Origin of the sequence: Macrococcus sp. DPC7161, assembly GCF_004117835.1 — a bacterium.
GTDB lineage: Bacteria > Bacillota > Bacilli > Staphylococcales > Staphylococcaceae > SDSC01.
This window is the reverse complement of sequence record NZ_SDSC01000001.1, coordinates 576,714-634,384: the sequence shown is the minus strand read 5'-3', so window position 1 is coordinate 634,384 and position 57,671 is coordinate 576,714. Positions and strand designations below refer to the sequence as shown.

Genomic DNA, 57,671 nt, shown 5'->3' with positions numbered 1-57,671 from the left:
AGCACCTTCACCAATCTTAGATGAACAAACACGTGCTGAAATGGGAGAAGCAGCTGTACGTGCTGCTAAAGCAGTCAATTATGAAGGTGCTGGTACTATTGAATTTATTTATGATTTAAAAGATAAAAAGTTTTATTTTATGGAAATGAATACACGTATCCAAGTAGAACACCCAGTTACAGAAATGGTAACAGGTATTGATTTAGTGAAATGGCAAGTAAAAATTGCTTCAGGTACACCACTTGATATTCAGCAAGATGACGTTTATTTAAAAGGGCATGCAATTGAATTGAGAATTAATGCCGAGAATCCTTACAAAAACTTTATGCCTTCACCTGGAGAAATTAAGCAGTATATCACACCAGGAGGGTTTGGCGTTAGAATTGAATCAGCGTGTTATCCAGGCTATAAGATACCGCCATATTATGACTCAATGATTGCAAAACTTATCGTATATCAACCAACAAGAGCAGAAGCCATTCAAACTGCAATACGTGCATTGGATGAATTCATTGTATCTGGTGTTGATACAACGATTCCTTTCCATCATGCGTTAATGAATAATGAAATATTTAATAATAATGACTATGATACTACCTTCTTAGAATATAATGACATATTAAAATAAAATAAATCGCTTTAAATCTCTATTAAAAACATGTTATGATAGTGTTATATGAATTAGGGAGGCAAACACATGATTGAAACAAAAAAAGAACCATTAGGTACTGTTGAAATAGCACCAATTGTCATTGAAGTAATTGCAAGTATCGCAGTTTCTGAAGTAAAAGGTGTTCAACTTGTCCATAAAAATAAGTCTCTTGAAAAATTAGGTGTTAAAAACCAAAAAGGTATTAAAGTAGATGTTCAAGAAAATGCAATTAAAATTGATGCATATTGTATTTTTGAATATGGTACTCAAATTTCAACGACTGCAAAACAAACACAACAATCTATAAAGAATGCATTAATTAATATGACTGCATTAGAGCCAACTGAAATTAATATTCACATTATCAATGTAAAATTTAAAGAGAACTAATATAGAGGATGCTTGCATCCTCTATATTTTTGAAGGAGTTTATTATGTCAAGAAGTAAATCAAGAGAAAACGCACTTAAAATTTTATTTCAAATGGAAACAAAAACAGAAATGATTTCAAAAGAAACTGCAACAAGCTTTATCATTGAAGAAGGTAAGTCTGATGCATTTGCAAATGAGATTGTTGAAGGTGTTTGTGAACATATTACTGAGTTAGATTTGAAAATTAAACCTCATTTAAAACAATGGACGATTGACCGTCTTAACAAAATGGATCGCATTGTATTAAGAATGGCGACGTATGAAATATTATTTATGGAAACACCTGACAAAGTTGCTGTTAATGAAGCAATCAACATAGCGAAAACATATAGTGATGATGATGCATATAAATTTATCAATGGTGTCTTAAGTGAAATTATTAAAGTAAAAGAGTGATGTTATGGAGCAATATCTTTCTGTAAGTGCTTTAACTAAATATATAAAAACGAAATTTGAAGTTGATCCTTATTTACAACAGATGTATGTTTCAGGAGAAATATCAAACTTTAAACATCATTCAAGTGGCCATATGTACTTTGCGATGAAAGAAGCTAATGCTGTGATTAATTGTATGATGTACAAAGCAGCTGCTCAAAAACTTACTTTTAAACCTAAAGATGGTGATCAAATTCTTGTAAAAGGCCGTGTTACAGTATATGAATCTAGAGGATCATATCAACTGTATGTACAAGAAATGTCACTTGATGGTGTTGGATTATTATATGAGAAATTTGAACAATTAAAAAAGTCATTTGAAGAAAAAGGCTATTTTGATAAACAACATAAAAAACCAATTCCTAAATACCCTAAGCATATCATTGTATTAACTGCGAGTACAGGAGCTGCTGTTAAGGATATACAATCTACATTACAAAGAAGATATCCGATTGCAGAGGTTACTTATATTTCGACATTAGTACAAGGTGAAGGTGCAAAGGAAAATATTGTTGAAAACTTAAAAAAAGCAGATACATTAAATGCTGATGTTATTATATTAGGTCGTGGTGGAGGATCAATTGAAGATTTATGGGCATTTAATGAAAGTGTCGTAGTTGAAGCAATTTTTCAAACCAATACACCGATAATATCTGCAGTTGGACATGAAACGGATACGACTTTAAGTGATTTTGTGGCTGATTTAAGAGCGCCTACTCCAACAGGGGCTGCTGAATTAGCGACACCAAATATCAATGATCTCTATCATTTAATTCAACAATCAAAACAATATTTAAATCAACAAATGAAACGTAAAATTGATTTTGAAAAAGCAAAGTTAAAAAGATATACATCTCATTATTTATTACAAAATCCAGAAATGTTGATTATTCAAAGAGCGCAAAGAAGAGATGAATTAAGTTATCAATTAACTAAAAATATCGATGCAAAAATGAATGCGGAACGTCATCGTATTGCCATCATTCTACAACATTTAAAGCCACAATTACTCGAACATACGATTGTGAATAAAAATAATGAATTACAGAAGCATCAGCAATTATTATCACGTATTATTAATAATACAATAGAAAATCACCATTTAAGGCTTAAACATCAATTATTATTATTAAATACACTAAGTCCAACTCAAACGATGCTAAGAGGTTATGGGATAGTCAAAAAAGAAAATGACGTGATTCAATCAGTACATGATGTTTCTGAAAATGAAGAAATTCAAATTCATTTACGTGATGGTCAAGTAGATGCAAAAGTTATTAATATTAATGAGGTGAAATAATGACACAAGATTTTGAAACAATGATGAAATCATTAGAATCTATTGTTAATCAATTGGATAGTGAACAAGTTTCACTAGAGCAATCCATTGAACTATATGAAAAGGGTGTTAAGCTTTCTGCTGAATGTGAACAAGTATTGAAAGCTGCAGAAGAAAAAATTAACAAATTAAAAAAGAACGAGGATTCTAACAATGAATGATATGAATATTTCGTTGTTTAATGATTATTTAATTAAACAACAAAAACAATTCATTGACCCTAAGTTAAATGAATCAATGTTGTATTCATTAAAGGCGGGAGGAAAAAGAATTCGTCCACTTTTAATTTTTTATACACTTGATCTTTTTGGCATTGATAGAACAAAAGGCTATGATTATGCAGCGGCTATTGAAATGATTCACACGTATTCATTAATTCATGATGATTTGCCAAGTATGGATGATGATGATTATAGAAGAGGTAAGTTGACAAATCATAAAGTATACGGTGAAGCAACAGCAATTTTAGCTGGAGATGCATTATTAACTGATAGTTTTGGTGTGATTGCCAATAGTAAGGAATACTCAGATGGTATTAAAATTAATTTGATTTCATTGTTATCTAAAAGAGCTGGATCCAATGGTATGGTTGGTGGCCAAATGTTGGATATGAACAGTGAAGATAAATGTCTTACAGAATATGAAATGAAAAATGTTCATGCACACAAAACTGGTGATTTAATTACCGCATGTATTATTGGTGCAGGCTATATAGCGAATGCAGACGTAAAAACAATTGAAAAATTAAATAACATAGGTGACAATATCGGGCTAATGTTCCAAATTAAAGATGATTTATTGGACGTTGAAGGGGACTTTGAAAGTTTAGGTAAACCCGTTGGTAGTGACATTTCGAATCATAAAAGCACTTATGTTAGTATTCATGGTATTAATAAGGCGAAAGAGATTTTAGACCAAATATATCAACATACAATTGAATTAATTGATGATATTCAAAAAAATGCGGGTCTTAAAGAACTCGTTACTTATATTGTGAATCGCAATAATTAATATATTTATGTTAAAAGCCAATGTTTTGGCTTTTTTTGTTTTTATGAATATACAATTAAATGTTATAATAAACCATAACTAAGTATTAGACTGTGGGTGTAAATAAAATGGATATTACAAAAATTAAAGATCCATCATTTTTGAAAGCATTAGATGATGAAGCATTAATGCAATTAAGTGATGATATTAGAAAATTTCTAATTGAAAAATGTGCAATCACTGGTGGACATATTGGTGCCAATTTAGGTGTTGTAGAGTTGACAATTGCATTACATAAATATTTTGACAGCCCACAAGATAAAATTATTTTTGATGTGGGTCATCAAGCATATATACATAAAATCTTAACAGGTAGAAGTGAACAATTTGATACATTAAGACAATATAAAGGGTTAAGTGGATTTCCTAAATTAAGTGAGAGCGAACATGATGTATGGGAAGCAGGACATAGCTCTACGAGTCTGTCTGCAGCGATGGGTATGGCTAAAGCGAGAGATATTAAAGGTGAGAAATACCATGTTATTCCTGTCATTGGTGATGGAGCATTAACAGGTGGTATGGCACTTGAAGCTTTAAATCATATTGGACACGATAAAACGAATATGACCATTATTTTAAATGATAACGAGATGAGTATAGCGCCAAATGTTGGTGCCATGCATAATATGTTCGGTCGTTTAAGAACAAATCAAAATTATAATCGTGCAAAAGTAGATATTGATGGTTTCTTATCTAAATTACCTGGTGGATATAAGTTAAGAGAATCTGCAGACCGTATAAAAGACAGTTTGAAATATCTTGTTGTGTCTGGTGTTTTCTTTGAAGAATTAGGTATTAAATATATTGGACCAGTAGATGGACACAATTTCAATGATTTAAAAGAAGCCATTGAAACAAGTAAACGCATCGATGGGCCAGTGATGATACATGTGATTACTAAGAAGGGTAAAGGCTATCATCCTGCTGAAAGTGATAAAATTGGTACTTGGCATGGTTTAGGGCCATACAAACTTGAAACAGGTGAGGTCATTAAAGGTAACTCTAATGCACCGGCTTGGAGTAAAGTATTTAGTGACACAGTATTATCTTTTGCGAAGGAAGATAAAGAAGTTGTTGCCATTACACCTGCTATGCCTGTGGGTAGTAAATTAACGCGTTTCCAATCAGAATTACCAAAACAATTTTTTGATGTAGGCATTGCTGAACAACATGCAGTGACAATGGCAGCAGGTCTTGCAATGAATGGGATGAAACCTTATGTTGCCATTTATTCTACATTTTTACAACGTGCATATGATCAAGTATTACATGATGTAGACCGTCAAAATTTACATGTCGTTTTTGGTGTTGACCGCTCTGGACTTGTTGGTGCTGATGGTGAAACACACCAAGGTGTATTTGATATTCCATTTTTAAGTCATTTACCAAATATGACTATCATGATGCCAAAAGATGAACAGGAAGCCTATCAAATGCTTTACAATGCATTTTATCAATATGATGGCCCAATCGCGATTCGATATCCGAGAGGAAATGGACTAGGTGTTGAAGTTAAACCAACGAACGAACGACTCGTTAAAGGAAAATGGGATATTATAAAGCAAGGAGAAAAGGTTGCACTGATTTCATTTGGACCAACGCTTTCAATTTTAGAAGATGCCGCAGTAGAACTTGTTAAAGAAGGTATTAATGTAGAAGTTGTCAATGCAAGATTCATAAAACCAATGGATTTTGAATACTTAAAGCAAATAGCAAATAGAAATATGAAAGTTATATGTATTGAAGAATCTATGTTAATTGGTGGATTAGGTCAAATGATTCAATCCTATTATAGTGATGAAAAATTGGATGTAGAAGTGAAACGTATTGGCATTAATGATGAATATATAGAACATGGTGATGTCGATTTATTATTAAACGACATTGGTATTACAGTAGCGAATATTGTGAATCAAGTGAAACAAATGGAAAATGACCAAGATGAAAAAAATTAGAATTGATCAATTACTTGTTGATTTAGAATATTACCAAACAGCAGATGAAGCGAAACGAGCAATCATGGCAGGATTAATTTTTGATGACAACATCCGTATAGATACAGCTGGAGAAAAAGTAGATCCGCTTAAAGTGAAACTGCGAATTAAAGATAAAAGAAAAAAATACGTTTCTCGTGGTGGTTATAAACTTGAAAAAGCCATCAATTATTTTGGAATTCAATTAAATGATAAAATTTTATTAGATATAGGATCATCTACAGGTGGTTTTACAGATTGTGCATTAAAGTATGGTGCACAAAAAAGTTACGCCTTGGATGTAGGAACAAACCAACTTGCTTATCAGTTACGTGTTGATCCAAGGGTTACTGTCATGGAGCAAACAAATTTTCGATTTGTTGAAAAGTCACAATTCAATCCACTACCAAATTTCGTTTCAATTGATGTCAGTTTTATTTCTTTAAAACTAATATTTAACCAGCTTGTAAATATAATACAATCAGGTTGTGAAGTTGTTGCATTGATTAAGCCACAATTTGAAGTCGAAAAATCGATTGAACTTGAAAAAGGGATTGTAACGCAACCAGAAGATCATATTTATGTCATTGACCATCTACTTGAATATGTTAGAAATAAAGATTTTGTCATTAACGATTTAACCCATTCACCGATTAAAGGTGGTAAAGGTAATATTGAATATTTATTATACTTAACATACAACAAAAATAAAAATGACCATAAAAATAATACAACTTTTTCTGCTGAAAACATTGTGAAAATTGCGTTCCAAGAATTAAACCACTGTTAACATAAAGTGGTTTTTTTCATATACATTTCAACCAATTTATGCTAAAATCTATGTATAAATATACATTCGGGGGAAATCATTATGGCGAATAAAACGATGCGTCAAATTAAAATCAGAGAAATTATTTCAAATCAACAAATTGAAACGCAAGAAGAATTAGTAGAGAAGTTAAATGAATATAATTTAAATGTAACTCAAGCTACGATTTCTCGAGATATTAAAGAATTACAGCTAATTAAAGTACCAACTCCAAGTGGTCAATACATTTATAGTCTGCCTAGAGATCGAAAGTTTCATCCATTAGACAAGCTTGGAAGATATTTAATGGATTCTTTTGTAAAATTAGAAGGTGCTGATAATCTCCTTGTACTTAAAACATTACCAGGTAATGCGCAATCTATTGGTGCAATTTTAGATCAATTGGAATGGGAAGAAATCATTGGAACAATTTGTGGAGATGATACTTGTTTAATTATTTGTAAGGATAAAACGGCTGGGGAAGCTGTTACTGAACGATTATTTAACATGCTTTAATGGAGGAATTGAATGTTACAAACATTATCAATAAAGCAATTTGCGATTATCGAATCGCTTGAAATTGATTTAAAGCAAGGTTTAACGGTATTAAGTGGGGAAACCGGTGCTGGTAAATCAATTATTATCGATGCGATTGGCCAACTTGTAGGTGTAAGAGCAAGTCAAAATTTAGTAAGGCATGGCCAAGATAAAGCGATTGTTGAAGGTATCTTTGATATCGATCACAATGAAAATGTAAAGGCGATGCTTATTGCTAAAGATATATTATTAGATGACTTTATGATTGTAAAAAGAGAAATATTAAAATCTGGCAAAAGTTTATGCAAAATTAATAATCAAACTGTCACGCTAACAGAATTAAAAGAAGTGATGCAAGAGTTATTAGATATTCATGGCCAACATGAAACGCAAAGTTTATTAAAAGCCAAATATCACTTAACGCTTCTAGACGAATTTGCAAAAGGTCAATATGATGATATTAAAACTGAATATGAGCAATTGTATCAACAATACATGGACAAAATGGAGCGTTTGAAAAAGTTAGAGCAAAAAGACGAAGCATTATTACAACGTTTAGACATGATTCGATTTCAACATCAAGAATTAGTTTCTAAAGCACTTATTAAAGATGAAAATATTGAAAAAGAGCAAGAAATCAATCGATTAAGAAATTTTGAAAAATTGAATGCTGCATTAACACAGTCGATTCAATTGCTCAATAAAGATGAAAATTTAATTGATATGTTGTTTTCATTTAATGAACATTTAAAAGATGTAAATGATATTTTAAATGATGATTACAAAGAGACATTAGAACAATCTGAAAATTTTTATTACATATTAGAAGATGTTAAACATCGTTTACATAATGAAATTCAATCTAATGAATTTGATGAGGAAATATTAAATGCATTAGAAACAAGAATGAATGAAATTAGACATTTAGAACGAAAATATGGAAAATCATTAAATGAGTTAATTGTCTTTACTGATCAATTACAAGATGAAATTCATCTAATAGAAAATATTGATGAATCAACTGGTCAACTTAAATTAGAAATTGAAACAATCAAATCTAAATTAATGGATAAGGGTAAACAATTAGCAAAAGAAAGACGTATTGTCGCTCAAAAATTGCGTGAAGCGATTTTATCAGAGATTCATTACTTAGAAATGAAAAGTGCAAATTTTGAAATGTATTTTACTAAAACTGAACCTACGGCAACAGGGATAGAATCATTAGAGTTTATGATTAGTCCTAATAAAGGAGAACCGATGAAGCCATTAAATAAAATTGCTTCTGGTGGTGAACTATCAAGAATGATGTTGGCATTAAAAACAATTTTTGCTTCATCAAAAGGTAAAACAGCGATTTTGTTTGATGAAGTAGATACAGGAGTATCAGGAAAAGTAGCACAAAAAATGGCTGAAAAAATGCATGATATCTCGAAACATTTGCAAGTCATTTGTATTTCTCATTTGCCTCAAGTCGCAGCAATTAGTGATCAACATCTATTTATTGAAAAGCAAGAAATTGAAGATCGAACAATTACTAAAGTAACCGAACTAAATGAAGAAAAACGTATTGAAGAAGTGGCACGTATGATTTCTGGTGTGGAAGTAACGCCTTTAACATTAGAACATGCAAAAGAGCTCATCATGCAAAATAAAAATAAAGGGTGATCGTGGTGTTAAAGGTAGCAATTATTGAAGATTCAAAAGATGTGGCAAATGCATTAAAAACTTATTTAGAAAAGTTTGATATTGAAGTTGTTGCAATGTGTCACAATGGAAGAGACGCAGTTGAACTGATTCAAAATTATACCTTTGATTTATTAATGTTAGATTTAATATTGCCACATATAGACGGATTGACTTTATTAAAACACCACATTTCACCTAACAGAAATTATAAAATCATTTGTTTTAGTGCGTTCGGGAATGATGAAGTCTTACAAGAAAGTCTACAACTTGGTGCTAATTACTTTATCTTAAAACCCATCAATTATGAAAATATTATAGAAACTATTGAATTAATTTGTAAAACCAAAATTATCGATAAACAACATATTAATTTAAATGAATATTACTTTTCAGAAAAGTTAAAAGGGACAAAATACTTAATGACTGCATTAGAAATCATTGAAAAAAATCCAGAAAAAATTCATGAATTGACTACATTTCTATATCCCGAAGTTGCTAAAAAATATAGTGTTAGTAATGCAAGTGTAGAACGTTCTATTCGCACTGCGATTGAAAAAGCTTGGACTAACGGATTAGAGATAAAAATGAATAAAGTAGGAACTTACTTTAAACCAAAAATTGGTGAAATGATTGAATATATAAGGAGTAATCATGACTAAAATTTTTGCACATCGAGGTTATTCTAAATTATATCCTGAAAATACGATGATTGCTTTTAAGAAAGCGCTTGTTTTCGGTGCAGAAGGTATTGAATTAGATGTTCATATGACAAAAGATCATCATATTATTATCATACACGATGATGATTTAAAAAGAACGACAAATATTTCTGGTAAAGTAAATGGAATGACATTAAAAGAAGTTCAAAAAGCAAAAATTAAGCGTGCAGATCAATTATTTGAACAAGTACCTACAATCAATGAATTTTTTAAATGGGTAAAACCAACGTCTTTATTTATCAATGTTGAAATTAAAGGTATTACAGAAGGCGTATTAGAAAAGAAATTGATTCAATTGATTCATCAATACAGCTTATCAGATCGTATAGTCATCTCATCGTTTAATGAAAATGCATTAGAAATCATACATCAAATAGATCCTGAAATTGAAACGGCTTATTTATTTGATTCTTTTAAAAAGATGCATCATCATAAAATAAAATTAAATCATGTACACGGATTGCATCCTAATCACAGAAAATTGTTTACGGCAGATTTAAGAAAATTGATGGGTGATAAAACGAAATTAAGATTATATACAGTGAATCAGAAATCAAAAATGATTAAGTATTTAAAACAAGGTGTAGATGCCATTATTACAGACGATGTTGAATTGGCTGTAAAGTTAAAAGCAATGTTAAAAGGTTGATGTCAAAGCAGACATCAACCTTTTTTTTGATAATGGTTTGTAGTTTTTAAAAATTTCTCTTGAGCACGTTTAGATTTTTTTTCTATATGGAGTATGTAGCCACCCACAAAACTAACACCCAAACACATTAATAAAAAACCAATTAAAAATTGTAACCAAATATAGTGTAGCTCAGGTGTCAATACACCAAAAACTGCATCTCTCATCCACTTTATTCCTAGACCTGCTAAATATATTGGAATTACTAAAATTAATAATGCTATTATTTTTTTCATTTAATCACCAATTACATTATATAGAATCAAATTAGAAATAACAATACACTCAATTTGATTTTACACATGACTGTATAGTTTTATATATTATATTAGAATATCAATAGAGATAATATTTTATAATTGTATTAAAATATGTTTTTTACATCGATTTATCTTGTAAGCGTTTTAGTTGTTTAAAGTACTCATGTATTATTGTGAAAAAAGGAGTTTAATTTTCAGAATTTTTAAATGTAATATTTTTGTTTTACATATTTTAGTTTTTAGGTAAAATAAAATAAGGAATCAAAATTAATTTTATAAAAGGGGATAAAATTATGATTTTCAAAACATTAGAGCAATATGATTATGAACAAGTCGTTTTCTGTCAAGACAAAGCAAGTGGATTAAAAGCAATTATTGCCATTCATGATTCAACATTAGGTCCAGCATTAGGTGGATGCCGTATGTGGCCATATGCTACTGAAGAAGAAGCTGTTGAAGATGCATTACGTCTTGCTAGAGGAATGACTTATAAAAATGCAGCTGCAGGGCTTAATCTTGGGGGAGCGAAAACAGTTGTAATTGGAGATCCTAAAAAAGATAAATCAGAGGCTTTATTTAGAGCGCTAGGTAGATATATTCAAAGTTTAAATGGACGATATATTACAGCTGAAGATGTTGGAACCACAGTTAATGACATGGATATTATGCATGAAGAAACAGATTTTGTAGTTGGTTTATCAGAAAGTTATGGGTCTTCAGGAAATCCAAGTCCAATGACAGCTTTAGGTGTATATAAAGCAATGAAACGTACAGCGAAAGAGGCTTTTGGTACTGACGATTTAAAAGATAAAGTTGTTGCTGTTCAAGGTGTGGGTAATGTATCTTATACTTTATGTAAATACCTTCATGACGAGGGTGCAAAATTAATTGTAACTGATATATTCCAAGAATCTATTGATCGAGCAGTTAATGACTTTGGGGCAACGGCAGTAAAGCCAGAAGAAATTTATAGTGTTGATGCAGATATTTTTGCACCATGTGCTTTAGGTGCAATCTTAAATGATGAAACAATTCCGCAATTAAAAGTTAAAGCAGTATGTGGTTCTGCGAATAACCAATTAAAAGAAATGAAACATGCAGATATGTTGGCAAGTCGTGGTATTATTTATGCGCCGGACTTTGTCGTGAATTCTGGCGGCGTGATTAATGTTGCTGATGAATTAAATGGATATAATGAGGACCGTGCAACAAAGAAAATAAATGAAATTTATGATCAAATGGACAAAGTATTTACGATTGCTAAACGTGATAATATTTCTACTGCTGTAGCTGCAGAACGAATGGCAGAAGAAAGAATCGACCAAATGATGCGTGTTCGTAGTACATTTAGTATGAATGAGCATTCATTAATTTCAAGAAGAAATAAATAAATTTAATGAATAATAACGGAATTATTTCCGTTATTATTTTTTTTGCGTTATAATTAGTACCAGGTAATAATACCTAGTGAAAGGTGAGAGTTATGGAAAAAGAATTTGATTTGGTGATTATAGGTGGAGGTATTGCTGGATACACTGCTGCAATACGTGCTAGCCAATTGGGCATGCACGTTGCACTAATTGAAAAAAATAAATTAGGTGGCACTTGTTTACATCAAGGTTGTATTCCAACAAAAACATATTTAAAAACATCAAAAATGATTGATGATATGAAACATGCAAATGTTTTTGGCATAGATGAAGTTCAACCAAAATTTTCTTTTGAAAAAATTCAAGAAAGAAAAAATAACATTGTTGAACAACTTTATCGTGGTATTGAGTATTTAGTACAAAAAAATAAGATTAAAGTAATTAATGGTACTGCGAGACTACTTGGACCATCTATTTTTTCACCAAGAGCAGGCACTGTTTCTGTTTCGTTTGAAGATGGTTCAAGTGAATTGATTCAAAATAAATTCGTGTTAATTTGCACAGGCTCAAGACCAAAACCATTATCATTTTTACCTTTTAATAACAAAAATATTATTTCTAGTGATGATTTTATGAAGTTAGAACAATTACCTAAATCTATTGGTATTGTTGGTGGAGGCGTTATCGGCATTGAATTTGCATCATTTTTAGCAGATTTAAACGTCAAAGTAACCGTTCTTGAAGCAGGAGATACTATATTACCGAATGAAGATAAAGCTTATACAAAGCTTTTACAAAAAGCACTGGAAGCTAGAGGTGTGCGTTTCATATTTAATTGTCAGTTGAATGAACATGATTTTGATATCGATGAAAATGTGACTTTAAAGCTTAAAAATATTAATGAAACATTAACATTTGAAAAAATGTTAATAGCCATTGGTAGACAACCAAACAGTGATGATATTGGGTTAGAAAACACAAAAATTGAGACAGCAAAGCAAATGATTGTCGTTAATGATCGATATCAGACTAGTGAAACCCATATTTATGCAGTAGGTGATGTTATCGGTGGGTTACAACTTGCTCATGTTGCAGCAAAAGAAGCAATCACAGCGGTTGAATGGATGAACGATTTAGTGCCAATACCAATTTTAGAAAACCAAATACCTAGGTGTATTTATTCGAATCCAGAAATGGCTTCAGTAGGATTATCAAAAGAAAGCGCAAAAAAATTAGGATATGAAATTATAGAAGTGAAAATACCGTTTAAAGCCATTGGAATGGCACTCATTGAAAACAATGCAGAAGGTTTCGCAAGTATGATATTTGATAAACATACAAATGATATTTTAGGTGTAAGTATGATTGGCAAACAGGCAACTGAAATGATTAACGAAGTTTCATTAGCAAAGTTTATGAACGCATCGGGATACGAATTAGGTTCAAGTGTTCACGCACACCCATCGATGTCAGAAATATTAAATGAGATTGGTCTTGCATCCGTGGATAAAGCTATTCATTATTAATTTGGAGGTTTCATATGTTTGATTTACAAAATACAGATTTAACAAAAGAGGATTTAAAGCAAATGTTTTATTCAATGCTTCTAGGTAGAAGATTGGATGAGCGCTTATGGCTTTTGAATCGTTCTGGTCAATTACCGTTTGTCATAAGCTGTCAAGGACAAGAGGCGACTCAAATAGGGATGGCATTTGCATTAAAAGAAGGCGATATTTCAGCTCCTTATTATAGGGATTTAGCATTTATCACTCATTTAGGAATTACGCCATTGGAAACAATGATGTCTGCATTTGCTAAAGAAGGTGACACTTCAAGCGGTGGTAAACAAATGCCTAGCCACTTTAGCAAAAAGTCCTTAGGGATTATGACACAAGGTTCTTGTGTTGCAACACAAATATTACATGCAGTTGGTGCAAGTTTAGCATTTAAAATGGATGGCAAAAATCAAGTTGCTATAGCAACGCTCGGTGAAGGATCATCGAACCAAGGGGATTTTCATGAAGGGTTAAATTTTGCAGGTGTGCATCAATTACCATTTATATGTGTCATTGAAAATAATGATTATGCAATTAGTGTCCATTCATCATTACAATATGCTGCTAAAAAACTATCTGATAGAGCGATTGGCTATGGCATCACTGGGGTTCAAGTTGATGGAAATAATCCTATTGCAGTTTATGAAGTTGTAAAAGCTGCTAGAGAAAGAGCAATTAGAGGAGAAGGTGCTACTTTAATTGAAGCGATGACGACAAGATTAACACCTCATTCTTCTGATGACGATGATCAATATCGTACAGAAGATGAAAGGGCGAATAATAAAGAGAAGGATTGCTTATTGTTATTTAAAAACTTTTTGATAACTAAAGATATTCTAACCGAAAAATTGATAGAAGAAATGGAAACAAACATTAAATCAATCATTGATGATGCTACGAATCAAGCAAAAGCAGCAAAATACCCAGAAATATCTGAGTGTTTAACGCACGTTTATGGAGGTTAATCATGGCGAAATTAAGCTATTTAGAAGCAATTAAAACGGCAATAAATGAAGAAATGGTTAGAGATGATAATGTATTTGTTATTGGAGAGGATGTTGGTAAAAAGGGTGGGGTCTTTGGTGTTACAAAAGGACTTTATGAACAATTTGGTCCATATCGTTCAATTGACGCCCCATTAGCAGAATCAAATATCGTTGGAACAAGTATCGGTGCAGCGATGGTTGGTAAAAGACCGATTGCAGAAATACAATTTGCTGAATATATTCTTCCTGCAACAAATCAAATCGTAAATGAAGCGGCAAAAATTAGATATCGTTCGAATAATGATTGGCACTGTCCATTGACGATTAGAGCACCATTTGGTGGCGGCATTCATGGGGCATTGTATCACTCTCAATCGATAGAAGCGATTTTTACATCTACACCGGGATTAAAAGTTGTAATTCCATCGGATCCATATGATGCAAAAGGATTGATGAAAGCAGCTATTCGTGATAATGATCCAGTATTATTTTTTGAACATAAAAAAGCATATCGCATGTTGAAAAGTGAAGTTCCTGAAAATGATTATGTTGTTGAAATTGGCAAAGCCAGTATAAAAAAAGAAGGCACTGATTTAACAATAATAACTTACGGTTTGATGGTGTATTATGCATTAGAAGTTGCAAATCAACTTGAAAAAGAAGGCATCAGTATTAAAGTGGTCGATTTAAGAACGCTATACCCCCTTGATAAACCAAGTATTATTGAAGCAGCGACTTCTACCGGTAAAGTGTTGTTGATTACTGAAGATAATTTAGAAGGCAGTGTGATGAGTGAAGTTTCAGCCATCATCGCAGAAAATTGTTTGTTTGATTTAGATGCCCCTATAAAAAGACTTGCAGGCCCAGATGTACCAGCAATGCCATATTCACCGCCATTAGAGGATTACTTTATGGTCAATTCAGAAAAAATAGAGCAAGCTGCTAGGGCTTTAGCTGAATTTTAGGAGGAATTTAAATGGATATTAAAATGCCTAAATTAGGAGAAAGTGTACATGAAGGGACAATTGACCAATGGTTAGTAAAACCTGGAGACAAAATAAATGAGTATGATCCAATTTGTGATGTCATTACAGATAAAGTCACTGCTCAAGTGCCATCTACGACGACTGGAGTTATTCAAGAAATCCTTGTTGAAGCTGGAATGACTGTAGAAGTGGGCACTGTTATTTGTAAAATTGATACAAAAAGTAATAATAAACCTGAAGAAGAACAAGCAACAATAAAAGAAGGAATTCATCAAGAGAAAACAAATGAAATATATCCACAAATAAATAATGAAGAACAAAAATTTAAAAACAACGGACGATATTCCCCTGTTGTATTTAAATTAGCATCTAAGCATCAAATTGAGTTAAATGATGTTATTGGTACTGGATTTGAAGGTCGTGTTACCAAGAATGATGTGCTAAAATTTATAGAAACACAAAAGAATGACGAGGTAATTCATGAAATACAAAAAAATCCTACAGACAGTAAACCTCTTCCAAAGAAATACGTGGAAAAAGATACTTTACAAACGATTCAGACAATACCAATCAATAGTGTGAGACGTAGCATTGCGAACAAAATGATACAATCTGTTCAAGAAATTCCACATGCATGGATGATGATTGAAGTAGACGTTACAAATTTGGTCAATATAAGAAACAAGTACAAAGAAAAATTTAAGGAAGATGAAGGATTCTCTTTAACGTATTTTAGCTTTTTTATAAAAGCAGTCGCGAAATCATTAAAGAAGTATCCAATGATGCATGCAACTTGGCAATCAGATGAAATCATATTAAATAAAGAGATTAATATTTCAATTGCAGTTGCGAGTGATGATAAACTATATGTGCCAGTAATCAAGCATGTTGATGAATTGTCTATTAAGGGGATTGCAAAAAAAGTGAATGAATTTGCGAATAAAGGTCGCAATCACCAATTAAATGTTTCTGATATGCAAGGTGGATCATTTACTGTTAATAATACAGGGGCATTTGGTTCTGTAATGTCTATGGGTATTATAAATCATCCACAAGCAGCCATTTTACAAGTTGAAACGATTAAAAAACGTGTAGAAGTGATCGATGGAAATATAGGTATTCGTGATATGTGTCACTTGTGCTTATCTATTGACCATAGAATGCTAGATGGATTAATGGCAGGTCAATTTTTAAACCACATTAAACATCAATTAGAAAATATTGATGAAAATGAATTAGTATAATAAATGACGCCTTTAAAATCAAAAGCTAGATTTTAAAGGCGTATTTTTGTATGATGAATATATCAAAAATATTATGAGGTGTTTAAGTATGGAAATGGATTTTAATTTATATATGGAAGAATTTATCGGTAACGCAAGAAGAGAAATTGAAAGTGCTGGTTACAAACAATTAACAACACCAGAAGAAGTTGAAGCATCATTTAGCAAACCAGGTACTACATTCGTTATGATTAATTCAGTTTGTGGGTGTGCAGGTGGTATTGCAAGACCAGCAGCTGCTCATGCGATTCACTATGATAAATTACCAGATCAATTAGTAACTGTTTTTGCAGGTCAAGACAAAGAAGCAACTGCGAAAGCACGTGATTATTTTGAGGGATATCCACCTTCAAGCCCATCATTTGCCTTACTTAAAGATGGAAAAATCGTAAAAATGATTGAACGTCACGAAATTGAAGGACACGATCCTATGAGTGTCATCACAAGTATTCAAGCGTTATTTGAAGAACATTGTGAGGAAAGATAATATTTGTGAAATTAAAACCTTATAAAATAGGACTTAGAACTGTAAAAACAGCGTTTGGTATGGCGTTAGGTGTATATATTGCTAAAATGTTAGGTGTTCAAAATTACTCCTCTGCAGCAATATTAGTGGTACTTTGTGTAAAAAATACAAAAATGAAATCAGTTGAAGCTGCAAGTGCACGATTTGTTTCTTGTATAATGGCTTTATTGATGTCCTATTTATTTTTTACATATATGGGGCACGAAGCGGGTGTCATTGGATTATTGGTATTATTATTTATCCCTATCACAGTGATGTTTGGTGTGCAAGAAGGTGTCGTGACTAGTTGTGTTATGATGCTCCATTGTTTCAACCAACCTAATATTACTGTTGAGTTTTTATTGAATGAGTTTTTATTGCTCTGTATCGGTATTGGTATCGGATTGTTATTAAACTTAATTATGCCAAAACATGATAAAATGTTAAAAAATTATAAAGATACGATTGAACGTGAGTTTCAAGTATTGATGGCAGAATTAAGTGATGCACTAAAGTATCCAGAAATGATTTTGGATGTCTCAAAATTAGAAAAAGTGAAGAAAACGATAGCTTCTGCTAAATCACTGGCTTTTAATGAGGTTGAAAATCATTTTTCACGAAATGAAAATTCTTATTATTTTTATTTTGATATGAGACAAAATCAACTAGATATTATTGAACGCATGATGGGATTAATCAATCGAATTGACTGTAAAGAGAAATTGCATTTACATTGTAGTGAACTTTTAATGGATTGTTCTAGAAATATTTCTAGCAATAACTATACTGCAATTCGTTTACATGATTTGTATGAAATTCAACTGAACATGGATCAACATCCTTTGCCAAAAACGACTGAACAATTAAACTCAAGAGCTGCGGCGATTCAATTGTTAAATGAGCTTGAAGAGTATTTAAATATTAAGTCTAAGTTTGGATCATTAAAATTATACTAAAAAAACCAGCCAAAACGGCTGGTTTTTTAGTATCCAGTTAAGTAAGGTAATACAGCACTTAAGATTAAAGCTGAAACAATCACTATTAATAATATGATAATTAATATTCTCATGATATTTTTATTTCCCATAAGATTACTCCTTCATGTGAATTTTCTATTATTATAGCAAACATATACTTAAAACTAAACTTTAATCAATGTTATAATAATGAAAAAAGGAGTGATACTATGCAAAATAAAAGATTAGTTGATACTTTTATTGAATTGGTAAAAATCGACAGTGAAACAGGGAATGAAAGAGAGATTTGTAATCATTTATTATCAGTATTTGAATCTTTAGGCTTAGAAGTATTTGAAGATGAAACACAACAAAAAACTGGCTTTGGTGCAGGAAATTTATTTGCTACATTAAAAGGTGATTCATCAATCGAACCTATTTTATTTTCTTGCCACATGGATACAGTCACACCAGGTAAGGGTATTGAACCCATCATTACTGATAATGTGATTCATACAGATGGAAGTACAATTTTAGGCGCGGATGACAAAGCTGGTGTTGCTGTAATGATTGAATTGATTCGTCATTTACAAGAAAAAAACATTCAGCATGGAGATATTCAATTTGTGATATCTGTAGGTGAAGAATCTCATTTAGTCGGTGCTAGTGCAATAAATCCTGAACATTTAAAGGCGAAATATGGATTTGCGTTGGATTCAGGAGATAAAGTAGGTGGCATTGTCGTTGCTGCTCCTACTAACGGTTCTATTGTCGCTGAATTAATAGGTAAAACAGCACATGCGGGAATTGAGCCAGAAAAAGGCATCTCAGCGATTACAATCGCAGCAAATGCAGTAAGCAATATGAAACTTGGTCGTATTGATGAAGAAACAACAGCTAATATTGGTCGTATTGAAGGTGGCGATAAAACAAATATCGTTGCTGATTATTGTAAAATTATTGGTGAAGCACGTAGTTTAGAGCAAGATAAAATGACAAATCAATTAGAGCATATGAAACAAGCTTTTGAAACCGCTGCAGCATCTTTAGGTGGTGAAGCAAACGTTGAATTGAAAGTAAGTTACCCAAGTTTTAAAATTGATGAAAATAGTAAAGTCGTTGATATTGCTAAGCAAGCAGCTGTTAAAATTGGACGTACACCTGTAGTAGCAACTTCTGGTGGAGGTAGTGATGCGAATTACATCAACAGCTATGGAGTGCCTACAGTGGTATTGTCAGTTGGTTATGAACAGATTCATACAGTGAATGAACGTATGCCAATTGAAGAATTAGAAGCACTACTTGCTCAAACTATTGAAATAGTAAAGTTAGTATAAGAAATAATCATTATTTCATGATATAGTATAGGTATTAAAAATTAAGGTGAGGTTTAATATGACAAAACAACAAATTGGTGTTATCGGACTTGCGGTAATGGGAAAAAACTTAGCTTGGAATATAGAATCAAGAGGATTTACTGTTTCAGTTTATAATCGTTCAAAAGAAAAAACGGACGAAATGGTACAAGAATCACAAGGAAAAAATATTTTCCCAACATATTCACTTGAAGAATTTGTTTCAAGTTTAGAAACACCTAGAAAAATTATGATGATGGTTAAAGCTGGGGAAGCAACAGACAAAACAATCGACAGTTTAATTCCATTATTAGATGAAGGCGATATTTTAATTGATGGTGGTAATACGAACTATAATGACACAATTCGTCGAAATGCATATTTATCTGAAAAGGGCTTTAACTTTATTGGAACTGGTGTTTCAGGTGGTGAGGAAGGTGCATTAAGAGGACCTTCAATCATGCCAGGTGGCCAAAAAGAAGCGTTTGAATTAGTTAAACCAATTTTAGAGGCCATTTCTGCAAAAGCATCAGATGGTAAACCATGTGTTGCATATATTGGTCCAGATGGTGCTGGACACTACGTAAAAATGGTACACAATGGTATTGAATATGCTGATATGCAATTAATTGCAGAAAGCTATGACTTAATGAAAAATGTGCTAGGCATGGATCATAAAGAAATTGCTGCTACTTTTAAAGAATGGAATCAAGGTGAGTTAGAAAGCTTCTTAATCGAAATTACTGCTGACATTTTTGAGAAATTAGATGCGGATGGCACACCTTTAGTAGAAAAAGTATTAGATAAAGCTGGTCAAAAAGGTACTGGTAAATGGACTTCTATTAATGCATTAGATTTAGGTATTCCTTTATCAATCATTACTGAGTCGGTGTTTGCTCGTTGCATTTCAGCTCAAAAAGATGAGCGTGTCGTTGCATCTAAAACATTTACAGCTGAAACAACACCATTTGTTGGTGATAAAAAAGAATTTTTAGAAGCAATTCGCCAAGCATTATACATGAGTAAAATTTGTAGTTATGCACAAGGATTTACGCAAATGAAAGAAGCTTCTAAAGAATACAATTGGAATCTTCAATTAGGAGATTTAGCAATGATCTGGCGTGAAGGATGTATTATCCGTGCGCAATTCTTACAAAAAATTAAAGATGCATATGATAACAATGCAGAATTAAATAATTTATTATTAGATCCATACTTTAAAGAAATCGTACAAAAATACGAATTAAATTTACGTAAAGTAAGTGCAACTGCTATTCTAGCAGGTGTACCTGTACCAGGATTTGCTGCAGCTATCAACTATTTTGATAGCTATAGAACAGCTGATTTACCTGCAAATTTAATTCAAGCTCAACGTGATTACTTTGGTGCGCATACTTATGAAAGAAAAGATCAAGAGGGCGTATTCCATAGTAAATGGAAATAATATAAAGAGAGCTAGACTCAAAAGTCTAGCTCTCTTTATATTTGCATTGGAAACCACGCAACTACTTTGTTTTGTCCATGTTCAAAATTAATATCATGCTTAAATTGATAGATGTGAACATCATTTAAATTAGTGTATAAATTTAAATTAATTTGTTGTTCCTTAGATTGCCAAATTTCATTAATACAATAATCGATATGACCTCTATGTTCAATACACATATATTCACCGTTAGGAATAATAAATGTTTCGTAATCATAAGTACGTTCAGATGCAACGCCTATAAATATCTTTAATTGTTGTTCATAAATTTGTGTCGCAATATATACATAATCTTCACTTCGATGATTTAATAATTTTTTAGTTTTTGCATCATGATAAAAACTATGTAGTGTATCTGCAATCAAAAATGGATCAATCAAATCAATGCCTTTATATTCATATAATTGGCCAATGAGATTTTTTCGTTCCTTTTGAATTATATCGAAGCTGAAAGGCTTATTTTCTGTGACATCGATTTTTAAATATAAGCGGTGCAAAAGCTTTTGACTAGGAAATTGTTGCCTTACTTGAATTGGAGAAACATTAAAATGGTCACTAAATGCATTACTAAAACTATGTGCATCATTGTAACCAAATTTCATTGCAATATCAATTAATCGGTAATTACCTTGTCTTAATAAATATGCTGCTTCTGTCATTCTTCTATTGTTTAAATAACGTTCAATATCATAGCCTGTTAACATCATAAATGTTTGATTAATGATATAAGTATTTTCACCAATATATTCAGCCATTTTTTCGATTTCAAATGGTTTATATAAATGGTCTTCTAAATATACAATTGCGCGTTGTACGATTGATATAGATTGCAAATTGTCACCAACTTCTTAATAAATGTTTAGGTTTAATATATACAAATTTAATTTTTATATTCGAAAAATAAAACTTTTTCTCTTGAATCGATATCGAAATCCTCTAAATGTAACGTTTCAATACATTGAAATTGTGGATAAAACGACATTAACAATTCGTATTCATAAGTAGGAAAATACAAAATAATATAATGCTTTAATTTTTGTAAATTTTCTTCATTACTTTCTAACATTTCTATATAGCTCTCTATTACCTTTTTAAATATATGCTCGCTAAAAGGGTTGAAAAAGAATAAATGTGTATCATCTATTTTAAATTGATAATCAAGGGCATTTAGGTTATAGACATTTATGGATGTATTTTGATGTTCAAGTTGATATTGAGATAAATTGTTAAGACTGAACAAATAAAGTTGCTTGTTTAATTCAATACCTTTAACTTTAAAATTTAAGAAATATTGAAATGTGATTGGTACACGTAAAAGACCCGAACCAAAATCTACAAGCGTATTTTGATAATTTGGATATTGATATAGATTATTTTTTTGAATGATTTCAATTATCATTAATAAATCATGATAGTGTGTGGGTTCATAACGATTATTATGATGATTGGTAAAAGAATGAATTGCATTCTCTGTTTCTATCCTCAACAATGCATCAAAATCTTGCGAATTAAATTGTTTATAGTTATTTTTGTCAATTGGTCTCATTGACTTAGTATATAATAACTTTCCAATAAAAAAAAGCTTCATCCATAGGACAAAGCTTTCAAAGATTAATTAAAATCCCACCATCTGAAATTATCTCGGCTTAATAGTAATTCACTTTTGATTGGTCCATTACTGCCAGCTGGATAGTTCGGGAAAGGAGCGGGGTGTTCATCCCAGTAATTTGCTACAGTATCTACATAGCCCCAAGTGGCTTTAAGTTCTTCCCAATGCGTGAAGTTAGTAGAATCCCCACGTAAACAATCATAAATCAATCCTTCATATGCATCTACTGTGTTCATTTTATCTTGAGCAGTCATTGCATAAGATAATTTGATTGGTTCCGTATCAATACCTTCAATATATTTTCTTGCGTTTAAATGAAGTTCAATACCTTCATTTGGTTGGATATTAATTACCAGTAAGTTAGAATCAAGCTGTTTATCACGATCATAATATAAATTCATTGGTACTTCTTTAAATTCAACAACGACACGAATTTCTTTTTCTTTCATGCGTTTACCCGTACGGATATAGAATGGAACACCTGCCCATCTAAAGTTATCGATCAATACTTTTGCAGCAACGAAGGTAGGGGTATTTGAATTTGGATCCACATTATCCTCATCACGATAACGTTGAACAGGTTCACCATTAATGACACCTTCATCGTATTGTCCACGTACAAAATAAGAACGCACATGTTCTGGTTTGATATTTCTAATGGCACGTAATACTTTTACTTTTTCATTTCTAACATCTTCAGATGCTAATGAAATAGGGGGTTCCATAGCGAGTAATGAAACAATTTGTAACATATGGTTTTGCACCATATCTTTTAAAGCACCACTTTTATCATAGTAACCACCGCGATCTTCTACACCTAATATTTCTGAAGAGGTAACTTGAATGTTAGAAATATATTTGTTGTTCCATAATGGTTCGAACATCGCATTACTAAAACGGATAACTTCAATATTTTGCACCATATCTTTTCCTAAATAATGGTCTATTCTATAGATTTCTTCTTCTTTAAATGATTTTCTTAACTGCGTATTTAGTTTTTCAGCACTTTTTAAATCAGTTCCAAATGGTTTTTCGATAATTAATCGTTTAAAACCTTTCACTTTTGTTAATCCAGAAGATTTTAGAAAATCTGATACTGTTCCGAAGAATTCTGGGGCCATTGCTAAATAAAATAAGCGATTGCCTTCTAAATTAAATTGATTGTCTAATTCATTAGAAAGTTGTAATAGATTATCATAACTTTCTTTTAAATTTACATCATGTGATTGATAAAAAACATGTTCTAAAAAGTCCTCTAATTTATGTGTGTCTTTCACAAATTTTTCAATAGATAATTTGATTTCTGAGCGAAATTTTTCATTTGACCAATCACGTCGACCGACACCAATTATAGCTACTTTTTCATTTAAATTGTCTTGTTGATATAAATGGAATAATGATGGAAAAAGTTTACGATGACTTAAATCACCAGTTGCTCCAAAAATCGTAATCAGACATGGTATGTTTTGTTTTTCGATATCCAAATGAATAACCTCGATTCCTTTATTAGTCTTTTTTATTTTTCCATACAATGCATCAAAATACAATTAAAACATGCTATAATATTCGATGGTGGAGGGTTAAATTTTATGAAAGTTCATTTTTTAGGCACAGGTGCTGGATTGCCTTCAAAATTCAGACATACACAATCAACAATTTTAGAGTTAAATCCGATTAAACAAGAATATTGGCTATTTGATGCATGTGAAGCTGTTCAACATCAAATTTTACATACAAATATTAAATTATCAAAATTAACAAGAATATTTATTACGCATTTGCACGGCGATCATATATTTGGTTTACCAGGTTTATTAACATCAAGAAGTTTTCAAGGTGGGGAGGGTAAGTTACTGACAATCTATGGTCCAAAAGGAATTAAGACATTTATTGAAATGACTTTAAATGTGAGCGGATCGCATTTGAATTATCCGATTGAAGTTATTGAGTTAAGTGAAAATGAATTTAATACGGCGATTGATGGTATTCAAATCAAAGCATTGTTATTAGATCATGGCATTGATTCTTATGGTTATCGTATTGAATTTCCAGAGACAATTGGCAATATTATTCAAGAGAAATTAGAAAATAAACAAATTTATCCTGGTCCAATATACCAATTATTTAAATCTCAAGAATATGTAGATTATAACGGTGAGTTGTTAAGAACAAAAGATTTTAGAACAGACAATATTCCTGGTAAAATTATTGTCTTTTTTGGTGACACAAAGCCTTGTAATAATGAATTGATATTAGTTTCAAATGCAGATATTGTCATACATGAATGTACTTATTTAGATGGTCCACTAGATTTGAGCCATAAATATTACCATACTCATATCCAAGATATTATCGCATTAAACAGTCAATCAAACGTAAAGCAATTCTTATTAAATCATATCAGTAATCGATATCTTGAAGAGGAAATTGAAGTGTTAAAAAATAAAATACAAGTTGAAAATCCAGAATTGAATTTTCAACTTGTAAATGATTTCGAAAGCTATGAAATATAAAAAATCAGTGGTCAATACCACTGATTTTTTTATGATTCTTTAGACAATTCTTTACTGCGTTTTACAGCTTCGTTCAAACAATCAACAAATATCTCATCAATAGGATACTTTCTTAATGCATCCAGTCCTGCTTTAGTTGTACCACCTTTAGAAGTGATATTTTCACGTAATTTTTCAATTTCCAAATCACTACTTTCAAGCATTTGACCTGTTCCGATTATTAAATGTCGTATAGCTTGATCTAAATCCGCTTCATTTAATCCTATTTGCTTGGCAGCATGAATGTATTGTTCATAAACATAATACAAAAATGCTGGACCAGAACCAGTAATCGCAGTGATTTGATGTAATTTTTCTTCTTCGACTTCGATTGCTGTACCGAATGAATCTAATATTTTAAATAATTCTTTTTTATGATTTGCATCAATTTCTTGACTAAATGTGATACCAGTAACAGATTTACCGACTTGTGCATTGGTATTTGGCATGATTCTAGCAATTGGATTAGAGGTATTAAGTGCTGTTTTAATTTGATGAATACTAATACCTGCCATTATAGAAATAAAATGATTTTCAGGTCTGATTTTATCCTTAATGCGTTCTGCTAAGCTTCCAAAATCATAAGGCTTTGTTGCTAAAAATACATAATCTGCATCTTCTAATAAAGTGTCATCATCATAACTGTAATTAACGTTTAATTCTTCTTTGTATGCCGCAAGTAAGTGCTCACTACTGCGATTGGTTAAATAAATATCATGACTGTTTAGAACACTACTTTCGATCAATCCGTGAAATATTGCACTTGCCATATTTCCTGCACCGTAAAAAACTATTTTCATAATGCGCCCCCTTATTTGATTTACTGTTGCATTATTTTAAATTATAGTAAATATAGTGAAAAATTAAAACCAATATATGTAGAGGTTAGTATGAATAAAAAGAATATCGTCATCACTGGGGGAACAAGTGGTTTAGGATTATCCTTGGTAAGGTTATATGTTGAAAAAGGCCATAATGTCCATTGTATTGCGAGAGATGAAAAGAAATGTATCACTATACAAAATGAACTTGCAACGTGCGAAGGTCAGTTCAGTTACTCGATTATAGATATGAATCAAATTGAATCGATTGATCAATTTGAATTTGATAAAAATATTGATATCTTAGTGCTTAATGCAGGTGTTGGATTATTTGAATCATTTGAATCGCATGGTGTACAAGATATCAAATCCATCATACATGTGAATTTCCTTGCGCCAATCCTTTTATTAAAGTATTGTTTACCAAAGTTATCTCATAATGCAACAATCGTAGGTATTACTAGTATGTCCGCTAAAGTTTCAACACCTTATGCATCTATATATGCAAGCAGTAAGGCTGGATTTTATCAATTTTTAAATGCACTGCGTTTAGAAACAAATCATCATATTATGACTGTAAACACAGGCCCAATAAAAACACCTTTTCATGAAAAAGCACACGCAAATAAAAATCCACTTATCGAAATTATAAAGTTAAATCCAGACAAATTAGCATTGCGCATTCTAAAGGGTATTGAAAAGCAAAAAATTGAAATCAATGCGCCAATATGGATGTTAATGGCTTTAAATTCAATACAAATCGCACCGAGATCAATAGAAAAACTAATTAAACCATTATTACTTACCAAACAAAAATAAGTGTGCATTTCAAATCATGCACACTTATTTTTATTTTTCTTTAGGTAATAAATCGAACGTCTCAAGAAATTGAGTGACTTTCTTTTTATAAGTAATAGGATTGACATTAAAACTTGATGCATGACCACCATGTTCTGGGTACCATTTCATTTTTTTGCCGATTTTCTTATTATATAATTTCACTGAATCTGTATATGGAATAAAAGTATCGGGCTTAGAGTGTATAAATAAGATTGGTTGTTCAATATTTTGAATCACTCTAATTGGCGACACTTCATATAGTGAAAACTTTGTTCTTAATTTAAGGAATAGGTTCAGTAAATGTAAAAATGTACTTGAAGTAATTTTTGATTTTTGTTTTATGATATGATTTAATTCATTTTCAAAACTTGCGAAAGGGCAATCGGCGACGTAAAAGTCCGCTTCATTAGCAAGTTCGCCAGCATATAATAATGTGGTAACCGCACCCATAGACTCACCATGTATTCCAAAATGAATGTCATAGCCATATTGTGATTTTAAATATGAGATAATCGATTCTAAATCGAATTTTTCATAATAACCATAAGTAGAGTGAAGACCGCCACTTTGCCCATGTCTACGATGATCAAAGATAACACCGTTAAATCCGAGATCTAAAAACATGTTCATATATTTCACACTTGTAATATGGTTTTCAGTCACCCCATGACAAAAAATCATAAAATAGTCATGGTCATATTTTTTAACAATTTTAGTATTCAACATATAACCATTTTTAGAGAGTATTTTAACATTTATCGGATTTAAATGATTGAACTTGTCTTCATCATAGCGTTTTGCTTTTATTTCTCTTCTTTTAATAACCTCAACATCTCGTAATTTAAAATTTAATACATTTTGACTAGCGATGTAGCCAATAACACTCGCAATACCAGTAATTGTAATTGAAAGATAACTTAATGTTTTTATCCATTTCATACTAAATGTTCCTTATACACAATAGATTTCACATGCGTTTCAAAAATATTTTTACATGTATCAATATTAGTTTCAGTTAAAAATTGAACTGCTGAATGATAATGTTCTATATTTTTATTTAATTGTTCTAATTTGGATGCACCACATACTATTGCACCATTTGAATAGATTAATTGATATAACATAGCAATGGTTTGAATGGGTAGTTGAAACTGATTTTCTAATGTTTGAATCGTAGAAATCATTTCATCTTTAGAAAATCCTAAAAAGCCATCATTAAATTTACTATTTGAAATAGTGGCATATTTATCAGTTAAAACACCTTTTGATAGTGGTCCTCTAGCAAGTAATTTAATATTGTTGTTTACTAAACTAGGTAAAATATCGAGTGGACGATTATCAAAGAGATTAAACTGCATCATAATGACGTCAATGTTACTATGCTTTATATAATAATCTATAACATTTGGACGAATGGAAGAAATCCCATAACTTCTTATTAAACCTTCTTTTTTCAATGTTTCAAAAGCATCAATTGTTTCATCTTTATTATCTTCAATCATGCCGCCATGTAATAAGTACATGTCTAAATAATCAGTTTGCAGTCTCGATAAACTATCTTTGATAGCGCTCATAATATATTCTTTCGAAGGATTCCACTTTACTTCATCGTTGAGTGGATTAAATTCATTTCCTACCTTAGATAAAAGTGTTATTTTATGTCTATTTTTACGTTGCCTCATAAAGCGTCCGATTGCAATTTCATTTTGCCCTTTTTGGTATAAATCTGCTGTATCAATATATGTAATACCATTATCAAGAGCTGTATCTAGAATGCTTTCTGTTTGATTTGTGTCTTCTAAAGGTAAATTCATAGCACCGAATCCTAATTGAGACAATTGGATATTATGTTTAGATTGTATTATTTTCATAAGTCCTCCTTTAGTACTTTTATATTATTTTATGAATGTTTCATGATATGCTATTGGTGTCATATAATTATATTAACATGATAAAAGGATGCGTGAAAAATATGAAGTTTGAAGAAAAAACAATTCAACAAGAAACAATTTTTGAAGGAAAAGTGATTACTGTTGAAAAACATCAAGTAAAATTACCGAATGATCAAGAAAGTATTCGTGAAATCGTTAAACATAGAGGGGCTGTTTGTATTCTTGCTGTTAAGGATAATAAGGTATTGTTTGTTGAACAGTATCGTAAAGCAATGGAACATACTTTAATTGAAATTCCTGCAGGGAAACTAGAACCCAATGAAACAAGAGAAAATACAGCATTACGTGAATTAGAAGAAGAAACAGGATATTCAAGTAAAAATATAAAGAAACTATTTGATTTTTATGTATCACCTGGATTTTGTAATGAATATGTAAGTTTATTTTTAGCTGATGATTTATTTGAACAAAATGAACTTAGTTTAGATGAAGATGAATTTGTAAGAAAATTTTGGCTAACTACTGAAGAAATGAAATCATGGTTAGTTGAAGGTAAGTTTCAAGATGCAAAGACGATTATCGCTGTTCAATATTACTTAACAAACTGTCTATCGTAAAAATATTTTAATTTGAGATTTATTTATAATGATTTTTGATAATATATATTTTATTTCTAATTTTGAAAAATACATTAAAATGATTCTAAATTAATAATGAATAATCGTTGCAAAATTGCTCATTTACTGCTATTTTAAAGTTACGAAATATCTTTAGGAGTGTTCAATATGCAAGATAGAATAGAGAAAATTAAAGAACAATTACATAATGCATCTTATAAGTTAACACCGCAACGAGAAGCTACTGTTACAGTGTTATTAGAAAATGAAGCGGATCATTTAAGTGCAGAAGATATTTTCTTAAAAGTTAAAGAACGCGCTCCGGAGATTGGCCTTGCAACGGTATATAGAACTTTAGAATTGTTAGCAGAATTAAAGGTTGTCGATAAAATCAACTTTGGAGATGGTGTTGCGAGATTTGATTTGCGTAAAGAAGGCGCAAAGCATTTTCATCATCATTTAGTTTGTATGCATTGTGGATCAGTTGAGGAAATAGAGGATGACTTACTGGAAGATGTCGAAAAGAAAGTTGAAAATCAATTTAAATTTCAAATTGTAGATCATAGACTAACTTTCCATGGCATATGCAAAAAATGTGCTGCAGAAGGTATCACAATAGATAGTTTAAAATCAAATAAAATTAGTGAATAAATTGGTTGGTAAATCAACCAATTTTTTTGTTTCTAATAAAATTATTATGGTAAACTAGTTGAGAGGTGAGCATATGCAGCGTATTGTGGATGAATTCTTGCATTTCATCAAAATTGAAAAGGGATTAAGTGAAAATACGGTAGCATCTTATAGACGAGATTTAACGCAATATTTAACATTTTTAAGTAATGAAAAAATCGGTTCTATTGATAATATCGATCGTTTTACAATCACATTGTTTTTAGGACATTTAAAGGACGAAGGTAAATCTCCTAAAACATTAAGAAGGGCTCAAGCATCCATTCGAGGATTTCACCAATTTGCATTGAGAGAACGTTATGCCGTAAAAGATCCAACGATTATAATGGAAGCCCCGAAAGTACAACAGACATTACCAGATACTTTAACAATAGATGAAGTTGATAAGTTACTTAGTACGCCAGATACATCGAAAGTTACAGGTCAGAGGGATTTGGTCATGTTAGAGTTGTTATATGCAACTGGTATGCGTGTCAGTGAGTTAATACAACTTCAAGTGAGCCAAGTAAATACAACGATGGGATTTGTCAGTGTCATAGGTAAAGGAAATAAGGAAAGAATTATTCCAATTGGTAATCGTATGATCAAATTGCTTGATGGTTATTTAAGGCAAACAAGATATCTAATGCTAAAGAAAGAAATGACCGATGCATTATTTTTAAATTTTCATGGTAAACCATTAACAAGACAAGGCTTTTGGAAAATTTTAAAACAAATTGGCATGGATGCAGGTATTACTAAAAAATTAACACCACATACATTAAGGCATTCTTTTGCGACTCATTTAATTGAGAATGGTGCAGACTTAAGAGCAGTGCAGGAAATGTTAGGTCATGCAGATATTTCAACAACACAAATATATACTCATATAAGTAAGAACAAAATAAGAGAAGTATATCAAAAATCACATCCAAGGGCGTAGGTGGAAGAATGAATGAAGAACTAAAAGATAATCAAAACAATCAAAATCATCAAGCCAAAAAGAAAAATGGCATTGTTTTTGGCTTGATTAGTCTGTCAGCATTAATCTGGGGCATTATTTACTGGATTTTTATCGCGCATTAAATATTCGTAAATGTGCTTGTTAATGATTTTTTCAGTAATCGGATTTTTTTGAATGGCGTAGTCAGGATATTGTTTTTTAATATTGAATTCACATGCTGTTGAAATTGGTATTTCAAACGGAATGTAAGTATTATATTTCATATTAGCCAATCTATAATTTAATTCATTGATAAACATATCTAAAATTTCTAATTGAGTTAATGCATTTGCGTGTGTTTCAAATAATTGTATTGATTTATTTAAACAACGTTGTGCACCTATAATATTATTTCTTCTGTAATGATACTCACTCGTTGCGAATAATATGAATGCTACTTCAATATCTGATTTCGTGAATGTGGGCTTGTTTTTCCAAGCTTCTTCCATAAATTCATGACATTCAAAATAATCTCTTTTAGTATGAAAATAATAAACAAATTGATGAAATAACAGTGGTTCCATAAATCAACTCTCCAATAGGTGAAATTATGTACGAAGTAAAATTAGCGTCCTTTGAAGGACCATTAGATTTATTATTACATTTAATTAAAAAATATGAAATTGATATATATGATATATCTATGAAATTGTTAACAGAGCAATATTTTCAATATATGAATCAAGTTCAAGATTTGGATATCAATCAGCATGGTGAATATTTAGTGATGGCTTCGGAGTTATTAAGAATCAAAAGTAGAACGCTATTGCCTAATGAACCCGTTGAAGACGAAACATATGAGGATCCACGTGAAGATTTAGTGAGGCAATTGTTAGAATACCAAAACTATAAATTTTATGCGGACGTTTTAAAGGATAAACAACTTGAGAAGTCTAAAACTTTTATTAAAAGAAGTATGGATTTATCGCAGTATGAATCTAAATCATTACCAAGTTCATTAGAATTAACAGATTTGATTCAAGCATATAATAAAGCAAGAACTAGAGTGGTCATCAAAGAAGATGAAGTTTCTGTTTCAAGAGAAAACTATACGATTGAAATGGCTATAGAAAAAGTTTTATCAATATTAAATCAAAATCATGTTTGCTATTTTCATGAACTGGTGACCTTTAGAGAAACAAAAGAACAAATTGTTACATTATTTTTAGCAATTTTAGAATTAATGAAAGAAGACAAAATTATTGTCACTCAAAATAATTTATTTGAAAAAATTAAAATCAGTAAAGGGGCAGCATATGAAAACAAGTAAATTGGATATCATTATTGGTCTATTGTATGCCCTTGGTGATGAAGGCATTAATGAACATACTCTAGCTAAAATTGTTTCATTAACTGAATTTCAATTATCAGATACGATTAAAGATTTCTATCATCCGATATTGAAAATCGAAAAATATGGCAATCACTATTATTTAATGACTAGCGAATCATTAAAACCATATCTTGAACAATTGGTAACTGTACAGAACGAAAAGAAATTAACACAAGCAAGTTTAGAAACGTTAGCCATAATCGCATACAATCAACCTGTAACAAGACATGAAATTGAAATTACACGAGGTGTTAATTCAGATGGTCCTGTTAAAACTTTGATTGAAAAAGGGTTAGTTGAAGCAAAGTATTCTGGAGAATCTAGAAGTCAATTGTTGCAAACGACAGAATTGTTTTTAGTAACATTTGGACTAAATTCATTAGATGATTTACCACAAGACGAACAATTAACAACTACTGAAGATGAAATGGATTTATTCTTCAGTACATTAGAAGGAGAATAATATGACACAGGAATTAGAAAGATTACAAAAGGTTATTGCTAAAAGTGGTGTTACGAGTCGAAGAAAAGCAGAAGTATTAATTACGGAAGGTAAAGTGACTGTTAATCATCAAGTTGTAACAGAATTAGGTACTAAAGTTAAAGCAAGTGATCATATTGAGGTTGAAGGTATCCCATTAGAAAATCCTGAAAAAATCTATATTTTATTTCATAAGCCAACAGGTGTAATTACGAGTGTTTCAGATGATAAAGGAAGAAAAGTTGTAACAGATTTCTTTCCACAATTAGGTTTAAGAATTTTCCCAGTTGGACGATTGGATTATGATACATCTGGTTTATTGTTATTAACAAACGATGGTGAATTTGCAAATCAAATGACGCATCCTAAGTACAAAATTCAAAAGAAATATGTAGCAAAATTAAAAGGATTTTTATTGCGTGAAGAAGTGAAACAATTGGAAAAAGGGATTGTTTTAGAAGATGGAAAGACCGCACCGGCTATCGTAAAAGTGAAATCTCAAGATCGTGAAAAAAATACGACTTTAGTTGAAATTACTATTTTTGAAGGTCGCAATCGCCAAGTCCGTCGTATGTTTAAACATTTTGGACATGAAGTGGTGAAATTATCACGTATTGAATATGGACCTTTAAATTTAAAAGGCATTAATGCTGGCGATGCTAGAGAGTTATCACCTCATGAAGTGAAAACGTTACGTCATTTGGCATTGCATAACAAATAATGTTCACATGTTCGTCACGAAATGTTTAAAAGTGGGTGCTATAATATTATAAGCATTAACTTATAGAGGGGATTTTTCATGAATAAAAAAACAAGAACAATCATTCAATCTATTGTGACTTTACTTATTTTAATTGCAATTGGATTTATCATCTATGTATCTATTCATAAAGATGGTAATAAAGTGATTAAAGTGGGTATGGATGCACCAAAATTTGAGTTACAAACATTGGATGGTAAGACTGTGAAGTTAACAGATTATAAAGGCAAAGGACTAATTTTAAACTTCTGGGGCACATGGTGTGAGCCTTGTAAAGAAGAAATGCCTGATTTGAATGAAATGCATAACAAGTACAAATCAAAAAATGTTGAAGTTTTAACCATTCATGTAAGAGATAACAAACAACAAATTCATCAATTCTTTAGTGGATTAAAAGAGAAAGTTAATTTACCAGTCGCTATTGATGGTGAACAAGCAGTAATGGAAGCTTACAATGCGAATGATTTACCGAATACTTATATTATTGATAAGAATGGTAAGATTGTTGCACACCATAAAGGGCAAATGTCAAAAACTGATATTGAAAACTATATGAACCAAGTAAAACCATAGGAGGGTAATATGGAAGAGAAAACAATTATGTGTACTTGTGGACATGTTAATCCCCCTGGAACGCAGTTGTGTCAAAGTTGTGGTAAATTAATCAATGATGATTATGATAAAAAGAAAACAACGGATATTATGCGTTATGATGGTTCAGCTGTTCGAAGTAAAACAAAAAATAAAACGTTGTTGGATAAAGTATGGAACTTTTTTGCTTCAGTAAAAACAGGGGTGACATTACTAGTAATAACGGTAATTGCATCGGCAATTGGGACGCTTTTTCCACAACAATATTTCATACCGTTAGGACAAGATCCAGCTACTTTTTATAAAGAAAAGTACGGTTCCTTAGGGTATTTATATTACAAATTAGGTTTAGATAATTTATACACATCTTGGTGGTTTTTAATTTTACTTGCGATTGTTGCTTTTAGTATTATTGCAGCTAGTATTGACCGAGGTGTACCGTTATTTAAATCATTAAAGAATCAACGTGTTAAAAAACATCCTTCGTTTTTTAAACGTCAAAGAATTACGCTTGAAACAAGAGATCAAACGTCTGTTGAAGCCATTACTAAAATATTAACTTCTAAGAAATATAAAGTAAGGGTTGAAGATGGCCATATTTTAGCTGAAAAAGGTAGATTAAGTCGATATGGTCCATATATCAATCATGCCGGGTTAATCATCTTGTTATTTGGTAGTATGTTCCGTTTCATGCCAGCTTTATATGTTGATGAATTTGTAGGTGTTGCTGAAGGAGAAACGAAAGCAATACCGGGTACAAAGAATGAATATTACATCAAAAATAATCAATTTATATTTGAGCAATACAATCAAGATTCTAAATCAAATATTAATTCTAAAAGTGCAGATGCATCAATGAATAAGATAGCAAAAAATTATGAATCTAAAGTGACGATTTATAAAAATACTGCTGATACATCTATCGTTGGTAGTAAACCTAAATTAACGAAGTTAAAAGATGATAGCATACGAGTGAATCATCCTGCGAAATTTGCTCAATTTGGTTTATATCAAAACAGTTTTGATCAAAGTACCTTAAAGACGATGACATTTAAAGTGATTGATAATGAGTCTCAAAAACAAATTGGTAAAACATTAACAGTCAATTTAGACAATCCGACAAAACATTATAAAATTTCAAATGATATCAATGTTAATTTAAGAAACTATGCGCCTGACTTTGATAGTGTAGCAGCGAATGGCACATTAAATACAAAGTCACCAATTCCAAATAACCCAGCTTTTGTTTTTGAAGTGGTTGACCCAAATCATAAAGAATACAGTTTATTGAAAATTAGATCACATCAAGATATCTCTAAAAACAATCAATATAGCATTAAGTTTGTAAATGCTACGAATAAAACGACAACGTATTTGACTGTTAAAAAAGATTTGACCTTGCCAATATTATTTGCTGGATTTACGATATTCTTGTTAGGTCTTGCTGTTGGTAGTTATATCAATCATCGTCGAATTTGGATCAACACAAATGATGGTTTGATGGTTGCTGCACATACGAATAAAAACTACTTTGGACTAAAACAAGAAATGAACACGATGTTTGAATCTATAGGATTACCAAATGTCCGTGATAAATACGAGACGGAGGAAGAAAATAATGAACGCTAGTACATTATTAAATATTTCAAGTACATCTTTGTATGCTGCTTTTATATTATATTTGGTAGCGATATTACCATTTTCAGCGAGTTTTAAAGCAAAAAGTAATAAAAGCGAACGCATCGGTGTGCTTTTAACTTTAATAGGTTTCATCATGCAACTTGTTTACTTTATAACAAGATGGATGGCTGCTGGACACGCACCGGTAAGTAATATGTATGAGTTTTTAACAATGTTTGGCATTATGATGGTTGGTGGCTTTTTAGTCATTAATCATATATATAAAACACCTATCTTAGCATTGTTTGCTTTGCCATTTGCAATGTTGGTTATTGTATATGCGAGTATGTTTTCAAGAGAGGTTTCTCCATTAATTCCAGCATTACAAAGTGGATGGTTAGCCATTCATGTTATTACTGTGACGATTAGTTATGGTATTTTAGGAATGAGTTCAATCGCTGGATTTATTTACTTATTAAAAGCAATTGATGATAAAACAAGAACGAAAGATTCAATTTGGTTAGAAGTGGTAATGTATGTCATCGTAATTATTATCGGATTCATTTTAACGACGATATTAATGAAAGGTATTGTTAAATATGATGATGCATACCTTTATAAAGATAAAAATGAAATGAATGCAGTTGCAAATTATCATTTACCTTCATTAATTAATTACAAAGGTTCAGTTGCTGTAGAGCATGTCTCAGGCAATGATTATAAACCATCAAAACACTTTAATACTGGCATTGAAGTTGCTCCGGTGATTAATGCACAAAAATTAAATACTGTAGTTTGGTCAATTATTATTGGCAGTGTGTTATATGGTATTATAAGATTAATTACGAGAAAAAGTGTATTTTCACTTGTTAAACCATTATCAAATAAAGTTTCATTATCATTAATGGATGAAATCTGTTATCGATCAGTGATTATTGGATTCCCATTATTCTCATTAGGTGGCTTATTATTCGCAAGTATATGGGCACAAATTGCTTGGAGTCGATTTTGGGGTTGGGACCCTAAGGAAGTATGGGCTTTAATTACTTTCTTATTCTATGCAATTTTCTTACATTTACGTCTTGGACGTGGATGGGAAGGTAAAAAAAGTGCATGGTTAGCTGTTATCGGTATGGCAATTATATTATTTAACGTCATTGCTGTTAACTTAATTATTGCAGGTTTACATTCATACGCATAAATTGGAGGTCTATAGATGAAAGAGAAGATTTTAATTGTAGATGATGAAGATAGAATCAGAAAACTTGCAAGAATGTATTTAGAACGAGAGGGCTATGAAATCTTTGAAGCGAATGATGGCGCAGTTGCACTAGATATGGCATTAAAGAATGACTTTCATTGTATCTTATTAGACATCATGTTACCTTCTATGGATGGATTAGAAGTATGTAGAAGAATAAGAGAAGAAAAGTCCACACCGATTGTTATGTTAACTGCAAAAGGTGAAGAAAATAATCGTGTGGAAGGCTTCGAGATTGGTGCAGATGACTATATCGTCAAACCGTTCTCACCACGTGAAGTTGTATTAAGGGTTAAAGCGATTATTAGACGTAGTCAACCAACGATGTTCCTAGAGCAAGATCAACATACTAAGGATTTAATTGTATTTGATTCACTTGTTATTGATAATGATGCACATCGTGTAATGGCTGATAATAAAGAAGTGAATTTAACTCCTAAAGAATATGAATTATTGCTATTTTTAGCGAAAAGTCCTGACAAAGTATTTGATCGTGAAAGTTTATTGAAAGAAGTTTGGCATTATGAATTTTACGGTGATCTAAGAACGGTCGATACACATGTGAAACGTTTAAGAGAAAAATTAAACAAAGTTTCAAGTAAAGCTGCAGACATGATTCACACGGTATGGGGTGTGGGTTATAAGTTTGAGGTTAAAGAATAATGCGTTATATGAATAGTATTGTCATTAAACTGTGGTTAACTATCCTTTTGATAGTGACTACAGTTTTAATTATATTGTCTGTAGCTTTAGTAATGTTTTTTAATAGTTATTTAGTTAGTGAGTCTGCTTTAAATTTAAAAAAACAAGCTGAAAAAGTTGAATTGGTTTTAACAAGTCATCATGAGCAAGGGGAATCCATCAATTATGTAAAAGAATTAATTGAAAACCCAGCCGGATTAATATTGGTTCAAAATAAAAATGACTTACTTCCTAGTAATGAAGATGATTTAAAAGAAGTAATGAAAAAGCAAATTTTTAAAAATAATCATTTTCAGGATGTTTTTAAAAAAGATAAGTTTGTAACACAAGAAATCAGTGTAGATTATCAAGGTGAAAAACACCATTACATTCTCATTGGATACCCATCACAAGCATTTAAATCAGATGATAGTGGTATTTTTATTTATCAAGATACGGAAAGTATATCGAGCACCTTTTATTACATCACTATCATTATCTTTGCTGTGGCACTCATTTTATTAATTTTAACGACGATTTTTGCGTTTTTCTTATCAAATCGAATTACGAAACCATTATTAAGTTTAAAACATGCGGCATTTAGAATTGCCATTGGAGAGCAAGTAAAAAAACTACCTGTATCCAGTCGCGATGAAATCGGTGAATTAACCATCGCTTTTAATAAGATGGGTGAGGATATTAATAATAGCTTAAATAAAATTTCAGCTGAACGAAATTTAAGAGATCGATTAATTAATTCTATGATTGATGGTGTACTTAGTTTTAATATGGATTTAGAAACACAATTAGAAAATCCAGCAGCTAAACAATTTTTAGAAGATATTACGCAAGATGATAGTGAATTATTAGGTCAAATTGTTAATGATGTCATATTGACTGGTCAAACAAAATATCAAGAATTCAATTCACCTTCAAAACATTATGTTGTTGTTGTTAGTACAGTAAAAAATCATTTTAAAAATGTACATGGGGCAGTTGCAATTATTCGAGATATGACCGAAGAAGAGCGTCTAAATCAAATGAAACAACAATTTATTGCAAATGTTTCTCATGAATTAAGAACTCCAATTCAAATGGTTCAAGGCTATACTGAGGCCATATTGGATGGTATTGCAATGGATAAAGCGGATATTGATGAATTTTTGTACATCATTTTAGATGAAACTAAACGACTCAATCGTTTGGTTAATGAATTACTTAATGTTGCACGTATAGATGCAGGAGAATTACCGATGCAAATCGAATCAGTAAACACTCAAAGTTTCTTTAATAAAATCAGTCAAAATTTCAAAAAAAGAGCTGAAGAAAATAAAATTGCCTTAATTATGGATATTGATCCTAATATAGAAACAATACCAATTGATTACGATAAAATGATTCAAGTATTTACAAATTTAATTGATAATGCAATGCGTTACACACATCAAAATGATGTGATTACCGTTTCAGCGAAGAAAGAACGAAACAATTTGATATTTAAAGTTCAAGATACTGGTGTAGGGATTGCTGAGGAGCATATCGACCAAATTTTTGAACGATTTTACAAAGTTGATCAAGCAAGAACAAGAGGGAAGCATGGTACTGGTTTAGGTCTATTCATTGTTAAAAGCATTATAGAACATCATCAAGGTACGATAAACGTTAAAAGTAAAGTTGGACAAGGCACAACGTTTATCATTGAAATCCCGATAGTTGACATAGGGTAATACTTTGATACAATAAATTTTGAACAATCGTTCAAATAATTAAATATTCATCTTCGGGGTACGGTGAAATTCCGAACCGGCGGTAAAAGCCCGCGACCTGTTTGAGTAATCAAATGGCTGATTTGGTGGAAATCCAAAGCCGACAGTAAAGTCTGGATGGGAGAAGATGAAAGTGCGCAAATTTTGTCATGTTTTTTTGTGTTACTTTCTTTTCTTAGTGAGATGAATTAAAAGGAGAAAGAAATGACACAATTAAATAAGACAAGAACACTTTTAATCATTAGTATTTTAAGTGCGATTAGCGTTGTATTAATGTTTTTAAAATTTCCAATTCCAGGATTACCACCATATTTAACATTAGATTTTAGTGATATTCCTGCGTTATTGGCATTGTTTACAATTGGGCCAGTAGGTGCTATTGGCATTGAAATCATCAAAAATGTAATTAACTTCTTTTTCAATATGGCCGATCCAATTGGGCCTGTTGCAAATGCATTAGCAGGCATTAGTTTTCTGTTAGGTATTTATGCTATTACTAAAGGTCAATTAAAACGATTAATTCCAGGTTTCTTATTAGGGACATTCGTATTAACAATTGTTATGAGTTTATTAAATTATTTCGTATTGTTAAAGTTGTACGGTATGATTGTTAATTTAGGAGACATTAGTAATAATTTAAAAGTGATTATTACGGCGGGTATCATTCCGTTTAACTTAATTAAAGGGTTCGTATTAGCATTATTATTTATGATTGTCGTAAAACCAATCGTTCCAATGATTAAAAGAAATACGAAATATTAATTATTTAAATAAAAATTAAAACATGACAAAAAAACAGCAAGGTGAATCAATTTCACCTTGCTGTTTTATTATTTCTATTCGAATTTTAATGCATCGCCATCAAATGATTCGTCACTTACTTTGATTGAATCTGTAGGGCATCCTTCAAAAGCATCGATCATGTCTTCTTCTAACGCTTCTGGAATTTCAGCTGTTCCTTGGTTATCATCTAAGATAACATATGCGATTCCTTCATCGTCATAATCATATATATCTGGGGCAGCAGCGCCACAAGCACCACATGCGATACAAGTATCCATATCGACAATCGTATATTTAGCCATTTTAATTAACCTCCTCATACTTTCATGCTACACTAATAGTACATAACTATTTTAGAGATAGTTTCAACTTTTTTCAACTTAAAAATTTTAGGAGTATCTTCATATGCTATTTCAACATCAAATTTTGTCCAAAAAATTTCACGATAAGACTGAAAAAAGTATATATCATATTTTAATCGGTCATAAAACGCACCAAACTTATTTTGATGCAGTCATACAAGATTTACTTCCTTTTTTTGCGATTTGCAGAGATTCAAATTTAGAATACGAGGCATTTTTAAAACAATTTCAAATAGACAAAGATTCACCGTCTAGGATGCCAAAATATCCTTACTTTTATGAAGCAAGTGAACAAACATTTATAACAGTCCAACTTTTAGTACAATCTTTATCCCATCTCTCATACCATCAAAAACAATTTATACCTTTAACAAATCAATTTGTTATTCAAAAACAAGTAAAATCAATGCTCCATGAAATGAAACAAAGACATGCAAAGGATTTTATTCAAATTTTTAGTAAGGATTTATTGAAATTACTAAATGATATTGAAGATCTTTGTGGTCATTGTTATTTAATGTACAATTTGTCAGGATTTCAAAATAAAATGATTAGTGAATTTGAATTAAGTCAAATGCTTGATGTATCCATAACAGCAATCAATGAAATGTTATTAATAGAAAAGAACACAATGACATATTGCTTAAACAATAAAACATATCAATTTCTAAATGCATGTTATTATCGTGCGCCATTACATATTAATACAAATAAAACATATCAATTATTATTAAAAGGTGAATCTTTAGAAGGCATTGCACAGCAATTAAATGTTAGGATTCACACGGTGCAAGATCACGTTTTAGAAATATTAATTAAAGATTATCCTTTAGCAACCAAACAGTTGATTACAAATGATGAAATTAAATTAATTAAACCGCTGTATGGCCAATTTGGGAAATTAAAATCATATTATGATCAAACCGATTTAAAAGATTATTTTAAAATAAAACTAGCGATTATATTATTGAGTAGAGGTAAAGTTGATGGATTGGAATAAATTATTATATCAATATTTTGGTTATGAAAAATTGAACAATGATCAAGAAGAAATATTAAAAAGTATTTCAAACCATCAACATCATTTGATTTTATTACCTACAGGTGGAGGAAAGTCTATTTGTTTTCAATTACCTGTTCTAGCTGTAAATGGGAAAGCAGTTGTAATTTCGCCACTCATTGCACTTATGGAAGATCAAGTGGCAACACTAAAGAGTAAAGGTATAAAAGCGACTTGTATACATAGTTTGATGCACCCAGAAGAAAAACGATATATTTTGAAAAATCTACATCATTTTCAATTTATTTATTGTTCTCCAGAATTTGCATTAAGTCCATTTGGATATCAAATGTTGTCAAAAATGCCATTGACGCATTTTGTAATTGATGAAGCACATTGTATATCGGACTGGGGATTTGAATTCAGAGCGGATTATTTAAAACTAAGTTTGTTAATAAATCAATTTCCAAATGCTCAAGTATTGGCATTAACAGCTACAGCAAATGTATTTGTGCAACAAGATATCATTAATATACTTAAAATAAATATGTGTATTATTGATAAATCAAAAAAGAAACCTAATGTATTCTTATCGACGATTGAAGTAGATAATATTAATGAAAAAATCCAACTGCTTAAAGAAATATTAAAACTATCAGGACCAAGTATTGTATATTTTTCCTCAAAGAGAATTTGTAATGAGGTGGCAGAACTTTTAAAGGAAAATATGAACGTCGCAACGTATCATGCGGATATGCATTACGAAGAGAGAATGAAAGTACAAACTCAATTTCTACAGGATTCGATTCAAATCATTTGTGCAACGAGTGCATTTGGTATGGGAGTTGATAAGAAAAATATTAGAACTATTATCCATTTTCACGTTTCTAAATCACCCTCGCAATTTATACAAGAGATTGGCAGGGCAGGCAGAGATGGCAAGCAATCTCAATCAATTGTCTTGTTTGAAAAGCAAGATTATTTCACAAACTTAAATTTAATTGAAATGAGTCCAAAAGTAGAAGATCTTCATCTATATAATCGTGGGTTACTTGTTGATGAAGAAAAGCGAGAACAAATTGAAAAAATGTTAAGTATGTACACTTTCGAGAATTTACACAAAAGATTTGAAAGCAATCATATTAAACAAATCCAACATTTAGACTTAATGTGGCGCTATCTACAATCAAATCATTGTTTAACGCATTTTTTAACCCAACATTTATTAAACATGTCACAGAACAATCAAGATGATTCTTCATGTAAGTCGATGTGTAATCATTGTAAGTCTCAAAATTTTTTAACTTTTCAAACAAATTATCAAAAGATTCAAAAAATCGATAAAGAAAAGTTGATAAATCAACTTTTTAATAACCATTAATGCTTTACTGAAAGCCATGTTTTTCCTATAATGAATATAACTTATTAAAAAAGGGTGTGCTATTGTGTCAAACGATAATTTTAAAGATGAATTCGAAAAATCTAAACAACCTGTTGAGCCTAAACATAAAGAACCAGTGGTTGAGGACACACAAGTTGTAGGTAAAGAAGAAACAGTTAATGAAACAGTTCCAAATAAAAAAGAAGAACAAGAACTCTTTCCTCCAAGAGGTGTTTCTAGAAGAAATAGAATGGAAAGAAAGCAACGTGAAAGACAACAAGAAACTGTAAAACAAGAAACACAAAATGAAGTTAAAAATAAAGAGCAATCTGAAGAAGTGAATCAGGAACAAAAACCATCAAAGTCAAAAAGAAATCAATCTATTTTTGCTTCAGCTACAGGTGTTGGTGGTGCAGTAGTAGGTAATGTGACACAAAAAGAGAAAAATGTAGAAGCAGCAGAACCTTCTAAAACGCAAACTAACGATAATGTGAAAAAAGAAGAAACACATCGAGAAAATAATAATCAAAAAAATAAACAACAAACTCAAAATAAACAACAAAACAATAAAAATAATAAGAAAAAAGCGGCAGTTGCAGCTGGCGCTGTAGGTGCAGCAGGTGTTGCAGGAGCAGCGGCGAACGGTAAAGCGAATGCAGCTAAAGTAAATGCTTCAAAAGAGACTAATAATATTAATTCAAATGAAAATTACGAATTACCAAAAGAAAATAAAGGACAAAATAAAAAGTTATTACCGATTATCGGTGCAATTTTATTATTAATTCCAATTTTTGCATTATTGATGTTGTTCATTAATCACCAAAATGCCAAAAATGATGATACAACAGTAGTTCAAAAAGTACAAAAGTCTGATAAAGCAAATTCAGATAAAGCGTCTAAAGATGCTAAAGATAAAGCTGCAAATAAAGATGCAAATAAAGATGACAATAAAGCAACGGATTCAACAGCTGATAAAAATAAAGAGAATAAAGATAAAACGGCTACAGAAGATAAAACTAAAGACAAAGATGCAAATCAAGCAGCTGAAAATAGTACAACTGAACAACCAAATCAAGCAACACAACAAAATACGAATAATCAAAACCAACAACAAAATGGTGCGACATCACATGTTGTAAGCGGTAGTGAAAACTTATACCGTATTGCAATTAGATATTATGGAAGTGGAACACCTGAGAACGTTGAAAAGATTCGTCGTGCCAATGGTATTTCTGGTAACAATTTAACTCAAGGTCAAACATTAGTAATTCCACAATAAACATATATAAGGGGATGTATTTATGTATTTAAAATCAATTATGATTCCAAAAGAAAAAAGCTATGTTGCAAATCCAGATGATACGATTAAAAGTGTATTAGATAAATTAGAGCATCACGGAATTGATGGTATTCCAGTTGTTGAATCAGGAAAATATTTAGGTACTGCTACACGATACAGTATTTTCAGACATTTTTTCTTCAAAAAAGAAGCAACAACACGTGATGAATTTATTGAAAATACAAAAGTTAAAGATATTATCGCATTAGATCATTATTCAGTTAAAGATGATACATTTTTTGAGGAATCATTGTTAACACTACAAGATTTTCCAATTTTATCGATTATTAATGATCGCGAAGAATTTTTAGGTATAGTGACACGCTATGATGTAATGGAACAATTTAAAAGTGCATTCGGTATGAATAAAAAAGGGGTACGTATCGCAATCACTTCAATTGAAGCTGAAGGTCGTATAATGCGATTATCAAAAGCTTTATCTAAGTTTAAATTAAATGCTATCTCATTTGTAACATTTGATGAAACAGATAAAATGCATCGTCGTATGATTGTAAAAGTTGAAGATAATAAAAATATTAAGAAATTTACAAAATACTTAAAAAATCATGGATTTAAAGTATTAGATATTCAAGAAGATTAAAGGGGGCTCATTTGAGCTCTTTCTTTTTTAGGAGGAAAAACATGTTAAGTGTTGAAAGTATTATCATTGGTGCAGGTCCTTGTGGACTATCTGCTGCCATTGAACAAAAGAAATTAGGCATAGAAAATATCATCATTGAAAAAGGAAATGTTGTTGAAGCGATTTATAATTATCCAACACACCAGACATTCTTTTCAACAAGTGAAAAGTTAGGTATCGGTGATGTACCATTTATCGTTGAAGATTTAAAACCAAAACGAAATCAAGCATTGGTTTATTATAGAAGTGTTGTAAAGCATCACGATTTAAAAATACATGCGCAAGAAGAAGTTTTAAAAGTAGAAAAAATACATGACCACTTTATTATATCAACTACTAAACAAACGTATAAAGCAAAGTATGTAACGGTTGCTACAGGATATTATGGGCAACATAATACATTAGATGTGCCCGGAGCAGATTTACCGAAAGTACATCATTATTTTAAAGAAGCACATCCTTATTTTGATCAAAATGTATTAATTATTGGTGGAAAAAATTCTGCGGTAGATGCTGCAATAGAACTAGATAAAGCAGGTGCTCATATCACTGCAGTTTACCGTGGTAAAACGTATTCAAAAAGTGTTAAACCATGGATTCTCCCTTTATATGAATCATTGGTTAATCATGAAAAAGTTAAATTACACTTTGAATCAGAAGTTATTGAAATTAAAGAAGATGAAGTCTTAATTAAAACGCCAGAAGGCATGCAAACCATACCGAATGATGTTGTATTTGCAATGATCGGTTATCACCCTGATTATGCCTTTTTAGAAAATATGGGTATTGAGTTAATCACAAATGAATTTGGCACTGCACCTTATTATCATCGTGAAACGATGGAAACAAATGTTGAAAATTTATATATTGCAGGTGTTATCGCAGCAGGTAACGATGCCAATACGATATTTATAGAGAATGGTAAATTCCATGGTGGCATGATTGCTGAAGATATCCATTCAAAAAAGCTGAAAAATCAATGATTTTTCAGCTTTTTATTTTATTATTAATTTATTGTTATATTAATCTTTAAAATATTCTTTTAAAGCTTCCCCTTGATAGCCGTTACTCAATCCGATAATCAGCTTCAATCTTGCTTTTTGTCCATTTAATCCGTTACTAAAGATTAAGCCCATTTTTTCGAGATTATAGCCACCACCTTCGTATTGGTATGTATTACTTACAATACCATTAAAGCATCTAGAAACTAAGACAACTGGAATTTTAGCATTTATAAGTTGTTGTAATCCTGGTAAACAACTTGGTGGTAAATTACCTTGACCTAAAGCTTCAATCACAACACCGTCATAGTTTTGGTCAGCAAAAAATTTAAGTAAATCTGCATCGATATCACTATGTGCCTTTATTAATCCTACTTTTTTAGATTCATCAACTTTGACTAATGGTTTGGGTAAAATTGGTAAGTGATGAAAATAGACTTGGCTTTTGGTAACGATACCTAGTGGACCATAGTTCGGACTTTGAAATGTAGAAGTATTAGATGTATGTGTTTTTGTAACATTCTCTGCGGAATGTATTTCATCATTAAATACAACAAGTACACCTTTGTTTTTAGCTTGTTCTGAACAAACCGTTTTGATCGCAGTAATATAGTTGTATAGGCCATCTGCGCCAATTTCATTGGAAGAACGCATAGCACCAGTTAATACGACTGGAATATTGATATTCAAGGTTAAGTCAAGGAAATAAGCAGTTTCTTCTAATGTATCTGTACCGTGCGTAATGACGATGCCATCAAAGTTTTCATCATAAATATGTTCTATAATGGTTTTTCTTAAAGTATTCATATGCTGAATGGTCATATGAGGTGAGGGTACTTGAAATGGATGTATTTCATGTATGTTTGCAATCTTTTTAATCAATTCAATATTGCTCATAGGGTTAAATTCATTCGTAGTAACAACGCCTAATTCATTTTCTGACATACTTATTGTACCGCCTGTATGTATGACTAATATATTTTTCATAATAACCTCCAATATACATCGTTTCATACCTATGATAGAATAATTAAGATTAAAGAACAAGGTAGGGTTAATATGAATAAAATAAATATTGCAATAGATGGACCAGCTGCAGCTGGTAAAAGTACAATCGCTAAATTAGTAGCAGAAAAATTAAATATGGTATATGTAGACACTGGTGCGATGTATCGCGCAATTACACTTGCTCATATACAACATCCTAATAAAGAGATTCAAGACATCATTAAAAATCTTGATTTAAAAATTATTAATGATAATGGTCAAAGAGTGATACTTGATGGTAAGGATGTATCAGATCGCATTCGAGAAAATGACATTACTGAAAATGTATCACGTATTTCGAGTATTGATATAGTTCGTTCAAAGTTAGTTGAAATTCAACAAGCAATGACGAAAAATAAAGGTGTCGTAATGGATGGACGTGATATTGGAACAACTGTTATTCCAGATGCTGAAGTTAAAGTGTATATGATTGCATCAGTAGATGAACGTGCCGAACGTCGTTTATTAGATAATCAAAAAAGAGGCATCGAAAGTAACCTCGAAGATCTTAAGTTGGATATAGAAAGACGTGATCATTTAGATATGACTCGTGAAATTTCTCCATTACAAAAAGCTGATGATGCGATTGAAATCGACACAACTGGCATGTCGATTGAAGATGTAACAAATGAAATTCTTTCAATTGTTTCTACAAAAACAGTTTAATTTGTTATTTTAATACATTTGATAAATTATTGTTCATCATTCAAATATATCAACAAATGATTAAATATTCTAAATTAATAGTTATTTCTTGACATATTCATCTATTTGTTAGAAATTTATATTAAGATAGTTGAGGAGGAACTGACATGACTGAAGAATTTAACGAAGCAATGATTTCTGAAATTAAACAAGGTGACAAAGTAAAAGGTATTGTACAACAAATTGAAGATAAACATGTTGTTGTAGGTATCGATAATGCGAAATATGACGGCATTATTCCGATTAGTCAATTATCGGCTTTACATATTGAGTCTGCTGACGAAGTAGTTAAAGTTGGTGACGAAATTGAAGCTTATGTAACTAAAGTCGAAGATAAAGATGAAAATGGGCATTATATTTTATCTAAAAGAAAATTAGATGAAGCATTGTCATATGAATCTTTAGTTGAGAAGTTTGAAAAAGGCGAAACTTTAGAAGCAGAAATTAAGGAAGCAGTAAAAGGTGGATTGGTAGTTGATATTGGTGTCCGTGGTTTCGTTCCTGCATCTCTTGTTTCTGTGAACTTTGTTGAAGATTTAACAACTTATGTTGGTCAAGTACTAACTTTCAAAATTGAAGAATTAGACCAAGAGAAAAATCGTGTTATTTTAAATCATCGTGCGATTGAGCAAGCAGAAGTTAAAGAGAAAGTGAAATCACGTATTGCAGAAATTGAGCCTGGTCAAATCATTGAAGGTAAAGTTTTACGCATTACTAACTTTGGTGCTTTTGTAGATATTGGTGGTGTTGATGGTTTAGTACATATTTCACAAATCACGCATGACCATATCTCTAAGGTTGATGAAGTCCTTAAAGTAAATGATGTTGTTAAAGTTAAAGTACTCAGCGTTGATCAAGATTCTGAACGTATTGCTTTATCAATTAAAGAAGCTTTACCAGGACCATTTGAAACAATTTTATTTAATGTTGGAGACACCATCGATGGTACTGTAGTTCGTTTAGCTACATTTGGTGCTTTTGTTGAGGTTGGTAAAGGGCTACAAGGATTAGTGCATATTTCTGAAATCAGCCATGATCATATTGGCAATCCAAGTGAAGTATTAGAAGTAGGTCAACAAGTTAAAGTGAAAGTATTAGATATTAATAAAGAAGAACGTCGCATTGCTTTATCGATTAAAGCAACAGTTGAACAAGAATCTGATTTTGACGAATCTTATTTAAATCAGTCAACGGATGAAGATCAACCTACTTTAGGTGATATGTTTGGCGACAAATTAAAGGATTTAAATTTGTAATTTAATTGAATATTTACATCGTCGAATAATGAATATTGATGTTGAATAGCAATGTCAGCTATTTTATGATATATTTATTTTTGATGAATACTTAGGACAATGAGTAGCAATACTTCATTGTCCTTATTTAGTAAAAATATACATTTGTATATGAGAGGAAGTATATTAATGACAAAACCAATTATCGCGATTGTAGGTCGTGCAAATGTCGGCAAATCGACAATATTTAATAGAATTATAGGAGAACGTGTATCGATTGTTGAAGATACGCCAGGTATCACGAGAGATAGAATTTATTCAAGTGGAGAATGGTTAAATCATGAATTTAATATCATTGATACAGGCGGTATTGAATTAGGTGATGAACCGTTTCAAGAGCAAATTAGAGCACAAGCTGAGATTGCAATCGATGAAGCGGATGTAATTATTTTTATGGTAAATGGTCGAGATGGCATTACCATTGAAGATGAATTCGTTGCAAAGCTATTATTTAAATCAAGTAAACCAGTAGTTTTAGGAGTAAATAAAATCGATAATCCTGAAATGCGTGCAGATATATATGAGTTTTATTCTTTAGGATTCGGCGAACCATATCCGATTTCAGGAAGTCATGGATTAGGTATTGGGGATTTATTAGATGCTTGTAGCGAACATTTTCCTAAAGAAGTTGAAGATGAATATGATGATGATGTGATTAAATTTTCATTAATTGGAAGACCTAACGTTGGTAAATCGAGTTTAATTAATGCAATTTTAGGTGAAGAACGTGTTATCGTTTCTCCAATTGCAGGGACTACGCGTGATGCAATTGATACAGTATATACTTATGATGATCAAGAATACGTCATGATTGATACGGCTGGTATGCGTAAAAAGGGAAAAGTCTATGAATCTACAGAACGTTATTCTGTGCTACGTGCCTTGAAAGCGATTGAACGTTCGAATGTTGTTTTAGTCGTTATTGATGCAGATGAAGGTATTATTGAACAAGATAAAAAAATCGCGGGTTATGCCCATGAAGCTGGTAAAGCAGTCATTATCGTCGTTAATAAATGGGATGCCATTGAAAAAGATTCAAAAACAATGAAGAAATTTGAAGATAAAATTAGAGAGCATTTCCAATTCTTAGATTATGCGCCGATTGCATTTGTGTCTGCATTAAAAGGTCAACGTTTAAATACGCTATTCCCTTTGATTAATATTGCAGCAGAAAACCATAAAAAACGTGTACAAAGTAGTACTTTAAATGAAGTGATTACAGATGCGGTTGCAATGAACCCAACACCAACACATAATGGCAGTCGATTAAATATTTTCTATTCTACACAAGTGGCAATTGAACCACCAACATTTGTTATTTTCGTAAATGATGTAGAAATGATGCATTTCTCATATCAAAGATTTTTAGAAAATAGAATTCGCGATGCATTTGGATTTGAAGGAACACCAATTCATTTAATCGCTAGAAAAAGAAACTAGAGGTGTCTTATGAATATTTCAGTTATTGGTACAGGATCATGGGGAACAGCGCTTGCAAATGTCTTAGCAGATAATGGTCATGATGTATTAATGTGGGGACGAAATGAAGCGACTGTTACTGAATTAAATGAAAAACATTCAAACGAGAAATATTTAAAGAATGTGAAACTAAATAATCAATTAAAAGCAACAATTTCTTTAGAAAAAGCAATTTTGCATTCAAAAATTTTAATTATTGCAGTACCTACAAAAGCTATTCGCTCAGTTATGCAAGATATTAATTTATATGCAAATGAAAAGAAAATTTTTATTCATGTTTCTAAAGGATTAGAGCCAGGTACATTTAAACGTATTTCTGAAATGATTGAAGAAGAAATTAAACCTGAATATTTTGAAGGTGTCGGTGTACTTAGTGGACCAAGTCATGCTGAAGAAGTGGCAATTAAACATCCGACAACAGTTGCTGTAGCATCTGCTAACGAAGAAGTACGTAAAATTGCTCAAGATATCTTTATTAATGATTACTTCCGTGTTTATACAAATGATGATTTAATTGGCGTAGAAATTGGCGGTGCTTTAAAGAATATTATTGCACTTGCAGCTGGTTTAATTGATGGTTTAGGTTATGGAGACAATGCTAAAGCGGCATTGGTGACCAGAGGGCTTGCTGAAATCACTCGATTAGGTGTTAAAATGGGTGCTGATCCAATGACATTCATCGGTTTAGCAGGTGTCGGTGACCTGATTGTTACAAGTACTTCAGTACATTCTAGGAACTGGAAATGTGGAAATATGCTTGGTCACGGTGCAACGCTTGATGAAGCTTTAAGTCAAATGGGTATGGTCGTTGAAGGTGTTAGAACAACTGAAGCTGCCTATGAAATGGCAAAAACGTATGGCGTTGAAATGCCTATCACTGAAGGGCTATATCATGTTTTATTTAAAGGTTTAGATGTGAAAGAAGGTATAAAAAATTTAATGAATCGTGAAAAGACGAATGAGTAGGAGTTACTATGTTTAATATATCTAAAATGGATTTGATGTGGGTATCATTTTATTCATTAGGATTAATGTTACTCGCCATGATGTTGATTTATGTTGCAAGGTTTAAAATCAACAATAAAGTTTTAAAGATCATCGTTACAATTTGTGCGTATTTATCTTTATTAATAAGTGCATTGTTAATGATTGTAGTGTTAGGTGGTTCTAATCATGCGTAAATATTTTAAATTATTAACTTTAATGCTATGCACTTTCTTTTTAACAGCTTGTATGTATCCTAAAGAAGAACGTGTAGAAAATCAAGTAGCACCAAATGATCAATTACAAATGATACAAACGGCTGTCGATCAATATAAAAAAGATAATGGTGGACTTTTGCCAATTAAAGAAAGAGATATGTCATATCAAATTTATGTGAAACACCCCATTGATTTTGACAAATTAAAGCCAAAATATATCTCAGATGTACCTGGTACAAGTTATGAGCGTGGGGGCTATTTTCAATATGTATTAATGGATGTTGAAACTAAACCATTAGTAAAAGTGGTTGATTTAAGAACTTCTGAAAAGTTAAAAGATTTAAGAATTCGATTGAATATTAAAAATGATCAATTGCCACTTGGCAAAAAAATTGGTCCAAATGTATATAAAATTGACTACAAAAAATTCGGTTTAAAATCATATCCAACTGTTAAAAGTCCATATAGTGATGAAACATTGCCAATATATATCAATGGAGGCAATGATTTTATCATAGATTACAGTCTTGATTTAGGTAAAGCGTTACAATCAAAGAAATATCAAGTTCATCCAGGCAAAGATATTCGATGGATACTGTATAAAGATTCACCAGTTTTACCAGCATATTCCGTTCCGTATACGGTAAATGATAAAAATGAGCCGATTTTTAAGACAATTCAGAATTAAAATCAAAAAAAATCACTAAAAAACACAATAAACGTTGCAGTGACAACGTTTGTTATGTTAAAGTCAATACATAATGGTACTTACGTATCATTACATAACCTTTTAGGGAGGTGAATTGACATGAATAAAACAGATTTAATCAATGCTGTATCTGAAAGTGCTAACTTAACTAAAAAAGAAGCTGGATTAGCTGTAGATGCTGTTTTTGAATCAATTCAAAAATCATTATCAAACGGTGAAAAAGTTCAATTAATTGGTTTCGGTAACTTCGAAGTTCGTGAACGTGCTGCTCGTAAAGGTCGCAACCCACAAACTGGTAAAGAAATCGACATTCCAGCAAGCAAAGTACCAGCTTTCAAAGCAGGTAAAGCGCTTAAAGACGCAGTTAAATAATTGTGACTTTAAAAAGCCCCTTGATGGGCTTTTTATTTTGTTTATTTTTAAAATGATTACGGTATAATAATGAGTATACTGAAAAAATAGGGGATATTGATATGAGTTATTTATCATGTTATGAGATGCAAATTGAAACTTTAAAAAAGAAATATCCGTACTTTAAGCCAATTGATATAAATCGAAACTTATGTCCTATACTCGATCAAATACAATTAAAAGATAATATTAAAAGTGCAATTCTTTCTATAGATACAAGTATGCGTATGCAAGATGTCATTCAACATGAAAATAAAGATATCTCTGTCCTAAGTTCTGATATTTTAAGTGCATTGTTTTATCATTATATGTCGATTGATTATGATGCTGAAAAATTTAATTTACTTACGCATCAGGTTAAAGTTTACAATGAACAATCCACTTTATTAATACATGAGTGTAATCAAAAAAATGTCGAAAAAATCAAATTTCAATTAACATTTTGCTTTGTTTTACCGTTTATATGTGAAACACAAATTAAAGCGATAATAAACCAATTAGAGGTGCAATAATGACAAATCAATTTCCAAAATCAGGTCAAGAAAAACAAGAGCATGTTTATGAAGTATTCCAAAATATCTCTACAAAATATGATAAATTGAATGATATCATCAGCTTTAATCAACATAAATCATGGCGTAAGTATACGATGAAACAAATGAATGTTAAAAAAGGTAGTAAGGCTTTAGATGTATGTTGTGGAACAGGCGACTGGACAATTCAAATGGCAAAAGCTGTTGGACCAACTGGTGAAGTAACTGGTTTGGACTTTAGTGAGAATATGCTTGCTGTAGGTAAAGAAAAAACGAAAAATATTTCAAATATTAATTTGGTTCATGGTAATGCGATGGATTTACCTTTTGAAGACAATACGTTTGACTACGTAACGATTGGATTTGGTTTAAGAAATGTACCGGATTATAAAGTTGCATTAAGTGAAATGCATCGTGTTTTAAAACCAGGAGGTATGTTAGTTGTTCTTGAAACTTCTCATCCTACTGCACCAGTATTCAAACAAGGTTATCAAGTTTACTTTAAATACATAATGCCATTGTTTGGTAAATTATTTGCTAAATCAATGTCAGAATACAGTTGGCTTCAAGAATCTGCGTTTAACTTCCCAAATAAATATGATTTGGCTCGAATGATTGCAGATGTTGGATTTAATAATATCAAAATAAAAGCATTCACTGGTGGCGTTAGTGCAATGCATTTAGCTTATAAGAAATAATGAAAGATTATAAAGTATATTTAGCCCCTCATATTCAGGAAGTGACGCAAATTCTACAAAATGCACTTCAGTCTGATTCGGCCTTATTAGAAGAAGCTAGCTTGCATATTTTACAATCAGGTGGAAAAAGGGTCAGACCAATGTTTGTATTGTTAAGTGGCTTGATGGGAGATGTAACTAAACAGGATGCTTTATTAAAAACAAGTGCAAGTTTAGAACTTGTTCATATGGCAAGCTTAGTACATGATGACTATATTGACAATAGTGATAAACGCCGTGGACATGATGCTGTTCACCATGCATATGGTGAAGCCATTGCTATAAAAACAGGTCATTTTGTACTTGCTGAAGCACTTCATTTAATTGCAGATATAAATGATGAAAAATTTCATCAATCTTTTGCCAATACCATTTTGCAAGTTTGTTATGGCGAATTAGATCAAATGAATGATCGATTTGTATATCCAATCTCAATGACAACCTATTTAAGACGTATTAAAAGAAAGACCGCCGTTTTAATTCAAGCAAGTTGCGAATTAGGTGCAAGAAGCACCAACTGTGATGAAAGAATTATTTATCACTTAAAACGATTCGGTTATTATGTTGGAATGAGTTTTCAAATTATCGATGATATTTTGGACTATATTAGTGATGAAGCTACGCTTGGAAAACCTGCTGGTAGTGACTTATTAAATGGCCATATCACATTACCACTTATGATAACTGCTAAGCATGATAAAGATATTCATCAAATGTTAATCAAAATAAGTGCATCAGAAAGCATTTCTGATGAACAACTCTCAGTGATCATTGAAAAAGTACGTAAATATGGTATTGAAGAATCGAAACAAATCAGTAGTTTATTTGCTGAGAAAGCACTTCAACATTTAGAACAAATCCCTCAAAATGTAAATAGAGATTATTTGATGGCAATTCATCAAAAAATGTTAAACAGAGCCTTTTAAGTTATTGCTATAAAACGCTTACAATGATAAAATAATTTTCGTAATACATTAAAAACAAGGTAGGGATTATGAATGGAAAGAACATTTTTAATGATTAAACCTGATGGGGTAGGTAGAGGTTTAGTTGGTGAAATCGTAAAACGTTTAGAAAATAAAGGTTTAAAAATTGTTGGTGCTAAATTAATGGCAGTATCAGAAGATTTAGCTAAAACACACTACGGTGAACATAGTGAAAAACCATTCTTCGGTGAATTGGTTGATTTCATTACTTCAGGACCAGTATTTGCAATGGTTCTTGAAGGTGAAAATGTAGTTGAAGTTGGACGTACTTTAGTTGGTAAAACAAATCCAAGCGAATCTTTACCTGGTACAATCCGCGGAGACTTTGGTTTAACTGTTGGTAAAAACATCATTCACGGTTCAGATTCAGTTGAATCAGCAAATAAAGAAATTGCTTTATGGTTTAAAGAAGAAGAATTAGTAGATTACAATTTAGTAACTTCTACTTGGGTATATTAATAATTACTTGAAAAGTCACAGTGATGTGGCTTTTTTTATTGTCTTAATTTATTTATATTGATAAGATTTATTAGTAAATGGAGGCGAGAGTATGAGATTTTTAACGGCTGGTGAATCACACGGTCCAAAGTTAACTGTAATCGTTGAAGGTGTGCCTTCAAATTTGTACTTAACAAAAGAGATGATTAATGAAGCATTATTCAAACGTCAAGGTGGTTATGGTAGAGGACGAAGAATGCAAATTGAGAAGGACACTGTTGAGATTACGTCAGGTGTCAGAAATGGTTATACTTTAGGATCACCGATCACGTTAGAGATTATAAATGATGACCATAAGCATTGGTTAAAGATTATGGGCGTGGATCCTATTTCAGAAGATGAAGCAAATCAAATGAAACGTGTTATTACGAAACCAAGACCAGGACATGCGGATTTAGTAGGTGGTATGAAATATCATCATAGAGATTTACGAAATGTCTTAGAACGATCAAGTGCCCGTGAAACAGCTGCAAGAGTCGCAGTTGGTGCAGTATGCAAAGTAATATTAAAGGCATTAAATATTGATATTTTTTCTAGAGTCGTTGAAATTGGTGGTGTGAGAGATTCCGAGCAATATAAAGTTGAAACCATTCAACAAAAATGTGATCAAAATGATGTTCGATGCATTGATGACAATATCGCTGAAGCAATGCGTCAACGTATAGACGAAGCGAAACAAGATGGGGATTCAATTGGTGGTGAAGTTCAAGTCATTGCAACAAACGTACCAGCAGGTTTAGGGAGTTATGTTCATTATGACCGTAAATTAGACGGTAAAATAGCACAAGGTGTCGTTAGTATTAATGCTTTTAAAGCCGTATCATTTGGTGCTGGATTTGAAATGAAATCATTACCTGGGAGCGAGGTTCAAGATCCGATCACTTATGAAAATGGATATACGAGAAGTTCGAATCAACTTGGTGGATTTGAAGGTGGTATGACAAATGGTATGCCAATTGTAGTGAATGGCATTATGAAACCTATACCAACACTTTACAAACCTTTAAATTCTGTAGATATCAATACGAAAAAACCATTTAAAGCAACAATTGAACGTAGTGACAGTTGTGCAGTGCCTGCTGCTAGTATTGTATGTGAGTATGTTGTCTCATTTGAACTTGCAAAAGAGATATTAAACGAATTTCAAAGCAACGATATCAATCAATTGCTTCAACAAGTGGAACAATATCGTCAATACTTAAAGGAGTATTGATATGAGATTAATGACTACATATGTTAATGATAATTATCCAATTGTAATTGAACAGGGCGCTTTAAATCAGCCATATGATTTTAGTAAATATGATTTTAGATTTGCATTTATTGATGAACAGGTTTATCAATATCATGCAGTAATGATTGATACTTTTTTGAATAAACATCAAATAAAAAAAGTCGTTATTCCTTCGGGGGAAAAAATAAAACAACTTAAATTTTATGAAGAATATATCAATTTGCTACTTGAACATAAAATTACCAGAAATAGTTGCCTATTTGCAATTGGTGGGGGTGCATGTGGTGATTTCACTGGATTTGTAGCCGCATCAATATTAAGAGGTATAGATTTTATTCAAATTCCCACGACTATATTGGCACATGATTCTGCAGTCGGAGGTAAAGTCGGTATTAATTCTAAATACGGCAAAAATTTAATCGGTGCATTCAAAAGACCAAAAGCTGTCATTTATGATTTGCGATTCTTATCAACTTTAAGTACAACAGAAACATTAAGTGGATTTACTGAATTGATAAAGCACGTGTTCATTAATCCAAATCTTGATATATATCGTTTGATGAATGATTTTAAAGAAATGAATGATTTAAAAGATTTTCATAAGCTAGAATCATGGTTAACAAAAGGGATACAAACGAAATTAGAAATTGTCATTCAAGATGAGTTTGAAGGCAACAAAAGAAAATATTTAAATTTTGGTCATACATTTGGTCATGCTATTGAAGTAGTTAACCGTATTCCTCATGGCATCGCAGTTCATTATGGCATTATA

The 57,671-nt window shown here is 31.4% G+C and carries 64 protein-coding genes and 1 riboswitch (2 of these 65 cut by a window edge); of the genes, 53 read left to right on the top strand and 11 right to left on the bottom strand.

Going from position 1 to position 57,671, the window contains the following annotated elements; translation table 11 throughout:
* The 12 genes from accC to ER639_RS03125 all read left to right on the top strand — a co-directional run.
* A protein-coding gene (gene accC / locus ER639_RS03180) for an acetyl-CoA carboxylase biotin carboxylase subunit (RefSeq protein ID WP_129064304.1) crosses the window boundary here: on the top strand, positions 1 to 628 show its end. Its footprint begins 719 nt before the window's first position; only the last 628 of its 1,347 coding nucleotides appear in the window; its start codon lies off the left edge, out of view; the stop codon is at positions 626 to 628.
* 69 nt (positions 629 to 697) lie between these two features.
* Positions 698 to 1,042 (top strand): Asp23/Gls24 family envelope stress response protein, encoded by a 345-nt coding sequence (locus ER639_RS03175; protein ID WP_129064303.1) that lies wholly within the window; start codon positions 698 to 700, stop codon positions 1,040 to 1,042.
* Between the two features lie 44 nt (positions 1,043 to 1,086).
* Positions 1,087 to 1,479: a transcription antitermination factor NusB gene (nusB, locus tag ER639_RS03170; RefSeq protein WP_129064302.1), complete on the top strand. Its 393-nt coding sequence runs from the start codon at positions 1,087 to 1,089 to the stop codon at positions 1,477 to 1,479.
* 4 nt (positions 1,480 to 1,483) lie between these two features.
* Positions 1,484 to 2,818 (top strand): exodeoxyribonuclease VII large subunit, encoded by a 1,335-nt coding sequence (gene xseA, locus ER639_RS03165; RefSeq protein ID WP_129064301.1) that lies wholly within the window; start codon positions 1,484 to 1,486, stop codon positions 2,816 to 2,818.
* Positions 2,818 to 3,018 (top strand): exodeoxyribonuclease VII small subunit, encoded by a 201-nt coding sequence (gene xseB / locus ER639_RS03160; protein WP_129064300.1) that lies wholly within the window; start codon positions 2,818 to 2,820, stop codon positions 3,016 to 3,018. The genes xseA and xseB overlap by 1 nt, the downstream gene beginning before the upstream one ends.
* Complete coding sequence (locus ER639_RS03155) at positions 3,011 to 3,868, top strand: polyprenyl synthetase family protein (protein WP_129064299.1); 858 nt, start codon at positions 3,011 to 3,013, stop codon at positions 3,866 to 3,868. Before xseB ends, ER639_RS03155 begins: the two co-directional genes overlap by 8 nt.
* A gap of 107 nt (positions 3,869 to 3,975) precedes the next feature.
* The gene (gene dxs, locus ER639_RS03150) at positions 3,976 to 5,862 is read left to right on the top strand and encodes a 1-deoxy-D-xylulose-5-phosphate synthase (RefSeq protein ID WP_129064298.1); all 1,887 of its coding nucleotides are present in this window, start codon (positions 3,976 to 3,978) and stop codon (positions 5,860 to 5,862) included.
* On the top strand, positions 5,849 to 6,670 hold the full coding sequence (locus ER639_RS03145; RefSeq protein WP_129064297.1) for a TlyA family RNA methyltransferase: 822 nt from the start codon (positions 5,849 to 5,851) through the stop codon (positions 6,668 to 6,670). The genes dxs and ER639_RS03145 overlap by 14 nt, the downstream gene beginning before the upstream one ends.
* Before the next feature lie 81 nt (positions 6,671 to 6,751).
* The gene (ahrC, locus tag ER639_RS03140; RefSeq protein WP_129064296.1) at positions 6,752 to 7,204 is read left to right on the top strand and encodes a transcriptional regulator AhrC/ArgR; all 453 of its coding nucleotides are present in this window, start codon (positions 6,752 to 6,754) and stop codon (positions 7,202 to 7,204) included.
* Between the two features lie 12 nt (positions 7,205 to 7,216).
* Complete coding sequence (gene recN, locus ER639_RS03135; RefSeq protein ID WP_129064295.1) at positions 7,217 to 8,890, top strand: DNA repair protein RecN; 1,674 nt, start codon at positions 7,217 to 7,219, stop codon at positions 8,888 to 8,890.
* A 5-nt stretch (positions 8,891 to 8,895) separates the two neighbouring features.
* The gene (locus ER639_RS03130; RefSeq protein WP_164993338.1) at positions 8,896 to 9,570 is read left to right on the top strand and encodes a response regulator; all 675 of its coding nucleotides are present in this window, start codon (positions 8,896 to 8,898) and stop codon (positions 9,568 to 9,570) included.
* Positions 9,563 to 10,279, top strand: coding sequence for a glycerophosphodiester phosphodiesterase family protein (locus ER639_RS03125; RefSeq protein WP_129064293.1), 717 nt, complete (start codon positions 9,563 to 9,565; stop codon positions 10,277 to 10,279). The genes ER639_RS03130 and ER639_RS03125 overlap by 8 nt, the downstream gene beginning before the upstream one ends.
* Positions 10,280 to 10,293: 14 nt before the next feature.
* Here ER639_RS03125 and ER639_RS03120 read toward each other — a convergent pair whose 3' ends face one another.
* Positions 10,294 to 10,554 carry a DUF2627 domain-containing protein gene (locus ER639_RS03120; RefSeq protein ID WP_129064292.1) on the bottom strand — a complete coding sequence of 87 codons (261 nt, stop codon included), beginning with the start codon at positions 10,552 to 10,554 and terminating at the stop codon, positions 10,294 to 10,296.
* A 317-nt stretch (positions 10,555 to 10,871) separates the two neighbouring features.
* Between ER639_RS03120 and ER639_RS03115 the strand changes: the two genes are divergently transcribed.
* From ER639_RS03115 to ER639_RS03085, 7 genes are all read left to right on the top strand, one after another.
* Entirely contained in the window at positions 10,872 to 11,969 is a 1,098-nt protein-coding gene (locus tag ER639_RS03115) for a Glu/Leu/Phe/Val dehydrogenase dimerization domain-containing protein (RefSeq protein WP_129064291.1), read from the top strand.
* A 92-nt stretch (positions 11,970 to 12,061) separates the two neighbouring features.
* Positions 12,062 to 13,474, top strand: a complete 1,413-nt coding sequence (gene lpdA / locus ER639_RS03110) for a dihydrolipoyl dehydrogenase (protein WP_129064290.1) — start codon at positions 12,062 to 12,064, stop codon at positions 13,472 to 13,474.
* 14 nt (positions 13,475 to 13,488) lie between these two features.
* Positions 13,489 to 14,469, top strand: coding sequence for a thiamine pyrophosphate-dependent dehydrogenase E1 component subunit alpha (locus ER639_RS03105; protein WP_129064289.1), 981 nt, complete (start codon positions 13,489 to 13,491; stop codon positions 14,467 to 14,469).
* Positions 14,470 to 14,471: 2 nt separating this feature from the next.
* On the top strand, positions 14,472 to 15,455 hold the full coding sequence (locus ER639_RS03100) for an alpha-ketoacid dehydrogenase subunit beta (protein WP_129064288.1): 984 nt from the start codon (positions 14,472 to 14,474) through the stop codon (positions 15,453 to 15,455).
* A gap of 11 nt (positions 15,456 to 15,466) precedes the next feature.
* On the top strand, positions 15,467 to 16,720 hold the full coding sequence (locus ER639_RS03095) for a dihydrolipoamide acetyltransferase family protein (protein WP_129064287.1): 1,254 nt from the start codon (positions 15,467 to 15,469) through the stop codon (positions 16,718 to 16,720).
* 88 nt (positions 16,721 to 16,808) lie between these two features.
* Positions 16,809 to 17,246, top strand: a complete 438-nt coding sequence (locus ER639_RS03090) for a BrxA/BrxB family bacilliredoxin (RefSeq protein ID WP_129064286.1) — start codon at positions 16,809 to 16,811, stop codon at positions 17,244 to 17,246.
* Between the two features lie 5 nt (positions 17,247 to 17,251).
* The gene (locus ER639_RS03085) at positions 17,252 to 18,220 is read left to right on the top strand and encodes an aromatic acid exporter family protein (RefSeq protein WP_129064285.1); all 969 of its coding nucleotides are present in this window, start codon (positions 17,252 to 17,254) and stop codon (positions 18,218 to 18,220) included.
* Positions 18,221 to 18,246: 26 nt separating this feature from the next.
* Here the strand turns inward: ER639_RS03085 and ER639_RS12630 are convergent, their stop codons facing one another.
* Positions 18,247 to 18,351 carry a stressosome-associated protein Prli42 gene (locus ER639_RS12630; RefSeq protein ID WP_483306221.1) on the bottom strand — a complete coding sequence of 35 codons (105 nt, stop codon included), beginning with the start codon at positions 18,349 to 18,351 and terminating at the stop codon, positions 18,247 to 18,249.
* A 99-nt stretch (positions 18,352 to 18,450) separates the two neighbouring features.
* On the opposite strand from ER639_RS12630, the gene ER639_RS03080 reads away from it, so the two are divergent.
* Together ER639_RS03080 and gndA are read left to right on the top strand one after the other, a co-directional pair.
* Complete coding sequence (locus tag ER639_RS03080) at positions 18,451 to 19,557, top strand: M20/M25/M40 family metallo-hydrolase (RefSeq protein WP_129064284.1); 1,107 nt, start codon at positions 18,451 to 18,453, stop codon at positions 19,555 to 19,557.
* A gap of 58 nt (positions 19,558 to 19,615) precedes the next feature.
* Complete coding sequence (gndA, locus tag ER639_RS03075; RefSeq protein ID WP_129064283.1) at positions 19,616 to 21,019, top strand: NADP-dependent phosphogluconate dehydrogenase; 1,404 nt, start codon at positions 19,616 to 19,618, stop codon at positions 21,017 to 21,019.
* Between the two features lie 35 nt (positions 21,020 to 21,054).
* Here gndA and ER639_RS03070 read toward each other — a convergent pair whose 3' ends face one another.
* The 3 genes from ER639_RS03070 to zwf all read right to left on the bottom strand — a co-directional run bounded on the left by ER639_RS03070 (position 21,055) and on the right by zwf (position 24,154).
* The gene (locus tag ER639_RS03070; protein WP_129064282.1) at positions 21,055 to 21,894 is read right to left on the bottom strand and encodes an AraC family transcriptional regulator; all 840 of its coding nucleotides are present in this window, start codon (positions 21,892 to 21,894) and stop codon (positions 21,055 to 21,057) included.
* 47 nt (positions 21,895 to 21,941) lie between these two features.
* Complete coding sequence (locus ER639_RS03065; RefSeq protein ID WP_129064281.1) at positions 21,942 to 22,607, bottom strand: hypothetical protein; 666 nt, start codon at positions 22,605 to 22,607, stop codon at positions 21,942 to 21,944.
* 65 nt (positions 22,608 to 22,672) lie between these two features.
* Positions 22,673 to 24,154, bottom strand: coding sequence for a glucose-6-phosphate dehydrogenase (zwf, locus tag ER639_RS03060; RefSeq protein ID WP_129064280.1), 1,482 nt, complete (start codon positions 24,152 to 24,154; stop codon positions 22,673 to 22,675).
* Positions 24,155 to 24,259: 105 nt separating this feature from the next.
* Between zwf and rnz the strand changes: the two genes are divergently transcribed.
* Positions 24,260 to 25,183, top strand: coding sequence for a ribonuclease Z (gene rnz, locus ER639_RS03055; protein ID WP_129064279.1), 924 nt, complete (start codon positions 24,260 to 24,262; stop codon positions 25,181 to 25,183).
* Positions 25,184 to 25,212: 29 nt separating this feature from the next.
* Here the strand turns inward: rnz and proC are convergent, their stop codons facing one another.
* Entirely contained in the window at positions 25,213 to 26,022 is an 810-nt protein-coding gene (proC, locus tag ER639_RS03050; protein WP_129064278.1) for a pyrroline-5-carboxylate reductase, read from the bottom strand.
* A gap of 90 nt (positions 26,023 to 26,112) precedes the next feature.
* Here proC and ER639_RS03045 point away from each other — a divergent pair, with 90 nt between their 5' ends.
* Positions 26,113 to 26,862, top strand: a complete 750-nt coding sequence (locus ER639_RS03045) for an SDR family NAD(P)-dependent oxidoreductase (protein WP_129064277.1) — start codon at positions 26,113 to 26,115, stop codon at positions 26,860 to 26,862.
* Positions 26,863 to 26,892: 30 nt separating this feature from the next.
* Here ER639_RS03045 and ER639_RS03040 read toward each other — a convergent pair whose 3' ends face one another.
* Both ER639_RS03040 and ER639_RS03035 read right to left on the bottom strand, forming a co-directional pair.
* On the bottom strand, positions 26,893 to 27,822 hold the full coding sequence (locus ER639_RS03040; RefSeq protein WP_129064276.1) for an alpha/beta hydrolase: 930 nt from the start codon (positions 27,820 to 27,822) through the stop codon (positions 26,893 to 26,895).
* A complete protein-coding gene (locus ER639_RS03035; protein ID WP_129064275.1) occupies positions 27,819 to 28,754 on the bottom strand; it encodes an aldo/keto reductase in 936 nt (311 codons plus the stop codon). Before ER639_RS03035 ends, ER639_RS03040 begins: the two co-directional genes overlap by 4 nt.
* Before the next feature lie 101 nt (positions 28,755 to 28,855).
* On the opposite strand from ER639_RS03035, the gene ER639_RS03030 reads away from it, so the two are divergent.
* From ER639_RS03030 to xerD, 3 genes are all read left to right on the top strand, one after another.
* On the top strand, positions 28,856 to 29,392 hold the full coding sequence (locus tag ER639_RS03030; RefSeq protein WP_129064274.1) for an NUDIX hydrolase: 537 nt from the start codon (positions 28,856 to 28,858) through the stop codon (positions 29,390 to 29,392).
* Positions 29,393 to 29,560: 168 nt separating this feature from the next.
* Positions 29,561 to 30,043, top strand: coding sequence for a ferric iron uptake transcriptional regulator (fur, locus tag ER639_RS03025; protein ID WP_129064273.1), 483 nt, complete (start codon positions 29,561 to 29,563; stop codon positions 30,041 to 30,043).
* A 73-nt stretch (positions 30,044 to 30,116) separates the two neighbouring features.
* On the top strand, positions 30,117 to 31,004 hold the full coding sequence (xerD, locus tag ER639_RS03020) for a site-specific tyrosine recombinase XerD (RefSeq protein WP_129064272.1): 888 nt from the start codon (positions 30,117 to 30,119) through the stop codon (positions 31,002 to 31,004).
* Between the two features lie 101 nt (positions 31,005 to 31,105).
* Here xerD and ER639_RS03015 read toward each other — a convergent pair whose 3' ends face one another.
* Positions 31,106 to 31,588 carry a DUF309 domain-containing protein gene (locus tag ER639_RS03015; RefSeq protein WP_129064271.1) on the bottom strand — a complete coding sequence of 161 codons (483 nt, stop codon included), beginning with the start codon at positions 31,586 to 31,588 and terminating at the stop codon, positions 31,106 to 31,108.
* 26 nt (positions 31,589 to 31,614) lie between these two features.
* On the opposite strand from ER639_RS03015, the gene ER639_RS03010 reads away from it, so the two are divergent.
* From ER639_RS03010 to ER639_RS02970, 9 genes are all read left to right on the top strand, one after another.
* The gene (locus ER639_RS03010; RefSeq protein WP_129064270.1) at positions 31,615 to 32,334 is read left to right on the top strand and encodes a segregation and condensation protein A; all 720 of its coding nucleotides are present in this window, start codon (positions 31,615 to 31,617) and stop codon (positions 32,332 to 32,334) included.
* A complete protein-coding gene (scpB, locus tag ER639_RS03005) occupies positions 32,321 to 32,860 on the top strand; it encodes an SMC-Scp complex subunit ScpB (RefSeq protein ID WP_129064269.1) in 540 nt (179 codons plus the stop codon). The genes ER639_RS03010 and scpB overlap by 14 nt, the downstream gene beginning before the upstream one ends.
* A 1-nt stretch (position 32,861) precedes the next feature.
* Positions 32,862 to 33,599 (top strand): pseudouridine synthase, encoded by a 738-nt coding sequence (locus tag ER639_RS03000; protein ID WP_129064268.1) that lies wholly within the window; start codon positions 32,862 to 32,864, stop codon positions 33,597 to 33,599.
* Positions 33,600 to 33,677: 78 nt separating this feature from the next.
* Positions 33,678 to 34,211, top strand: a complete 534-nt coding sequence (gene resA / locus ER639_RS02995; protein ID WP_129064267.1) for a thiol-disulfide oxidoreductase ResA — start codon at positions 33,678 to 33,680, stop codon at positions 34,209 to 34,211.
* Positions 34,212 to 34,220: 9 nt separating this feature from the next.
* The gene (gene resB, locus ER639_RS02990) at positions 34,221 to 35,858 is read left to right on the top strand and encodes a cytochrome c biogenesis protein ResB (RefSeq protein WP_129064266.1); all 1,638 of its coding nucleotides are present in this window, start codon (positions 34,221 to 34,223) and stop codon (positions 35,856 to 35,858) included.
* Positions 35,848 to 37,050, top strand: a complete 1,203-nt coding sequence (gene ccsB, locus ER639_RS02985; protein ID WP_129064265.1) for a c-type cytochrome biogenesis protein CcsB — start codon at positions 35,848 to 35,850, stop codon at positions 37,048 to 37,050. The genes resB and ccsB overlap by 11 nt, the downstream gene beginning before the upstream one ends.
* A 15-nt stretch (positions 37,051 to 37,065) precedes the next feature.
* Complete coding sequence (locus ER639_RS02980) at positions 37,066 to 37,773, top strand: response regulator transcription factor (RefSeq protein WP_129064264.1); 708 nt, start codon at positions 37,066 to 37,068, stop codon at positions 37,771 to 37,773.
* Positions 37,773 to 39,518, top strand: coding sequence for an ATP-binding protein (locus tag ER639_RS02975; RefSeq protein ID WP_129064263.1), 1,746 nt, complete (start codon positions 37,773 to 37,775; stop codon positions 39,516 to 39,518). The genes ER639_RS02980 and ER639_RS02975 overlap by 1 nt, the downstream gene beginning before the upstream one ends.
* A 45-nt stretch (positions 39,519 to 39,563) precedes the next feature.
* Positions 39,564 to 39,690, top strand: a riboswitch (FMN riboswitch).
* A 71-nt stretch (positions 39,691 to 39,761) separates the two neighbouring features.
* A complete protein-coding gene (locus ER639_RS02970; protein WP_129064262.1) occupies positions 39,762 to 40,319 on the top strand; it encodes an ECF transporter S component in 558 nt (185 codons plus the stop codon).
* Between the two features lie 74 nt (positions 40,320 to 40,393).
* Here ER639_RS02970 and ER639_RS02965 read toward each other — a convergent pair whose 3' ends face one another.
* Complete coding sequence (locus ER639_RS02965; protein WP_129064261.1) at positions 40,394 to 40,642, bottom strand: ferredoxin; 249 nt, start codon at positions 40,640 to 40,642, stop codon at positions 40,394 to 40,396.
* Positions 40,643 to 40,745: 103 nt separating this feature from the next.
* Here ER639_RS02965 and ER639_RS02960 point away from each other — a divergent pair, with 103 nt between their 5' ends.
* The 5 genes from ER639_RS02960 (at position 40,746) to ER639_RS02940 (ending at position 46,045) form a co-directional block, all read left to right on the top strand.
* Complete coding sequence (locus ER639_RS02960) at positions 40,746 to 41,702, top strand: helix-turn-helix domain-containing protein (RefSeq protein ID WP_129064260.1); 957 nt, start codon at positions 40,746 to 40,748, stop codon at positions 41,700 to 41,702.
* Positions 41,689 to 43,083 (top strand): RecQ family ATP-dependent DNA helicase, encoded by a 1,395-nt coding sequence (locus ER639_RS02955; protein ID WP_129064259.1) that lies wholly within the window; start codon positions 41,689 to 41,691, stop codon positions 43,081 to 43,083. Before ER639_RS02960 ends, ER639_RS02955 begins: the two co-directional genes overlap by 14 nt.
* Before the next feature lie 64 nt (positions 43,084 to 43,147).
* Positions 43,148 to 44,362 carry a LysM peptidoglycan-binding domain-containing protein gene (locus ER639_RS02950; RefSeq protein WP_129064258.1) on the top strand — a complete coding sequence of 405 codons (1,215 nt, stop codon included), beginning with the start codon at positions 43,148 to 43,150 and terminating at the stop codon, positions 44,360 to 44,362.
* A 22-nt stretch (positions 44,363 to 44,384) separates the two neighbouring features.
* Positions 44,385 to 45,023 carry a CBS domain-containing protein gene (locus ER639_RS02945; RefSeq protein WP_129064257.1) on the top strand — a complete coding sequence of 213 codons (639 nt, stop codon included), beginning with the start codon at positions 44,385 to 44,387 and terminating at the stop codon, positions 45,021 to 45,023.
* Positions 45,024 to 45,064: 41 nt separating this feature from the next.
* A complete protein-coding gene (locus ER639_RS02940) occupies positions 45,065 to 46,045 on the top strand; it encodes a YpdA family putative bacillithiol disulfide reductase (protein WP_129064256.1) in 981 nt (326 codons plus the stop codon).
* Positions 46,046 to 46,084: 39 nt separating this feature from the next.
* Here ER639_RS02940 and ER639_RS02935 read toward each other — a convergent pair whose 3' ends face one another.
* Entirely contained in the window at positions 46,085 to 47,050 is a 966-nt protein-coding gene (locus ER639_RS02935; RefSeq protein WP_129064255.1) for an asparaginase, read from the bottom strand.
* Positions 47,051 to 47,122: 72 nt separating this feature from the next.
* Between ER639_RS02935 and cmk the strand changes: the two genes are divergently transcribed.
* The 13 genes from cmk to ER639_RS02870 all read left to right on the top strand — a co-directional run.
* Positions 47,123 to 47,776: a (d)CMP kinase gene (gene cmk, locus ER639_RS02930; protein ID WP_129064254.1), complete on the top strand. Its 654-nt coding sequence runs from the start codon at positions 47,123 to 47,125 to the stop codon at positions 47,774 to 47,776.
* A 146-nt stretch (positions 47,777 to 47,922) separates the two neighbouring features.
* Positions 47,923 to 49,071 carry a 30S ribosomal protein S1 gene (rpsA, locus tag ER639_RS02925; RefSeq protein WP_129064253.1) on the top strand — a complete coding sequence of 383 codons (1,149 nt, stop codon included), beginning with the start codon at positions 47,923 to 47,925 and terminating at the stop codon, positions 49,069 to 49,071.
* 168 nt (positions 49,072 to 49,239) lie between these two features.
* Positions 49,240 to 50,550 carry a ribosome biogenesis GTPase Der gene (der, locus tag ER639_RS02920; RefSeq protein ID WP_129064252.1) on the top strand — a complete coding sequence of 437 codons (1,311 nt, stop codon included), beginning with the start codon at positions 49,240 to 49,242 and terminating at the stop codon, positions 50,548 to 50,550.
* A 9-nt stretch (positions 50,551 to 50,559) separates the two neighbouring features.
* Positions 50,560 to 51,555, top strand: coding sequence for an NAD(P)H-dependent glycerol-3-phosphate dehydrogenase (locus ER639_RS02915; RefSeq protein ID WP_129064251.1), 996 nt, complete (start codon positions 50,560 to 50,562; stop codon positions 51,553 to 51,555).
* Positions 51,556 to 51,563: 8 nt separating this feature from the next.
* Positions 51,564 to 51,770 (top strand): DUF2768 family protein, encoded by a 207-nt coding sequence (locus tag ER639_RS02910; protein ID WP_129064250.1) that lies wholly within the window; start codon positions 51,564 to 51,566, stop codon positions 51,768 to 51,770.
* Positions 51,763 to 52,479: a hypothetical protein gene (locus tag ER639_RS02905; protein WP_129064249.1), complete on the top strand. Its 717-nt coding sequence runs from the start codon at positions 51,763 to 51,765 to the stop codon at positions 52,477 to 52,479. The genes ER639_RS02910 and ER639_RS02905 overlap by 8 nt, the downstream gene beginning before the upstream one ends.
* 120 nt (positions 52,480 to 52,599) lie before the next feature.
* Entirely contained in the window at positions 52,600 to 52,872 is a 273-nt protein-coding gene (locus ER639_RS02900) for an HU family DNA-binding protein (RefSeq protein ID WP_096076444.1), read from the top strand.
* Positions 52,873 to 52,973: 101 nt separating this feature from the next.
* Entirely contained in the window at positions 52,974 to 53,423 is a 450-nt protein-coding gene (locus ER639_RS02895; protein WP_129064248.1) for a hypothetical protein, read from the top strand.
* Entirely contained in the window at positions 53,423 to 54,142 is a 720-nt protein-coding gene (locus ER639_RS02890) for a demethylmenaquinone methyltransferase (RefSeq protein ID WP_129064247.1), read from the top strand. Before ER639_RS02895 ends, ER639_RS02890 begins: the two co-directional genes overlap by 1 nt.
* Complete coding sequence (locus ER639_RS02885; protein ID WP_129064246.1) at positions 54,142 to 55,107, top strand: polyprenyl synthetase family protein; 966 nt, start codon at positions 54,142 to 54,144, stop codon at positions 55,105 to 55,107. Before ER639_RS02890 ends, ER639_RS02885 begins: the two co-directional genes overlap by 1 nt.
* Before the next feature lie 72 nt (positions 55,108 to 55,179).
* Entirely contained in the window at positions 55,180 to 55,626 is a 447-nt protein-coding gene (gene ndk, locus ER639_RS02880; protein ID WP_129064245.1) for a nucleoside-diphosphate kinase, read from the top strand.
* A 91-nt stretch (positions 55,627 to 55,717) separates the two neighbouring features.
* Positions 55,718 to 56,878: a chorismate synthase gene (gene aroC / locus ER639_RS02875; RefSeq protein WP_129064244.1), complete on the top strand. Its 1,161-nt coding sequence runs from the start codon at positions 55,718 to 55,720 to the stop codon at positions 56,876 to 56,878.
* Between the two features lies 1 nt (position 56,879).
* Positions 56,880 to 57,671 carry the 5' portion of a 3-dehydroquinate synthase gene (locus tag ER639_RS02870; RefSeq protein ID WP_129064243.1) on the top strand. Its footprint extends 291 nt past the window's final position, so the window shows 792 of its 1,083 coding nt (coding positions 1–792); its start codon is at positions 56,880 to 56,882; its stop codon lies off the right edge, out of view.

Bases quoted from the DNA above. Each gene is read 5' to 3' on its own strand.
- ER639_RS03175 (WP_129064303.1), top strand. From the start codon at position 698: ATGATTGAAACAAAAAAAGAACCATTAGGTACTGTTGAAATAGCACCA.
- nusB (WP_129064302.1), top strand. From the start codon at position 1,087: ATGTCAAGAAGTAAATCAAGAGAAAACGCACTTAAAATTTTATTTCAA.
- xseA (WP_129064301.1), top strand. From the start codon at position 1,484: ATGGAGCAATATCTTTCTGTAAGTGCTTTAACTAAATATATAAAAACG.
- xseB (WP_129064300.1), top strand. From the start codon at position 2,818: ATGACACAAGATTTTGAAACAATGATGAAATCATTAGAATCTATTGTT.
- ER639_RS03155 (WP_129064299.1), top strand. From the start codon at position 3,011: ATGAATGATATGAATATTTCGTTGTTTAATGATTATTTAATTAAACAA.
- dxs (WP_129064298.1), top strand. From the start codon at position 3,976: ATGGATATTACAAAAATTAAAGATCCATCATTTTTGAAAGCATTAGAT.
- ER639_RS03145 (WP_129064297.1), top strand. From the start codon at position 5,849: ATGAAAAAAATTAGAATTGATCAATTACTTGTTGATTTAGAATATTAC.
- ahrC (WP_129064296.1), top strand. From the start codon at position 6,752: ATGGCGAATAAAACGATGCGTCAAATTAAAATCAGAGAAATTATTTCA.
- recN (WP_129064295.1), top strand. From the start codon at position 7,217: ATGTTACAAACATTATCAATAAAGCAATTTGCGATTATCGAATCGCTT.
- ER639_RS03125 (WP_129064293.1), top strand. From the start codon at position 9,563: ATGACTAAAATTTTTGCACATCGAGGTTATTCTAAATTATATCCTGAA.
- ER639_RS03120 (WP_129064292.1), bottom strand. From the start codon at position 10,554: ATGAAAAAAATAATAGCATTATTAATTTTAGTAATTCCAATATATTTA.
- ER639_RS03115 (WP_129064291.1), top strand. From the start codon at position 10,872: ATGATTTTCAAAACATTAGAGCAATATGATTATGAACAAGTCGTTTTC.
- lpdA (WP_129064290.1), top strand. From the start codon at position 12,062: ATGGAAAAAGAATTTGATTTGGTGATTATAGGTGGAGGTATTGCTGGA.
- ER639_RS03105 (WP_129064289.1), top strand. From the start codon at position 13,489: ATGTTTGATTTACAAAATACAGATTTAACAAAAGAGGATTTAAAGCAA.
- ER639_RS03100 (WP_129064288.1), top strand. From the start codon at position 14,472: ATGGCGAAATTAAGCTATTTAGAAGCAATTAAAACGGCAATAAATGAA.
- ER639_RS03095 (WP_129064287.1), top strand. From the start codon at position 15,467: ATGGATATTAAAATGCCTAAATTAGGAGAAAGTGTACATGAAGGGACA.
- ER639_RS03090 (WP_129064286.1), top strand. From the start codon at position 16,809: ATGGAAATGGATTTTAATTTATATATGGAAGAATTTATCGGTAACGCA.
- ER639_RS12630 (WP_483306221.1), bottom strand. From the start codon at position 18,351: ATGGGAAATAAAAATATCATGAGAATATTAATTATCATATTATTAATA.
- ER639_RS03080 (WP_129064284.1), top strand. From the start codon at position 18,451: ATGCAAAATAAAAGATTAGTTGATACTTTTATTGAATTGGTAAAAATC.
- gndA (WP_129064283.1), top strand. From the start codon at position 19,616: ATGACAAAACAACAAATTGGTGTTATCGGACTTGCGGTAATGGGAAAA.
- ER639_RS03065 (WP_129064281.1), bottom strand. From the start codon at position 22,607: ATGAGACCAATTGACAAAAATAACTATAAACAATTTAATTCGCAAGAT.
- rnz (WP_129064279.1), top strand. From the start codon at position 24,260: ATGAAAGTTCATTTTTTAGGCACAGGTGCTGGATTGCCTTCAAAATTC.
- proC (WP_129064278.1), bottom strand. From the start codon at position 26,022: ATGAAAATAGTTTTTTACGGTGCAGGAAATATGGCAAGTGCAATATTT.
- ER639_RS03045 (WP_129064277.1), top strand. From the start codon at position 26,113: ATGAATAAAAAGAATATCGTCATCACTGGGGGAACAAGTGGTTTAGGA.
- ER639_RS03040 (WP_129064276.1), bottom strand. From the start codon at position 27,822: ATGAAATGGATAAAAACATTAAGTTATCTTTCAATTACAATTACTGGT.
- ER639_RS03035 (WP_129064275.1), bottom strand. From the start codon at position 28,754: ATGAAAATAATACAATCTAAACATAATATCCAATTGTCTCAATTAGGA.
- ER639_RS03030 (WP_129064274.1), top strand. From the start codon at position 28,856: ATGAAGTTTGAAGAAAAAACAATTCAACAAGAAACAATTTTTGAAGGA.
- fur (WP_129064273.1), top strand. From the start codon at position 29,561: ATGCAAGATAGAATAGAGAAAATTAAAGAACAATTACATAATGCATCT.
- xerD (WP_129064272.1), top strand. From the start codon at position 30,117: ATGCAGCGTATTGTGGATGAATTCTTGCATTTCATCAAAATTGAAAAG.
- ER639_RS03015 (WP_129064271.1), bottom strand. From the start codon at position 31,588: ATGGAACCACTGTTATTTCATCAATTTGTTTATTATTTTCATACTAAA.
- ER639_RS03010 (WP_129064270.1), top strand. From the start codon at position 31,615: ATGTACGAAGTAAAATTAGCGTCCTTTGAAGGACCATTAGATTTATTA.
- scpB (WP_129064269.1), top strand. From the start codon at position 32,321: ATGAAAACAAGTAAATTGGATATCATTATTGGTCTATTGTATGCCCTT.
- ER639_RS03000 (WP_129064268.1), top strand. From the start codon at position 32,862: ATGACACAGGAATTAGAAAGATTACAAAAGGTTATTGCTAAAAGTGGT.
- resA (WP_129064267.1), top strand. From the start codon at position 33,678: ATGAATAAAAAAACAAGAACAATCATTCAATCTATTGTGACTTTACTT.
- resB (WP_129064266.1), top strand. From the start codon at position 34,221: ATGGAAGAGAAAACAATTATGTGTACTTGTGGACATGTTAATCCCCCT.
- ccsB (WP_129064265.1), top strand. From the start codon at position 35,848: ATGAACGCTAGTACATTATTAAATATTTCAAGTACATCTTTGTATGCT.
- ER639_RS02980 (WP_129064264.1), top strand. From the start codon at position 37,066: ATGAAAGAGAAGATTTTAATTGTAGATGATGAAGATAGAATCAGAAAA.
- ER639_RS02975 (WP_129064263.1), top strand. From the start codon at position 37,773: ATGCGTTATATGAATAGTATTGTCATTAAACTGTGGTTAACTATCCTT.
- ER639_RS02970 (WP_129064262.1), top strand. From the start codon at position 39,762: ATGACACAATTAAATAAGACAAGAACACTTTTAATCATTAGTATTTTA.
- ER639_RS02965 (WP_129064261.1), bottom strand. From the start codon at position 40,642: ATGGCTAAATATACGATTGTCGATATGGATACTTGTATCGCATGTGGT.
- ER639_RS02960 (WP_129064260.1), top strand. From the start codon at position 40,746: ATGCTATTTCAACATCAAATTTTGTCCAAAAAATTTCACGATAAGACT.
- ER639_RS02955 (WP_129064259.1), top strand. From the start codon at position 41,689: ATGGATTGGAATAAATTATTATATCAATATTTTGGTTATGAAAAATTG.
- ER639_RS02945 (WP_129064257.1), top strand. From the start codon at position 44,385: ATGTATTTAAAATCAATTATGATTCCAAAAGAAAAAAGCTATGTTGCA.
- ER639_RS02940 (WP_129064256.1), top strand. From the start codon at position 45,065: ATGTTAAGTGTTGAAAGTATTATCATTGGTGCAGGTCCTTGTGGACTA.
- ER639_RS02935 (WP_129064255.1), bottom strand. From the start codon at position 47,050: ATGAAAAATATATTAGTCATACATACAGGCGGTACAATAAGTATGTCA.
- cmk (WP_129064254.1), top strand. From the start codon at position 47,123: ATGAATAAAATAAATATTGCAATAGATGGACCAGCTGCAGCTGGTAAA.
- rpsA (WP_129064253.1), top strand. From the start codon at position 47,923: ATGACTGAAGAATTTAACGAAGCAATGATTTCTGAAATTAAACAAGGT.
- der (WP_129064252.1), top strand. From the start codon at position 49,240: ATGACAAAACCAATTATCGCGATTGTAGGTCGTGCAAATGTCGGCAAA.
- ER639_RS02915 (WP_129064251.1), top strand. From the start codon at position 50,560: ATGAATATTTCAGTTATTGGTACAGGATCATGGGGAACAGCGCTTGCA.
- ER639_RS02910 (WP_129064250.1), top strand. From the start codon at position 51,564: ATGTTTAATATATCTAAAATGGATTTGATGTGGGTATCATTTTATTCA.
- ER639_RS02905 (WP_129064249.1), top strand. From the start codon at position 51,763: ATGCGTAAATATTTTAAATTATTAACTTTAATGCTATGCACTTTCTTT.
- ER639_RS02900 (WP_096076444.1), top strand. From the start codon at position 52,600: ATGAATAAAACAGATTTAATCAATGCTGTATCTGAAAGTGCTAACTTA.
- ER639_RS02895 (WP_129064248.1), top strand. From the start codon at position 52,974: ATGAGTTATTTATCATGTTATGAGATGCAAATTGAAACTTTAAAAAAG.
- ER639_RS02890 (WP_129064247.1), top strand. From the start codon at position 53,423: ATGACAAATCAATTTCCAAAATCAGGTCAAGAAAAACAAGAGCATGTT.
- ER639_RS02885 (WP_129064246.1), top strand. From the start codon at position 54,142: ATGAAAGATTATAAAGTATATTTAGCCCCTCATATTCAGGAAGTGACG.
- ndk (WP_129064245.1), top strand. From the start codon at position 55,180: ATGGAAAGAACATTTTTAATGATTAAACCTGATGGGGTAGGTAGAGGT.
- aroC (WP_129064244.1), top strand. From the start codon at position 55,718: ATGAGATTTTTAACGGCTGGTGAATCACACGGTCCAAAGTTAACTGTA.